Origin of the sequence: Ornithinibacillus bavariensis (assembly GCF_050433565.1) — a bacterium.
In the GTDB taxonomy this organism is placed as follows: Bacteria; Bacillota; Bacilli; order Bacillales; family Amphibacillaceae; genus Ornithinibacillus; species Ornithinibacillus bavariensis.
This window is the reverse complement of the sequence record NZ_JBNPWZ010000001.1, coordinates 600,628-658,298: the sequence shown is the minus strand read 5'-3', so window position 1 is coordinate 658,298 and position 57,671 is coordinate 600,628. Positions and strand designations below refer to the sequence as shown.

At 35.2% G+C, this 57,671-nt stretch carries 65 protein-coding genes, 1 tRNA gene, 1 other RNA gene and 1 pseudogene (1 of these 68 running past the window's edge); 15 read left to right on the top strand and 53 right to left on the bottom strand.

What is annotated here, in order from left to right; genetic code table 11:
* The first annotated feature begins 154 nt into the window (after nt 1-154).
* Nucleotides 155-571, top strand: coding sequence for an NAD(+)--rifampin ADP-ribosyltransferase (gene arr, locus HNR27_RS03080; RefSeq protein WP_429338706.1), 417 nt, complete (start codon nt 155-157; stop codon nt 569-571).
* Nucleotides 572-844: 273 nt separating this feature from the next.
* Here arr and HNR27_RS03075 read toward each other — a convergent pair whose 3' ends face one another.
* The 3 genes from HNR27_RS03075 to HNR27_RS03065 form a co-directional block, all read right to left on the bottom strand.
* A complete protein-coding gene (locus tag HNR27_RS03075; RefSeq protein ID WP_429338705.1) occupies nt 845-1,336 on the bottom strand; it encodes a DinB family protein in 492 nt (163 codons plus the stop codon).
* Nucleotides 1,337-1,580: 244 nt separating this feature from the next.
* Nucleotides 1,581-2,030 (bottom strand): DUF1569 domain-containing protein, encoded by a 450-nt coding sequence (locus HNR27_RS03070; RefSeq protein ID WP_429338704.1) that lies wholly within the window; start codon nt 2,028-2,030, stop codon nt 1,581-1,583.
* Complete coding sequence (locus tag HNR27_RS03065; protein ID WP_429338703.1) at nt 2,014-3,075, bottom strand: serine hydrolase domain-containing protein; 1,062 nt, start codon at nt 3,073-3,075, stop codon at nt 2,014-2,016. The genes HNR27_RS03070 and HNR27_RS03065 overlap by 17 nt, the downstream gene beginning before the upstream one ends.
* Before the next feature lie 600 nt (nt 3,076-3,675).
* Between HNR27_RS03065 and HNR27_RS03060 the strand changes: the two genes are divergently transcribed.
* Nucleotides 3,676-4,206 carry a DUF1259 domain-containing protein gene (locus HNR27_RS03060; RefSeq protein WP_429338702.1) on the top strand — a complete coding sequence of 177 codons (531 nt, stop codon included), beginning with the start codon at nt 3,676-3,678 and terminating at the stop codon, nt 4,204-4,206.
* 260 nt (nt 4,207-4,466) lie between these two features.
* On the opposite strand, the gene HNR27_RS03055 is transcribed toward HNR27_RS03060, so the two are convergent.
* The 16 genes and pseudogenes from HNR27_RS03055 to secG form a co-directional block, all read right to left on the bottom strand.
* A complete protein-coding gene (locus tag HNR27_RS03055) occupies nt 4,467-5,228 on the bottom strand; it encodes a DUF3888 domain-containing protein (RefSeq protein WP_429338701.1) in 762 nt (253 codons plus the stop codon).
* A 260-nt stretch (nt 5,229-5,488) separates the two neighbouring features.
* Nucleotides 5,489-6,100, bottom strand: a complete 612-nt coding sequence (locus tag HNR27_RS03050; RefSeq protein ID WP_429338700.1) for a TetR/AcrR family transcriptional regulator — start codon at nt 6,098-6,100, stop codon at nt 5,489-5,491.
* 40 nt (nt 6,101-6,140) lie between these two features.
* Nucleotides 6,141-6,755, bottom strand: coding sequence for a GNAT family N-acetyltransferase (locus HNR27_RS03045; RefSeq protein ID WP_429338699.1), 615 nt, complete (start codon nt 6,753-6,755; stop codon nt 6,141-6,143).
* A 420-nt stretch (nt 6,756-7,175) separates the two neighbouring features.
* Nucleotides 7,176-7,439: a hypothetical protein gene (locus HNR27_RS03040; protein WP_429338698.1), complete on the bottom strand. Its 264-nt coding sequence runs from the start codon at nt 7,437-7,439 to the stop codon at nt 7,176-7,178.
* A gap of 108 nt (nt 7,440-7,547) precedes the next feature.
* The gene (locus HNR27_RS03035) at nt 7,548-8,012 is read right to left on the bottom strand and encodes a VanZ family protein (protein ID WP_429338697.1); all 465 of its coding nucleotides are present in this window, start codon (nt 8,010-8,012) and stop codon (nt 7,548-7,550) included.
* A gap of 570 nt (nt 8,013-8,582) precedes the next feature.
* Nucleotides 8,583-8,974, bottom strand: a pseudogene (locus tag HNR27_RS03030) (histidine phosphatase family protein).
* A gap of 575 nt (nt 8,975-9,549) precedes the next feature.
* Nucleotides 9,550-9,783 (bottom strand): hypothetical protein, encoded by a 234-nt coding sequence (locus tag HNR27_RS03025; RefSeq protein ID WP_429338696.1) that lies wholly within the window; start codon nt 9,781-9,783, stop codon nt 9,550-9,552.
* A 297-nt stretch (nt 9,784-10,080) separates the two neighbouring features.
* A complete protein-coding gene (locus HNR27_RS03020; RefSeq protein ID WP_429338695.1) occupies nt 10,081-10,365 on the bottom strand; it encodes a hypothetical protein in 285 nt (94 codons plus the stop codon).
* Nucleotides 10,366-10,451: 86 nt separating this feature from the next.
* Nucleotides 10,452-10,913, bottom strand: coding sequence for a GNAT family N-acetyltransferase (locus HNR27_RS03015; protein ID WP_429338694.1), 462 nt, complete (start codon nt 10,911-10,913; stop codon nt 10,452-10,454).
* A gap of 126 nt (nt 10,914-11,039) precedes the next feature.
* Nucleotides 11,040-11,546, bottom strand: a complete 507-nt coding sequence (locus HNR27_RS03010) for a GNAT family N-acetyltransferase (RefSeq protein ID WP_429338693.1) — start codon at nt 11,544-11,546, stop codon at nt 11,040-11,042.
* Between the two features lie 437 nt (nt 11,547-11,983).
* Nucleotides 11,984-12,346, bottom strand: a transfer-messenger RNA (tmRNA) gene (gene ssrA / locus HNR27_RS03005).
* A 220-nt stretch (nt 12,347-12,566) separates the two neighbouring features.
* The gene (smpB, locus tag HNR27_RS03000; protein WP_212919816.1) at nt 12,567-13,034 is read right to left on the bottom strand and encodes an SsrA-binding protein SmpB; all 468 of its coding nucleotides are present in this window, start codon (nt 13,032-13,034) and stop codon (nt 12,567-12,569) included.
* Nucleotides 13,035-13,134: 100 nt separating this feature from the next.
* The gene (gene zupT, locus HNR27_RS02995) at nt 13,135-13,941 is read right to left on the bottom strand and encodes a zinc transporter ZupT (protein WP_429338692.1); all 807 of its coding nucleotides are present in this window, start codon (nt 13,939-13,941) and stop codon (nt 13,135-13,137) included.
* A 174-nt stretch (nt 13,942-14,115) separates the two neighbouring features.
* Nucleotides 14,116-16,377, bottom strand: coding sequence for a ribonuclease R (gene rnr / locus HNR27_RS02990; protein ID WP_429338836.1), 2,262 nt, complete (start codon nt 16,375-16,377; stop codon nt 14,116-14,118).
* A gap of 52 nt (nt 16,378-16,429) precedes the next feature.
* Nucleotides 16,430-17,176, bottom strand: coding sequence for an alpha/beta hydrolase (locus HNR27_RS02985; protein ID WP_429338691.1), 747 nt, complete (start codon nt 17,174-17,176; stop codon nt 16,430-16,432).
* A 216-nt stretch (nt 17,177-17,392) separates the two neighbouring features.
* A complete protein-coding gene (secG, locus tag HNR27_RS02980) occupies nt 17,393-17,626 on the bottom strand; it encodes a preprotein translocase subunit SecG (protein WP_212919820.1) in 234 nt (77 codons plus the stop codon).
* A gap of 162 nt (nt 17,627-17,788) precedes the next feature.
* Between secG and HNR27_RS02975 the strand changes: the two genes are divergently transcribed.
* Nucleotides 17,789-18,706, top strand: a complete 918-nt coding sequence (locus HNR27_RS02975; RefSeq protein WP_429338690.1) for an alpha/beta hydrolase — start codon at nt 17,789-17,791, stop codon at nt 18,704-18,706.
* A gap of 128 nt (nt 18,707-18,834) precedes the next feature.
* Complete coding sequence (ptsP, locus tag HNR27_RS02970; protein WP_429338689.1) at nt 18,835-20,547, top strand: phosphoenolpyruvate--protein phosphotransferase; 1,713 nt, start codon at nt 18,835-18,837, stop codon at nt 20,545-20,547.
* Nucleotides 20,548-20,602: 55 nt separating this feature from the next.
* On the opposite strand, the gene HNR27_RS02965 is transcribed toward ptsP, so the two are convergent.
* From HNR27_RS02965 to HNR27_RS02920, 10 genes are all read right to left on the bottom strand, one after another.
* Nucleotides 20,603-21,178 carry a nitroreductase family protein gene (locus HNR27_RS02965; protein WP_429338688.1) on the bottom strand — a complete coding sequence of 192 codons (576 nt, stop codon included), beginning with the start codon at nt 21,176-21,178 and terminating at the stop codon, nt 20,603-20,605.
* A 40-nt stretch (nt 21,179-21,218) separates the two neighbouring features.
* The gene (locus tag HNR27_RS02960) at nt 21,219-21,485 is read right to left on the bottom strand and encodes a hypothetical protein (RefSeq protein WP_429338687.1); all 267 of its coding nucleotides are present in this window, start codon (nt 21,483-21,485) and stop codon (nt 21,219-21,221) included.
* Nucleotides 21,486-21,689: 204 nt separating this feature from the next.
* Nucleotides 21,690-22,661 (bottom strand): nucleoside hydrolase, encoded by a 972-nt coding sequence (locus tag HNR27_RS02955; protein ID WP_212919825.1) that lies wholly within the window; start codon nt 22,659-22,661, stop codon nt 21,690-21,692.
* Between the two features lie 281 nt (nt 22,662-22,942).
* Entirely contained in the window at nt 22,943-24,232 is a 1,290-nt protein-coding gene (eno, locus tag HNR27_RS02950; RefSeq protein WP_429338686.1) for a phosphopyruvate hydratase, read from the bottom strand.
* 15 nt (nt 24,233-24,247) lie between these two features.
* Nucleotides 24,248-25,786, bottom strand: coding sequence for a 2,3-bisphosphoglycerate-independent phosphoglycerate mutase (gene gpmI, locus HNR27_RS02945; protein ID WP_429338685.1), 1,539 nt, complete (start codon nt 25,784-25,786; stop codon nt 24,248-24,250).
* The gene (gene tpiA, locus HNR27_RS02940; RefSeq protein ID WP_429338684.1) at nt 25,783-26,541 is read right to left on the bottom strand and encodes a triose-phosphate isomerase; all 759 of its coding nucleotides are present in this window, start codon (nt 26,539-26,541) and stop codon (nt 25,783-25,785) included. The genes gpmI and tpiA overlap by 4 nt, the downstream gene beginning before the upstream one ends.
* 28 nt (nt 26,542-26,569) lie before the next feature.
* Complete coding sequence (locus HNR27_RS02935; protein WP_429338683.1) at nt 26,570-27,751, bottom strand: phosphoglycerate kinase; 1,182 nt, start codon at nt 27,749-27,751, stop codon at nt 26,570-26,572.
* A 169-nt stretch (nt 27,752-27,920) separates the two neighbouring features.
* On the bottom strand, nt 27,921-28,928 hold the full coding sequence (gap, locus tag HNR27_RS02930; protein ID WP_429338682.1) for a type I glyceraldehyde-3-phosphate dehydrogenase: 1,008 nt from the start codon (nt 28,926-28,928) through the stop codon (nt 27,921-27,923).
* Nucleotides 28,929-28,969: 41 nt separating this feature from the next.
* Nucleotides 28,970-29,998, bottom strand: coding sequence for a sugar-binding transcriptional regulator (locus HNR27_RS02925; protein WP_212919831.1), 1,029 nt, complete (start codon nt 29,996-29,998; stop codon nt 28,970-28,972).
* Between the two features lie 140 nt (nt 29,999-30,138).
* Nucleotides 30,139-30,396: a glutaredoxin family protein gene (locus HNR27_RS02920; protein WP_429338681.1), complete on the bottom strand. Its 258-nt coding sequence runs from the start codon at nt 30,394-30,396 to the stop codon at nt 30,139-30,141.
* A gap of 217 nt (nt 30,397-30,613) precedes the next feature.
* Here HNR27_RS02920 and HNR27_RS02915 point away from each other — a divergent pair, with 217 nt between their 5' ends.
* From HNR27_RS02915 to HNR27_RS02890, 6 genes are all read left to right on the top strand, one after another.
* On the top strand, nt 30,614-30,991 hold the full coding sequence (locus HNR27_RS02915; RefSeq protein ID WP_212919833.1) for a PH domain-containing protein: 378 nt from the start codon (nt 30,614-30,616) through the stop codon (nt 30,989-30,991).
* Nucleotides 30,992-31,616: 625 nt separating this feature from the next.
* Entirely contained in the window at nt 31,617-31,958 is a 342-nt protein-coding gene (locus HNR27_RS02910) for a hypothetical protein (protein ID WP_429338680.1), read from the top strand.
* 67 nt (nt 31,959-32,025) lie between these two features.
* Nucleotides 32,026-32,307 carry a hypothetical protein gene (locus HNR27_RS02905; RefSeq protein WP_212919835.1) on the top strand — a complete coding sequence of 94 codons (282 nt, stop codon included), beginning with the start codon at nt 32,026-32,028 and terminating at the stop codon, nt 32,305-32,307.
* 750 nt (nt 32,308-33,057) lie between these two features.
* Complete coding sequence (locus tag HNR27_RS02900; RefSeq protein ID WP_429338679.1) at nt 33,058-33,558, top strand: hypothetical protein; 501 nt, start codon at nt 33,058-33,060, stop codon at nt 33,556-33,558.
* Nucleotides 33,559-34,117: 559 nt separating this feature from the next.
* Nucleotides 34,118-34,546 (top strand): DUF2243 domain-containing protein, encoded by a 429-nt coding sequence (locus HNR27_RS02895; protein WP_212919838.1) that lies wholly within the window; start codon nt 34,118-34,120, stop codon nt 34,544-34,546.
* Between the two features lie 1,066 nt (nt 34,547-35,612).
* Nucleotides 35,613-35,786 carry a hypothetical protein gene (locus tag HNR27_RS02890; RefSeq protein ID WP_429338678.1) on the top strand — a complete coding sequence of 58 codons (174 nt, stop codon included), beginning with the start codon at nt 35,613-35,615 and terminating at the stop codon, nt 35,784-35,786.
* A 707-nt stretch (nt 35,787-36,493) separates the two neighbouring features.
* Here the strand turns inward: HNR27_RS02890 and HNR27_RS02885 are convergent.
* Entirely contained in the window at nt 36,494-36,691 is a 198-nt protein-coding gene (locus HNR27_RS02885; protein ID WP_429338677.1) for a hypothetical protein, read from the bottom strand.
* A gap of 716 nt (nt 36,692-37,407) precedes the next feature.
* On the opposite strand from HNR27_RS02885, the gene HNR27_RS02880 reads away from it, so the two are divergent.
* Entirely contained in the window at nt 37,408-37,548 is a 141-nt protein-coding gene (locus HNR27_RS02880; RefSeq protein ID WP_429338676.1) for a hypothetical protein, read from the top strand.
* 30 nt (nt 37,549-37,578) lie between these two features.
* Here the strand turns inward: HNR27_RS02880 and HNR27_RS02875 are convergent, their stop codons facing one another.
* The 6 genes from HNR27_RS02875 to HNR27_RS02850 form a co-directional block, all read right to left on the bottom strand.
* Complete coding sequence (locus tag HNR27_RS02875) at nt 37,579-37,788, bottom strand: hypothetical protein (RefSeq protein WP_429338675.1); 210 nt, start codon at nt 37,786-37,788, stop codon at nt 37,579-37,581.
* A gap of 529 nt (nt 37,789-38,317) precedes the next feature.
* Nucleotides 38,318-38,668, bottom strand: coding sequence for a DUF2614 family zinc ribbon-containing protein (locus HNR27_RS02870; RefSeq protein WP_429338674.1), 351 nt, complete (start codon nt 38,666-38,668; stop codon nt 38,318-38,320).
* 108 nt (nt 38,669-38,776) lie between these two features.
* Entirely contained in the window at nt 38,777-39,391 is a 615-nt protein-coding gene (locus HNR27_RS02865; RefSeq protein WP_429338673.1) for a LysM peptidoglycan-binding domain-containing protein, read from the bottom strand.
* Entirely contained in the window at nt 39,345-39,620 is a 276-nt protein-coding gene (locus HNR27_RS02860) for a M23 family metallopeptidase (RefSeq protein WP_429338672.1), read from the bottom strand. Before HNR27_RS02860 ends, HNR27_RS02865 begins: the two co-directional genes overlap by 47 nt.
* A 212-nt stretch (nt 39,621-39,832) precedes the next feature.
* Complete coding sequence (locus HNR27_RS02855; protein ID WP_429338671.1) at nt 39,833-39,955, bottom strand: BhlA/UviB family holin-like peptide; 123 nt, start codon at nt 39,953-39,955, stop codon at nt 39,833-39,835.
* Nucleotides 39,956-40,016: 61 nt separating this feature from the next.
* On the bottom strand, nt 40,017-40,301 hold the full coding sequence (locus tag HNR27_RS02850) for a hypothetical protein (protein WP_429338670.1): 285 nt from the start codon (nt 40,299-40,301) through the stop codon (nt 40,017-40,019).
* Between the two features lie 191 nt (nt 40,302-40,492).
* On the opposite strand from HNR27_RS02850, the gene HNR27_RS02845 reads away from it, so the two are divergent.
* The 3 genes from HNR27_RS02845 to HNR27_RS02835 all read left to right on the top strand — a co-directional run bounded on the left by HNR27_RS02845 (nt 40,493) and on the right by HNR27_RS02835 (nt 41,980).
* Nucleotides 40,493-40,807 carry an ImmA/IrrE family metallo-endopeptidase gene (locus HNR27_RS02845; RefSeq protein ID WP_429338669.1) on the top strand — a complete coding sequence of 105 codons (315 nt, stop codon included), beginning with the start codon at nt 40,493-40,495 and terminating at the stop codon, nt 40,805-40,807.
* A gap of 175 nt (nt 40,808-40,982) precedes the next feature.
* The gene (locus HNR27_RS02840; RefSeq protein WP_429338668.1) at nt 40,983-41,627 is read left to right on the top strand and encodes a tyrosine-type recombinase/integrase; all 645 of its coding nucleotides are present in this window, start codon (nt 40,983-40,985) and stop codon (nt 41,625-41,627) included.
* Nucleotides 41,624-41,980 (top strand): site-specific integrase, encoded by a 357-nt coding sequence (locus HNR27_RS02835; RefSeq protein WP_429338667.1) that lies wholly within the window; start codon nt 41,624-41,626, stop codon nt 41,978-41,980. The genes HNR27_RS02840 and HNR27_RS02835 overlap by 4 nt, the downstream gene beginning before the upstream one ends.
* A 120-nt stretch (nt 41,981-42,100) precedes the next feature.
* Here HNR27_RS02835 and HNR27_RS02830 read toward each other — a convergent pair.
* A tRNA-Arg gene (locus tag HNR27_RS02830) sits at nt 42,101-42,176 on the bottom strand.
* Nucleotides 42,177-42,432: 256 nt separating this feature from the next.
* On the opposite strand from HNR27_RS02830, the gene clpP reads away from it, so the two are divergent.
* Nucleotides 42,433-43,020 carry an ATP-dependent Clp endopeptidase proteolytic subunit ClpP gene (clpP, locus tag HNR27_RS02825; RefSeq protein WP_212919857.1) on the top strand — a complete coding sequence of 196 codons (588 nt, stop codon included), beginning with the start codon at nt 42,433-42,435 and terminating at the stop codon, nt 43,018-43,020.
* Between the two features lie 93 nt (nt 43,021-43,113).
* Here clpP and HNR27_RS02820 read toward each other — a convergent pair whose 3' ends face one another.
* The 16 genes from HNR27_RS02820 to uvrA form a co-directional block, all read right to left on the bottom strand.
* Nucleotides 43,114-43,371 carry an HPr family phosphocarrier protein gene (locus HNR27_RS02820; RefSeq protein ID WP_212919858.1) on the bottom strand — a complete coding sequence of 86 codons (258 nt, stop codon included), beginning with the start codon at nt 43,369-43,371 and terminating at the stop codon, nt 43,114-43,116.
* Between the two features lie 116 nt (nt 43,372-43,487).
* Nucleotides 43,488-44,435 (bottom strand): DNA-binding protein WhiA, encoded by a 948-nt coding sequence (gene whiA / locus HNR27_RS02815; RefSeq protein ID WP_429338666.1) that lies wholly within the window; start codon nt 44,433-44,435, stop codon nt 43,488-43,490.
* An 18-nt stretch (nt 44,436-44,453) separates the two neighbouring features.
* Entirely contained in the window at nt 44,454-45,413 is a 960-nt protein-coding gene (locus tag HNR27_RS02810; RefSeq protein ID WP_429338665.1) for a gluconeogenesis factor YvcK family protein, read from the bottom strand.
* 1 nt (nt 45,414) lies between these two features.
* Entirely contained in the window at nt 45,415-46,302 is an 888-nt protein-coding gene (rapZ, locus tag HNR27_RS02805) for an RNase adapter RapZ (RefSeq protein WP_212919861.1), read from the bottom strand.
* A gap of 369 nt (nt 46,303-46,671) precedes the next feature.
* Nucleotides 46,672-47,622, bottom strand: coding sequence for a thioredoxin-disulfide reductase (trxB, locus tag HNR27_RS02800; RefSeq protein ID WP_212919862.1), 951 nt, complete (start codon nt 47,620-47,622; stop codon nt 46,672-46,674).
* An 82-nt stretch (nt 47,623-47,704) separates the two neighbouring features.
* Nucleotides 47,705-48,706, bottom strand: a complete 1,002-nt coding sequence (locus HNR27_RS02795) for a tetratricopeptide repeat protein (protein WP_429338664.1) — start codon at nt 48,704-48,706, stop codon at nt 47,705-47,707.
* A gap of 205 nt (nt 48,707-48,911) precedes the next feature.
* Nucleotides 48,912-50,573 (bottom strand): glycerol-3-phosphate dehydrogenase/oxidase, encoded by a 1,662-nt coding sequence (locus tag HNR27_RS02790; protein ID WP_429338663.1) that lies wholly within the window; start codon nt 50,571-50,573, stop codon nt 48,912-48,914.
* Between the two features lie 230 nt (nt 50,574-50,803).
* Nucleotides 50,804-51,313 (bottom strand): acyltransferase, encoded by a 510-nt coding sequence (locus tag HNR27_RS02785; protein WP_212919865.1) that lies wholly within the window; start codon nt 51,311-51,313, stop codon nt 50,804-50,806.
* Between the two features lie 3 nt (nt 51,314-51,316).
* The gene (gene ppaX, locus HNR27_RS02780) at nt 51,317-51,952 is read right to left on the bottom strand and encodes a pyrophosphatase PpaX (protein ID WP_429338662.1); all 636 of its coding nucleotides are present in this window, start codon (nt 51,950-51,952) and stop codon (nt 51,317-51,319) included.
* Nucleotides 51,927-52,886, bottom strand: coding sequence for a nucleoside recognition domain-containing protein (locus HNR27_RS02775; RefSeq protein ID WP_212919867.1), 960 nt, complete (start codon nt 52,884-52,886; stop codon nt 51,927-51,929). The genes ppaX and HNR27_RS02775 overlap by 26 nt, the downstream gene beginning before the upstream one ends.
* Before the next feature lie 23 nt (nt 52,887-52,909).
* Nucleotides 52,910-53,776 carry a prolipoprotein diacylglyceryl transferase gene (lgt, locus tag HNR27_RS02770; protein ID WP_212919868.1) on the bottom strand — a complete coding sequence of 289 codons (867 nt, stop codon included), beginning with the start codon at nt 53,774-53,776 and terminating at the stop codon, nt 52,910-52,912.
* Nucleotides 53,777-53,788: 12 nt separating this feature from the next.
* On the bottom strand, nt 53,789-54,727 hold the full coding sequence (gene hprK, locus HNR27_RS02765) for an HPr(Ser) kinase/phosphatase (RefSeq protein ID WP_429338661.1): 939 nt from the start codon (nt 54,725-54,727) through the stop codon (nt 53,789-53,791).
* Nucleotides 54,728-54,883: 156 nt separating this feature from the next.
* Complete coding sequence (locus tag HNR27_RS02760) at nt 54,884-55,252, bottom strand: phage holin family protein (RefSeq protein WP_212919870.1); 369 nt, start codon at nt 55,250-55,252, stop codon at nt 54,884-54,886.
* A 292-nt stretch (nt 55,253-55,544) separates the two neighbouring features.
* Nucleotides 55,545-56,213, bottom strand: coding sequence for a bacillithiol biosynthesis deacetylase BshB2 (gene bshB2, locus HNR27_RS02755; RefSeq protein ID WP_429338660.1), 669 nt, complete (start codon nt 56,211-56,213; stop codon nt 55,545-55,547).
* 20 nt (nt 56,214-56,233) lie between these two features.
* Complete coding sequence (locus HNR27_RS02750) at nt 56,234-56,587, bottom strand: YojF family protein (RefSeq protein ID WP_212919872.1); 354 nt, start codon at nt 56,585-56,587, stop codon at nt 56,234-56,236.
* Nucleotides 56,588-56,701: 114 nt separating this feature from the next.
* On the bottom strand, nt 56,702-57,671 hold the 3' end of the coding sequence (gene uvrA, locus HNR27_RS02745) for an excinuclease ABC subunit UvrA (RefSeq protein ID WP_429338659.1). It continues 1,907 nt past the right edge of the window; 970 of the gene's 2,877 nt are visible here — the last part of the coding sequence; its start codon lies off the right edge, out of view — the gene reads right to left on this strand; the stop codon is at nt 56,702-56,704.

Sequence of the window (57,671 nt, the reverse complement as noted above, 5' to 3'; positions counted from 1 at the left end):
CAATTAGTTTCTAACAATAACCAGGTTGTAATCTTTTCATACTCATGGAAACTCTATTCACTTTTCTCCTAGTTCAAGAAAATTTATTATAGACTACTCATTTTGCTGTTCATATACTATACTGAATACACAAAAAGATGGGAGGTATATCCGTATGAATGACAAAAAAGCCGTCTTAGATAACGGTCCTTTTTTCCATGGTACGAAAGCAGAACTAAAAATTGGCGATTTATTAGAACCACAACATTTATCAAATTATCAAGATAAAAAATCTAACTATATCTATTTCACTGCAACATTAGATGCTGCTAAATGGGGTGCTGAATTAGCAAAATCTAATTTAAAAGAAAGAATTTATATCGTAGAACCATTAGGTGACTTTGAAAATGATCCGAACCTAACAGACAAGAAATTTCCGGGAAACCCAACTCGTTCTTATCGATCTAAATCTCCTTTGAAAATAATAGCTGAATTAGGTTCATGGGAAAGACATTCCGATGATGAAATAAATCATATGCTTACCTCTCTAAAAGCGTTACGGGAACAAGGTAAGGCTGTAATATACGATTAATAGCCTAAAAACTATATGAAATTTATGACTGAACCAAAAATCACTTTGCTTTTACAATTGGTTTTTGGTTTTGCTTTTTTGTACGATACCCATAATCGTCAACTTTACAAAATCTTGACAAATTCATTCGAACTATACACTTTTCCAATGTCTTGTGTGCTAGCTTAGTATTTTAAAGATAGATCATGCAAAAAAGGGCCCATCATATGTAGTGGCCCTTTACTTTATTTAAAATGCTTCTATAGCGGAATAACTGTAAATCTAATAATGATTTTAAAAGCTGCGTTTTCCTGGCCAAGCACCTTGCATTTTACTTAGGAATACGATTTGCCCAATATGATATGCGTCATGCATTGCTAAACTCTTCAGTTCAAGCACTAATGAATGATCTTCTCCTGGGACTTGTCTATACAAATCTTCATGTTCTGATTTTGCTAGGAGTTTTTCAAGTTCACGATGAACATAAACGTACTCTTGTTTCGTTTTTATCCAATTTTCTAGCGTTTCAGTTGGTAATTGAAATGTAGCATCATTATTTTCTGCCTTTGGTTCATTCGCTTTTTCACCAAGAAACCGCATCAGAAATCTCTTTTCATAGAAAAGTAAATGACAAACTATTTCCCAAATGGAATTCAATTCCTCAACCGGCTTCCAAATCGCCTGTTCAAGAGTAATATCCTGTAATACTTTTTCCAGTGGTGGAAACCAATCTTCCTTATCTAAGCAGCTTGCCCATTGCTGTAACAAAAGTGTCTTTACATCCATTTTCTATCCCCTCCAATTTGTTCCCTTTAATTGATAATCACTTTGGTCAAAGCTTCCTTTGTGACATGTAGTTCTGAAATTCCTAACAAACATTATCCAACTACAACTAGTTAATCGAATAACCGTCAACTAAATACTAACATAATATTCAAAACATTCACCATAAAAAATAAAGGATCATCAATTTATTGATCCTTTATCTCGATTCTGATCTTATTAGTGATAAACCTATCCCCTCGGATAATTAAACACCAAACTGTTTTAAATGGTGTTCAAGGTGTTTATAAATTCCTTTTCCCCATTGCTCGGAAGTAAGTTTACCGAAAAAAGGATGTGGATGAGTTGTACACTTCTCTGGACCATTTTTTTGAAATTCGATGATTTTTTGTTTTAGTTTTTCCTTTTCTGTTTCAAATTCTTTTTCATCTACAATCAAAATGGTTGGGATTGTGGACATATTTTTGGCTAATTGCTTATCGTTATAAAAAATTGGTTTCACAAATGGTCCAATCAATATTCCTAGCCAACCTCTTGAAGGAAAAGTATTTCCCATTGCAATGTCTTGAAAGGATGAGCAATGTGCTAGCATTTGGGCAACATCCATTTTACCCCATTGACGTTGTGAATTTGGACTTAATTTGTTAATTCGGTCTAGAATTTCCTCTGTATGCAATTGATTAAAGATACTTTTCATGTACTTCCCCCATTTGCTTTGTACTTGTCTTTATAGAACATTTATAAACAGTGTCTCCAAAAGACCGAATATCGTTGAGATAATCATATCCTTCAGATGAACCATAACGGTTAAACATTCTTACTGCTACTACGTTTTCCTCTGGAATGACAAGTAGAGCTACATTTGTGTATCCGAGTAATTGATAGGAACCTTTTGGTACTTTATCGCCTAATTGGTTAAAGGCATGGTTCGTTTCTTTAACAAACCATAAAAATCCATTCTTATGAATTGGAAGTCTCGGGTTAGGAGTCTGAATGGATGTTGCCATTTGAATGATTTCTCTAGGAATTAGCTGTTTTCCTCCCCATTTCCCTTCTTTTAAATGAAGGAAGCCCCATAAAGCAAGCTCTTTTGCAGACACATACATATTCATTCCAGAACCATCTACTACATCCGTCTCAGTCCAAAAGATGTTATCTGCATCTCGAATCGTGTTTGCAATTTTTGAATGAGGCTGACTCATCTTAATCCATTCTGTCGATTGAAATCCAAGTGGTTCAATGACCTGCTCTTTTACAATATCAGCAACGGAATATCCCGTTGTTTTTTTGATAATCGTTGTTAACAACTCAATACTAGGACCTCTATATGCCCATGATTCACCTGGTTTGTACTCACTTACTAGTTTACCATCAGCTATTTTAAGTCCATGTGTGTGGGTTAATAAGTGACGAATGGTTACACCTTTATATGCAGGTAAATGAGAGTCTTCAACAAACCGTTGAATCGGATCATCAATGGAAAAGTATCCATGATAAATAGCGTAAGCAGCAGCAAAACCGATATAAGCCTTTCTTACTGATGCAATGTGAAATTGAGTATCTGCTTTAACATCTCGAGAATGTTTAGCTAGCGACTGTTTACCAAAATAAGACTCTGTTACGATTTTGTCGTTATGGATAATAAATAGAGCGGCACCACTCGCACCCAGCTTTTCAGCGCTTTCCTTTACATGCGTATGTACATCTTCAAACATGTTTGTGTAATCTTTTTTTAATAGCAATTTATCCACTCTCCTTTGAAAAATAAAAAATGCCCCCAATATGATTGGAGGCACTGTGCAACATAACTGTTTTTAACCATTAAGGACACCAACATAAGCTATCTCACTTATGTCACCTGTATAACTATTGTGAGTGTAGCATACTCAAATAATTTTAGCAATACTCTGTTATATTTATACAATTTAGTTACTAACACTTCAACTTTCCCATTCCTTTCTAGAATAACCTTAGCAAAATAAGCTATAACAAGTCGTCAATTATCACACCATTGCTTAATAAATTCATTTTCTCTCATTGTTTTTATCTATTTTCTCTTCAAGTTGATTCGTTGATTTTTTTCGACAAATTCAAAAACAATCTTCTTAACCTCTATAAAAATACGGCATTATATTTCAAAAAGATAATTACAATCCCAAGAACCAATTATTAGTGTACAACCATCGGCAGATTAATTTCTTCTTTAAATTGATATAGTTATCTGTAATATTTTAATAGGTTTTGATGAAATAAAAGTGCTTTTGTGCTAGATAACATGTCTATTCTTGTCTAATATATCTGAATACACTATTAAGAGGTAACTGGAAAGAGAGGTGATTTAAGTGAACAGAAGAAGTAATGATTTTACAGGTTCAGAAAGTAATGATACAGAATTTGATTTAGATGATTTTTTTGAATCAGTTACAGATTCCAAGATTCATAAAACAATAAAAAGGCATAGAGATGGTAGTCATAGTCATATGGGAGGAAGGAATAAGCCAACTTGCCAGCAGCTTGCCAATATTATTGGTGGAGAGGTAGTAACTGCAGATCCTGTCTGTGTTATTATGCGACTCAGAAATATTAGAGCAACTATTTTAGGTCGTCGCACCCGCTCCCCATTGGCTCTTCCATTTATGTTATCCTTTGAAGATAATGGTCTAAACCTAGGTGAATCTGTAGTCCTACAAAGAGAAGTCAATCCAATGATCCATGCATTACAAAGAAGAGGAATTATCGTAACAGCATTTCATAACCACTGGTTGTTTGAAGAACCTCGTCTAATGTATTTACATTGGGAGGATGTAAGAATGAGTCCGGCTGAATTCGCTAGGGCTAGTAGAGCTGCAGCAAGAGAAGCAAGACTTTTTTAAGTAGCAAGCCATATAAGAGTATTTACTAAATGTTACAAATGGATGTATTCACACTAAATTACTCTTTTAAATTAAATATATTTGAAAACTTATGGTTAAAGTCTCACGGGACTTTAACCATTAATCTATCTAAAATGAATCATTATTTAACTACTTTTTACATTTTATTTAATATTCCCTTTTAAGGGATTAGGGTAAATTCACAATGGCATCCGTTAACGAAAATACTTGAGATACCTCTCTGATTGAACTCTTTATAACTACATATACCAGAGCAAATCGTATTTCATTTTCATACCTTGTTTACTTTCCTTGTTTACAACCACCCATTTATCGTTTAACTTAAACACCTCTATAACAATGTTTGTCCCATCTGCCTTTTTAAAAAGAATGTATCCCTGATGCCCCTTAATAAAAGTAACAGGGGCTATTACATTTTTATAAGGATTATAAGGGGTATTTATTTCGGTAGTTAGCTCATCGTCTATGATCTCGGTTACAATATCTGAAAGAGATTTGTATTCCATTTGTTTTTCTGATTTAAACATCAATTGCTCGTAGTTAAGTTTATTAAAGGAAGTTAAGTTTAATTTAAATGACTGTAGTATATCTGAAATAGCTTCATTATAAAAATCTGTAATTTTCCTTTCCCATACATCCCCTTCATGGATGAATTTAATTACTCTAACTTTGTCCACATCGACTTCCAGTATTATTGTTTCTTTACCATAAGGAGGATTATGAGCTTCATCAAAGGTATTTACTTGAATCTTGACTGTAAAACTGAATTCACTCTTTTCTTCCCTTGATATATCGAGGATTTTTATGTCATGTAAACCATAAGACTTATGATATCCATAATAATGTTCTAAGCTTCCTGATATGTACGGGTTCAATAAAGTAACCAAAGTGTCGAGCAGTAATCTATTATCGATTATATTTTTTTCGGCATTAGTGCTATTTGGCTGGAAAAGCATGATCAACAACCAAATTGATAGTACAAGGAAAAACTTTCTTGTCATAGCAACCACCTAAACTATTTTAGGTTTAGATTTACCCTTACAGAAAAATATAGCCTTTATTTTGATTACCAAATTCTTTCACATTAAATACTCTTGAATTTGGCTATGATTGCTGAATAAATATCCTCGTTAGCTTTATAACTTCTATCTAAATACTAAGATGAGATTCCATAAATGAGATTAGAATTTTAAACCATAGAAATAAGGTGACGCATTTGGATCACCTTAGGTAAAATAACTACGCCAACTTTGCCTAAATTTCAATCACCACTATCCTCTTTAAATAAAAATGCTGTAACTATTTGTGGACTTAGCGTAGTATATTGCTCACTTTTTAGTACTTTTAACATGGTCATTCCTTGTATGGATGCAAAATAGAAAAACGCCAACTCTGATGCATTTCCCTGTTTAAACTGACCTAGCTTCTGACCCTTTTCGATTAATTGGGTAATTTGGTAAAATAATAATTCACTCATTTTGTTAAGATTTTGTATTTGAGGAGAAGAATCCTCCATTATCATGGATTGGTACATAAGCATATGGAACTGGGCATATTCATCATCTTTTTCAAGATCATTTAATATTTCTAGTGTAAACTGTTGAATTAACTCAGCTGGAGAATTATCACTTTGAAACCTTTTAGCATTCCTATATAACCCCTCTACAGCAAAAGTAACCAGTTCATTAAATAAATCTTCTTTCTTTTTATAATGACGGTACATTAACCCGATGCTGATTCCTGCCCCTTCCGCTATATCCTTCACACTTGTAGCTGCAAACCCCTTCTTTGCAAATAGCTTTATTGCAGCCGAATGAATTTTATCTCTTGTCGCAATTCTCATTGCCTCATATTGTTCTTCCGTTCTAGGCAATATTTCTCTCTCCCTTTCGTTATCTAGCAAAAATAAATCCTTACCTTTTCATATACTTCAAGGACAAATAATTATTTATTCCAATTTTCTTGGCTATCTTCTCCGGCATAGGCTTTCTTTTGTATTCTTCAAAACCCAATTTCTCATACAATCGCATTGCCGGAGTATTCGTATCTGCAACCTCTTCAATTACGTAATCATTAAACGGTGTATTTTCAATGATATGTTGGATAATTTGAGATGCTACACCCTGTCCCCGAAATTTTGGAGCTGTTCCAACAAACTCGATTGAACCAGTATTGGGAGGGAAATTTTCATAAGGAGCTTCAAATTCCTTCTTTAAAAAAATTCCTGCCATACTTCCCTTAATGAAACCTAGGTGCTTTCTCAGTTCTTTTCTATTTAATCTTACCGATTTCTCCTTCCCATCTGTACATGCCGTAACTCCAGCAACTTCACCATCCGCTATAGCTACATAAAATTGATCTAAAACAAACATATGAGCAAAAGCCTTTGCAATGATGTTTTTGTCTTTTGAAAAAAAGACAAGCCATTGTGTGAATCCTTCAGCAAAAATTTCAGACATCTGTTTTCTCACATCTAAATCCGTTTCATTTGCTTTGACTATTGTATACTTATCAACCTCTGAATTCATATGTGTTTCTCCCCTTTATATTGAATGAATATATTTTCATTATAAAATAAAATATCACATTGTCAAACAAAATTTATAAACATCTATCGCCCATCCCATATAAAACTCTCTCCCTCTTTTTCCTCTATACTGCAACAATAGTGAAACAAAAAATATACAGGGAAATATCAATTATGACAATCCCTGTTGTAAAACTAATGCATCCATTTGTTGAAAAATAATTATTATTGGATTTTTACTCTTATCGCACCCACGTTGCGTATATTTCATATATTAAATCCCCTTTTTCATCTGTTTCATAGGAAGTAAGCCTTCAACTTTTACCTCTCTTACCTTTTGACTATTGTTCCAAATATTTACCTCTACTTCTTGCGGGGCTTTAACAAACTCCAATTTAACTTCTGAACCTAGATTTGTATTTTATGGAGTTTCTTGATGATGGACTATTCTTGGAGGTATGTCTGCGTCGGCTTCTATAGCAGTAGAAGTTTCATCTCTGTTATCATAAGACCAACTATAAGTCCCTAAAACAGCAACAACATTATTATTGTTTGAGCTTACTTTTAACTCAGGAGGTTCTTTTATAATAGCATTGGTATTTAAAGCACCATTAACCTCACTTACTAGTTGACCACAGGCACTCAGGATTGTAGCCAACAATACCAAGAAAAATACTTTTTTCAATTACGATCCTCCTTATAAAAAACTAAGGTAAGTTTCAACTTCTTCAACTTGTCTGTCTCGTCAGATTAAATTGAAGATATCTGGGGGAGGTGAAGAGTTAATAAATATTTATTTAAGTAACTTTTGAACAACTTTTGTTTTCCAAATACCAAAACCTATTAAGGCACCAACCATATTTAGAATGAAGTCATCTATATCAAAACTTCCTCTTCTTGTAACTACTTGTATCACTTCAATTACAAATAACAATAAAATCATTGAAATGGTAAATGCACTTATTTTGTTTATCTTTTTTATGAAGTATGGTAGATAAATACCCATTGGTAAAAACATAATGAAATTACCAAAGAGGTTTTTTATAGGTATATCTATATTCATACTCCCATCAGATAGTGCCGTCATGTACGTACTTATAGTTTTAAACGGAACAAAATTAGAGGAGTGCTTTACATATTCTAATAATGATACATTTGTCCAAATAGAACCTCTTGAATCTATGAATAATAAAACTACCAATGCTAGTAAATAAAATACAAAACTTATGCTGAAAACTATTTTTATAAATTTTCTCATTGTATCCCCCATCCCGATAGCTTGTCATGTTTTATTTTTAAAACCTTTTTTCAACAAACCTCTCCCTTTAGCTGAGTAACAAGGGCGAGCGATTACTGCAGCTGGTTCATCAAATAATGCTTCTTTTACTATAAGAAGAACCTTTCATAGTCGCTTAATATTAACATAATATTTCAAAAATATTATGTTCCCTAAAAAAAGAGCGATCATCGAAGATCACCTTGTTAAAGTAAAGCATCCGTTCGTAAAAATACCTAGTAAGTGAGTTAAAATCTATTCTATACTTTAATTTAAATATAATAATTCCGAAATGATTTTAGCACTCCCTGGAGAAAACATAAATATTGAGAAGGCAATACATAAAATTCCTATAAATACCAAGCTAATTTTTTTATTTCTACCTAGCCCCTTAACAACTAATAATATTCCCACAAATAATATTAAGAAATACCAAAAACCCATAATTTCACCCCGTAATAACATGACATATCCTTGTACTCTTGCACCATTTAAGTAAATCTCTTCAATCAAAAAGTATTGTTAAATCAACGATTTTCCTGTTTAGGATTTTTAACACCCTATGAATTCCCATAATCTATTCACCCCCCACTAATTCATTTTTATTAAATTCCATCCTGTATTTATCTAGTTTGGATGTTTGTAGCAAAAACTCTAGTTCTTATTTACTATCTAATAACTCATAATTAAAGTCATCGCCGCCCCATGAGTGCCTACAACTACTTTCTGTCCTCGATAAGTATTAAATATCTCCTTTAAAGTTTTTATAGCTCTTATATGGCAGTCCTTATTAGACTAACCTCTAAGTGTAAGGACTGGAGATAACTATAAATACATTCTTTTTTAGGATTTTCGTTTTTCGTTGAACGTCTATATTTGCCTTTTTCAGTTAACTCTCTTGTTTTATTAATTCCGATTTTTTGCGAATCACCATGTCTTACTATGTATATAAAATTCTCATACTTTCCCAAAGTTAATAACAAATAAGAAAACTCTTTTTTTCAATTACTTATATCTATAATATTCTACATATATAGTTATTCTATGTATATAGTAATACTAAAATATATCCTTAAAAATTTCAATCTAATTTGTTCAATTATTTAAAATATTTATTAACTTAAACTAATAACTACATAAAAGAAAAAATTGTTCTGGATAAAAAGCTACAGCCAAGTCGAATAACCAACTGTAAAGAACTTAAAATATTATTATTGCAACAGCTAAAGAAGGACCAAAATAACAACTCCTATTAAAAATGACTTCATTAAATTCGGTATAATAAAACTTGGATTTCCATCTCTATCAATGTTATCTATCCTGTAAAATTATATTGTCCAATGGTCTATATTTTTTTAATTCCCAAAGTTTGCTTCTCCATATCTTGATCCATCACTAAAAGCCATTCATTATAGTTCCTTTTCCATAAACCTGCTCCAATAGTTTAATAACTGGTACAATTACCTTTCTTTGAAGTGATTCTCCTTCTGTTTAAAGAGAATAATTCACAATATATTCCTTAATCCTGTTTATTACTTAATAACGCTTCCATTTTCTTTTCTAATTCTTCAATTCTGGCATCCTGTTTGATAAGAATTGTAATTAGCACCGCTAATACCAATGCAATAAAAATAATTAAAACCCATATATTTTCTACAATAAGACCGAAGAAGAAAAATACAAAAATCCAACAAATAACGATACAAACCAATAATGTACCAATAAATTCTTTTATTATAAATACCTCCCTCATACATAAATAAACTTTTATAGTAAATTACCTTTCGTATTGTAATTTCTTATAAAACAATCCTACCCAATTAATACTATAACTTTTACTTAAAGTCGATAATATCTAGGAAAATTACACCTGTTTGCAATAAATTTTATATCTCACACCTACAATTCAACCGTTTTACCGATTCTTCCATTCAACGAAGTTAGAAAGGTTATGTGGCATACGCAAATTTAATAAGTCATAAGCTATTTTAGTTTAGAGAAAAACATTGACAACTAGTAGCTGGTTTAGCTTTATAAACTTTCTATAACCTCACATTCCAGTGTTATACCAGTAAATAACCCCTACCACATAATAAATTATGACAGCAACTGGAACCATTAGGCTTAGTAAAATTATTTTTTTCTTCACTTTATTCTCCTTTAAGGCATTTAAGTGAATTGCAATTGTAATGATAGATACTAGAATTGTAGCTTGATATAAGAATGTTGTTACTTTGTAAATAGGTTCATTGACAATAAAACTATAAATAACAGCTATTAAAATAAATACAGTTGTTAAATATGCAAAATTAGTATTAGTTACCAATTTTTTCACCCTTTACACCCCCTATATAATATCAACCATTCTGAACCGTTGGTGCAATAACCTAGTTTATTTTATAGAGCCAGTGCATTCATTATTTAAGAAGGAAAGTACTCCATAGGTTCCTTACAATGAACATAACCATTTTTCTTGTAATAATTGATTGCTTCATCACTTGGCCATACAATTACAAATTCGTATTTATTCTCTTTAATCCATTTATTTATTGAACTTAATACGTTACTTCCTACGCCTTGATTTCTATATTCAGGAATCGTATACACGTTGGTCATATATGCAAATGGGTGAGTAATTCTACCAGGTCTTGGTACTTTTTGTATTAATTCTATGTATATATGTGAAATGATTTTTCCCTTATCCTCTGCAACCCAAATAAACCACTGATTACTATTTAGTGCATTTTCTAAAAATATTTGACATTCCTTTTCAAACTCTTCATAAGGCTCGTCCTTTTTGCTCTCATCAAATTCGATGGTATTATGCCATCTCATTTTGATTAACTGATTAATGTCCTTTGTCTCTGCAAGTCTAATATTCACTTATTTCACCTCCTAAACCAAAAAAATTTATTTCACGCTAACTAATACTGAACCTTTAGTTTAAGTAGATTTCTTCAAAACCTCTAAGAATTTAATTGCTAAAGAAAATATCTTATATCTTATATCTTATATATTAAATATCACTTGAGCAATTTGTTTTTGACCATTTTTCTCAAACATCTTATATGTCTGCATTCCTATTTTTTCTGCAACCTTCTGTGATGATATATTTTCAAGTGTAGTGTATGAAAATATCTTGGGGTAATTCAAAATATCAAAAGCATAATCCTTACAGGCAATTGCTGCTTCTGTTGCATATCCTTTATTCCAATACTTCTTTATAATATGAAAACCAATCTCCGGTACTATTTCATTCTCTATTGCTTGCATTGTAATGCCACAGTCTCCAATAAATTTTTCCCCATCTTTTAGAATTACCGCCCATAAACCATGGTTATATTTTTTATAATTATCAATATTCCATTGGATCCATTTTTCCACCTTCTCCTGATTAAACGGCTCATTATAGTATTGCATCGATTCTGGATCTGAAAGAACTTTAGATAAATCTTGTACATCCTCCATTATTAGTTCCCTAAGATAAAGTCTCTCTGTTTCTATTATTTTCTTCATGTTTTCTATCCTCCAAATACCTTTTTGCCCTATTCTTGCATTAATCTGATCCGTTAGTTTAAGTACATTTCTTCAAAAACTATACCCTCTTGCAGGGTTTTGACTATTCGGTAAATTTAGTTTACACTAATTTTCTTATTCGTGTACTTGAAAAAGTCAAATATATTCTCACTTTTGGATTCTAAAGACTACTATTATTTGTTTATCGAGAAAACATGAGTTAGTAAACAGTCTCTCATTTACTGCTACTCTTTTTATCATTCAATGGAAATACTATGTCCAGCACTAGGTCTTTCTGTATTTTATCTTTCTTGCATTTATAAGTATAACGGAATTCAAGTAAAAGATTTCCCAATAAATAAAATTAAGCATAAGCTTTCCATTTTGATAACTTATGCTTAAAGTCACAAAAACAAAAAAACCACCAACATATGTATTGGTGGAGACGGTGGGAGTCGAACCCACGTCCAAAGGTATCGGCACTCAGGCGTCTACACGTGTAGTTGGCATATTATCATTCGCTAGCTTTTCAGCCTACCAACAGGCTTCCAAGTAGCTAGTCTGATTAATTTCTACGGCCATCCTCAGACGGTGGACACCGTAAAAGCCCGCTCTAGTTGAGACCCTTCAATCTGCTCCACGGGCGAGAGCAGGAAGGATCAGCTAAAGACTGCTTACGCAGCTAAAGCTAAGTTATTGTTAGTTTTGCCAGTTATATTTAGGCGATTAACGTTTTACGAGTCGTAACCTCGACGCGCAACCTGAGCTCGACCTACCCCTGTCGAATCCGTAACGCCCCCATAAAAGGAAAACGCTCGGGATAAATAATCGAGCTTAATTATTATTATTATTAAGTTTCATATCACTGACGTATCAGCGACATACTTATTATATCATATGAAACGACATTTTCAAGACGTATAGCGTGGGATGTTTTCCCAACCTCACAATCGTTTTCCAGTTTCCTTCACAAATAATCAAACCATCAGCTACGTTTATACACTAGCTGATGGTTACCTATTAACGATTATAATCCTTGATGGCTCTATCAATATCTCGCTTCATTTGTTTTTTCTTTAAATCCTCACGTTTATCGTATTTCTTTTTCCCTTTACCTAAACCAAGCAATACCTTAGCAAAACCATTTTTGATATAAATTTTTAAAGGGACAAGGGCATAGCCCTCCTGTTGGGTTAGACCGATTAATTTATCAATTTGCTTGCGATGTAGTAATAATTTTCTTGTTCGTGTCGGATCATGATTGAAGCGATTCCCTTGTTCATACTCCGAAATATGCAGGTTGATTAACTGAACTTCCCCACGTTTATCTATTCTAGCATGGGAATCCTTTAAATTTACACGTCCTGCACGAATGGATTTAATTTCTGTACCTTGCAATACGATTCCAGCTTCATATGTATCTTCAATAAAATAATCATGGGATGCTTTTTTATTTTGTGCAATTACTTTACCTTCACCTTTAGGCATCTTTAGCCCTCCTAAAACTTCCGTGGATTCATTTTACCAAATAATCCTCTGTATTCCAATAAAAAGGTGGAACATCACGATGATATTCCACCTCTATCTATTATAACAATAATAGACTTAAAGCCATTAATGCCATTCCACTTATTACCCCATAGATGGACACATGGGCTTCATCAAACTTCTTTGCAGCAGGTAATAACTCATCTAGTGAGATAAATACCATAATACCAGCAACAGCAGCGAAGATAACGCCAAACATGATGTCCGACAAATATGGCATTAGAATTAGAAATGCAACTAATGCCCCAATAGGCTCTGCAAGTCCTGACAAGAATGAAAATTTAAAGGCTTTTTTCTTATCACCTGTTGCAAAATAGATTGGTACGGAAACAGCTATTCCTTCTGGTATATTATGAATCGCGATTGCAACAGCAATTGCAAGTCCTAGTGCCGGATCTTGAATAGCTGAAACAAAGGTTGCTATACCTTCTGGAAAGTTATGAATCCCAATTGCTAAAGCGGTGAATACTCCCATTTTTAATAATTCAGGATTGTTAGTTATCGCACCATTGGCTTTCATATCCTCTACTTTTTTGATTTCATGAGGATTCGAGCCTTTTGGGACAAAGCGATCGATCAAAGCAATCAAAAGCATCCCAGCAAAAAAAGAGCTAACGGTTAGCCACCTACCACCATCTTTTCCTAATTCTTGTACCAAGGAATCCTGGGCTTTAAAAAAGATATCTACCATTGAGACATAAATCATCACACCTGCTGAAAATCCAAGTGCAAAGGATAAAAATTTCGTATTCGTTGTTTTCGTGAAAAATGCTAACAAACTACCAATACCTGTTGCCAAACCTGCAAATAATGTGAATAGAAATGCAAGCAATACATCGTATGACATGTATTCTTCTCCTCTTAATGTTGTACTAACTTATCTTTTTTGACTAAGGGAAACATTTATAAGATTATATTATTCGGAGTAGCTAAAAAGTGCAATAAAAATTTATTTAATAAAAAAAGACTAATTCTGCTTACTCGACAGAATTAGTCTATACAGTTTTTTCATGTAATGTAACTATTTTCGTTTACGTGTCTTCGGCTTCTTTGATTTTTGTGAGCCTTTTACTGCTTTTCCGTTCCCTTTGCTTTTACCGTTTAGTGGTCCTGATTTCTTTCCAGCTTTCCCTCGCTCAGCAGCATCGAGATTCCGCTTCTTTCCGCCACCAACTATTTCGAAATCAATGGCATACTCATCCATATTAACACCTGTACAACGAACCTTAACCTCTTGTCCTATCCGATAAACCTTTCCTGTACGTTCGCCAATCATCGCATAATGTCGCTCATCAAAATGATAGTAATCATCGGTTAAATAACTGACATGCACAAGTCCTTCAATCGTGTTTTCTAATTCAACAAAAAGCCCAAAGCTTGTCACAGAACTTATAACAGCAGGAAATTCTTCTCCAATTTTCTCCTGCATATATTCTGCTTTTTTCAAATCATCTGTATCTCTTTCTGCATCAACAGCTTTCCGTTCTTGTTCGGATGAATGTCTTGCAATCTCAGGAAGCTTCTCCTTCCATGTACCAATTGTCTTACTATCCAAGCTCTTATCAATGAGATAGGTCCGAATTAATCGATGGACAATTAAGTCTGGATAACGCCGAATTGGTGACGTAAAATGGGTATAAAATTCCGTTGCTAAGCCAAAATGTCCGACACTCTGCGGATCATATTTCGCTTGCTTCATGGAACGGAGCATTAGCTTGGATATAATCATTTCCTCTGGCTTTCCTTCTGCATCCTCTAATACCTTTTGCAGACTTTGCGGATGGATTTCATTCGCGGTTCCTTTTACCTTGTAGCCAAGACCACCTAGAAACTCAAAGAAATGCTGTAGCTTACTTTGATCGGGGTCCTCATGGATACGATGAATAAACGGAACTTCCATCCAGTGAAAATGCTCAGCAATTGTTTCATTAGCTGCTAGCATGAATTCCTCAATTAATCGTTCGGCAACCGACCGTTCACGAATAACGACATCTGTTGCTATACCACCTTTATCTACCAGTACCTGTGCTTCTTTAAAGTCGAAGTCAATAGCACCACGCCCCATGCGCTTTGCACGTAGAATGGACGCAAGTTTTTCCATTTGTTCAAACATCGGAACAAGTAGTTTATATTTCTCACGAAGCTCCTCATCCTTATCTACAAGGATACTATTGACATCACGATAGGTCATTCGCTCTGTCGTTCTAATCACACTTTGAAAAATCTCATGCTTAACTACTTTTCCTGCTGGATCAATTTCCATCTCACAGCCAAGAGTAAGCCTATCAACCTGAGGATTTAAGGAACATATTCCGTTCGATAAACGATGTGGAATCATCGGAATGACACGGTCAACTAAATAGACACTTGTCCCACGTTCAAAGGCTTCCTTATCTATCGGTGAACCTTCTGTGACATAATAACTAACATCAGCAATATAAACGCCTAGCTTATAGTTTCCATTATCAAGCTTCTTGACACTTACTGCATCGTCTAAATCCTTTGCATCTGCCCCGTCAATAGTTACAATCACTTCATCACGCAAATCTCGGCGATTATTAAGCTCTGATGGATCTATTTCATCAGGAGTATTTAATGCCTGCTCTAAAACCTCCGCTGAGAAATCCATCTTAATTCCGTGCTTATATATAATCGAAATAATATCAATTCCAGGGTCATTTTTATGACCAAGAATTTGAATAATTTCTCCTTCCGCACTCATGCGGTTCTCTGGATATTTCGTAATCCTTGCGATAACCTTATGTCCGTCGACTGCACCATTCATTTTTCCCTTTGGAATAAAAATATCATTGGGAATCCGCTTATCATCTGCAATAACAAATCCAAAAGCTCTGTTATCCTCGAATGTTCCCACTACCTCTGTGATAGCACGTTCTAAGATACGAATGACCGTACCCTCTGGTCGACTTCCAGTAATATCACGTTTTTCAATTCGCACTAAAACACGGTCATTGTTCATGGCAGAAGCCAAATCAGAATGATGAATATATACATCTGTTTCATTCTCATCATCTGGGATTAAAAAGGCAAATCCCTTAGCATGCATTTGGATTTTACCGCGGATTAAATTCATTTTTTCCGGCAATCCAAAACGATTCTTTCTCGTACGAACAAGCTCTCCATTATGTTCTAACTCATTTAAGGCTTTCACTAATTCCTTGAACTCAACTGCATCAGTTATTTCTAATATTTCTTCTAATTCATCAACTGCCAGTGGTTTGGAATCATATGTATTAAAAAAGTCTCGTAAACGATCTAGCATTATTTCACTCACAAAAACACCCTCTTTCTCTTCACTAACCTTACTATTATTGTTAGTTTTCCCAATCTAGTGATTCTAAAAACTGAAGAATATCATCATGTAACTGTTCTTTTTCTTTATCGATTGTAATAACATGACCTGATTCCTCGTACCACTTAATTTCCTTTCGATCTGCTTCTACATTCTCATAAATATATGTAGCACTTTTCGTATCAATCATTTTATCTAATCTTGCCTGAACGACCATTGTAGGTGTATAAATCATATCCACATGATTTTTAACACTGGTAATCGTTTTTCCTAATTCATGAAACATCGGGCTAGAATTTTCCATTAAGTATGAGACTTCTTTTTCAATGGTGTTTTCATCCTTACCCTCTAATTGCTTATACTCCTTAGAAAATGCCTGGAATCCAGCGGTTAGCTGACTTTCATTGTTGAAGTACATTGGCGCACACATAGGAATTACAGCTTTTACGTTTTCCGTATATGCTAACTTCAGACTGAATACACCACCTAATGACAGGCCTGCAACAGCTATCTCATTATAGCCCAAATCCTTCAAATGCTGGAAAGCCTTTTGGACATCCTCCCACCACTGCTCTGGTCTTGTTTGAATTAATTCCTCTGGTGGCAGTCCATGTCCGCGATAAATTGGTGCATGTGAGGTATAGCCATTTCGTTCTAAGAAACGGCCTAGCATACGTACATCTGCCGTATGACCTGTAAACCCATGCAATAATAAAACGGCTCTTGGGCCTCGTTCAAATGTAAATGGCTTTGGTTGAATAACTTTCATTTCACTAAATCTCCTTATTTATACTATATACTGTACCCTTTATTCATTAATCTACACATGAGAAAGCACTTCTAGGCATGTTTCGGGTTTATTTAAAAATAAATGAAAACAAGGTCCACCCCTTGCCTTAATAGGAAGAAACGGTCTTACGATTTTTTTCTTTCTATCAACCAATAAAAAACCCTTATCACTAGTTGTGATAAGAGTTACTTTAAACTATTGTAAAACATATGCACTTATAAAAGCTAGAATAAAGAATAATACTCCCGTAATAATTGTCATTCTGTGTAATACTAAGTCTATTCCTCTAGCCTTTTGCTTTCCAAATAATTGTTCTGCACCACCAGAGATTGCTCCAGATAGGCCCTCACTTTTACCACTTTGTAATAGAACTAAAACAATCATAATAATTGCATCAAGCACTAGTAGAAAATTTACAAAACTAGCCATGTTCCCATGACACCTCCTGAACATATCGGACAGTAACTATTCCTACTTTAGCATAATTTTGAATAATTTATCAAGCTATTTTTCGAAAAAGGACCAGACAAATAGAATTTATACGCGCTATCTATTATGATGGAGGAAATAGAAATAATAGAGGTGATTCATGTGAAAGCTACCTTTTGGATGAAGTCAGTAGATGAAACAGAAATATATGTTGAAAAATGGTTTGAAGAAAGTAAGGAGCCTAAGGCCATTGTCCAAATTGCTCACGGTATGACAGAGCACATTCAACGATATCATGACTTTGTACAATTTTTAGTACGAAATGGGATATACGTATATGGAAATGACCATAGAGGACACGGAAAAACAGGGCAAAAGCAAGAGCTAATGGGCTACTTTTCAGAAGCGGATGGATTTGAAAAAACGACCAATGATCTACATCAAATCACCCAACTGATAAAAAAAGCGTATCCGGACAAACCTATTTTCCTTCTTGGTCATAGTATGGGATCCTTTTTATCTAGAAACTACATCCAAACATATGCCAGTGATATAGCAGGGGTCATCCTATCTGGCACTGGTTATTATCCAAAGGCAACAGCTACTTTTGGAAAGCTACTAGCATCCCGACTATCTCCAAAAAAGAAATCACCATTCATGAATAAATTAGCATTTGGGACCTTTAATCGGAAAATTAAAAACCAAAAAACACCATTTGATTGGTTAACAAGAGATGATGCTGTCGTACAGGCTTATTTAGAGGATAGCTTGTGTGGGTACATCCCAACAGCACGCTTTTTCTTCGATCTCATGACCGGGCTTTTATGGATTCATTCTCCAGAGCGGAACAATCAAATACGGAAGGACTTACCGATGTTCATCATCAGTGGGGATCAAGATCCAGTAGGGAACTATGGAAAAGGTGTTTGGAAAACGGCATCCATGTACAAGTCATTAGGTATAGAGCATATCACTGTGTCTCTGATAGAGGGAGCACGTCATGAGGTTTTAAATGAAATTAACAAAGAAGAAATCTATGAAGATATTCTAAACTGGATAATCAAGCAAATTGCAACATAATTTTCCAGTAAAGCGGTTTCAAAATGAACTTTTTGTTGCAAGATGATGTATTGCTTGAATCCATACCTTTATACAGGTAACATATAGTAGATAACGTATAGATTTGTAATGAAAGGAAGTAAAAAGTCATGACGAACATCCAAGGAATTGCAGCCTCATCTGGAATTGCTATTGCAAAAGCCTACCAGCTGGTTACACCAGATTTATCCTATACTGTAAAAGAAATAGATAATCCTGATAACGAAATACAGCGTCTAGAACAGGCACTTGAGGTTTCCAAACAAGAGCTCGAAAAAATAAAAGCACATACACTAAAAGAACTTGGTGAAGAGCATGCAGAGATTTTCTCTGCGCACCTACTTGTTCTAAGTGACCCAGAGCTTATCAATCCAATTAAGGACAAAATTAATAACGATAAAACAATGGCCGAAGCTGCACTTGAAGATGTTGCTAATATGTTTATCGGTATGTTTGAAAGCATGGATAATGAATATATGCGCGAGCGTGCAGCTGATATTCGCGATGTAACAAAACGAGTAATGGCACATTTACTTGGCGTTTCTTTCCCTAACCCTGCTTTAATCGATGAAGAGGTAATAGTCATTGCAAATGATTTAACTCCTTCTGATACTGCACAGCTTAATCGGCAATTTGTTAAAGGATTTGCGACAGACATCGGTGGACGTACTTCCCATTCAGCTATTATGGCACGTTCATTAGAAATTCCAGCAGTAGTTGGTACAAAGGAAGTAACAAAATCCGTTTCTCAAGATGAAATCGTTATTATTGATGGAATTGATGGAAACGTTGTGATTAATCCAACAGAGGAAGAACTAAACGAATACAAAGCAAAACAAGAAAACTTTGCAAAACAACAAGCTCTTTGGGCTCAATTAAAGGACGAGCCTACATTTACTGCTGATGGTGAACAGATTGAACTTGTCGGTAATATCGGCACTCCAAATGATGTTACAGGTGTTCTAAACAACGGTGGTGAAGGTGTTGGTCTATATCGTACAGAATTCCTATACATGGGTAAAAGTGAATTACCGTCTGAAGATGAGCAATTTGAAGCATATAAATCTGTTTTAGAGCAAATGGGAGACAAGCCTGTAGTTGTTCGTACACTGGACGTTGGTGGAGATAAAGAGCTACCATACCTTGATTTACCTAAGGAGATGAATCCATTCCTAGGCTACCGTGCTATCCGATTCTGCCTAGAAAATGAACATGTTTTCCGTCCACAGCTACGAGCGCTTCTTCGTGCTAGTGTTTATGGTAACCTAAAGATAATGTTTCCAATGATTGCTACACTTGAGGAATTCCGTAAAGCAAAAGCGATTTTATTAGAAGAAAAAGAAAACCTAAAGCAAGAAGGACATTCCGTATCGGATGATATTGAAGTTGGAATTATGGTAGAAATCCCATCCACAGCTGTTATCGCGAAACAATTTGCGAAAGAGGTTGATTTCTTCAGTGTCGGAACAAATGACCTTATTCAATATACAATGGCTGCTGACCGTATGAATGAACAAGTATCATACTTATATCAACCATATCATCCAGCGATCCTAAACCTAGTAAATAATGTCATTGAGGCTGCACATAGTGAAGGAAAATGGGCTGGTATGTGTGGAGAAATGGCAGGAGATCCAATTGCTATTCCAATCTTACTTGGCTTAGGACTTGATGAATTTAGTATGAGTGCTACATCCATTCTTCCAGCTCGAACACAGCTAAAGAATATCTCGAAGAAAGAAATGGCTTCTTATAAGGATAAATTACTTTCTATGTCCACTGCTGAAGAGGTTGTTGCATTTGTAAAAGAAAAAACAGAATAAGTAAGCTAATAGAAGAGCAGAGAATATTTCCCTGCTCTTCTCACTTTGTGAATAATTATTCTATAATCTGCATTTTATCTGTTATGGATGTTCTTCCTTTATCCCTTGGAACCTTCTTTGGATAACCAATCTGAAGTACCGCAGCAATTTTCGTTTTGTTTGCATCTAGTTCAATATCCGAATAAAATCCTGGGTCATGCATATAAGGAGTAATCGTCCAAAGCATTCCCACCCCAAACTCCCAAGCTGCGAGCTGAGAATTTTGTATAAATGCACAGACAGCAGCATATTCTTCTTCATATCGGACAGGATCCTCTTCTTTTTCAAAATATATTACTGCATGGTGGGGAATACTGTGAAGAAAACTCTTCATGGAATCTATCATTTTGATTGTTTTCGGATCATTGTTATTACGAATCATCCCAATTCGCTGATAGCTTCTGATTATTGCGTGGATTAGCATATCTTTACCATCTCTTTGATATAGCTTCATCTGCCATGGTTCTTTCATATAGTGGGTAGGTGCATAGGAACCATATGTGAAAATCTCTCTTAATAGCTCGATATCTACCTCTTTTTCTTCAAAAGTATGAATACTACGCCGTTCTTTTATAGTATTTAGTACTGTCATGTCCCCATCCCCTTTCTCCATATAAGATTCAAAGAGTTATCTACTCCCTACTGTTTAGCATTTTATAATAAACTAGAAAAATAGCAATAAGGTTAATACTAAATAGGATTCCACCAGTTACTAAAAATTTAATCGTATTCGCCTTTATTTTAAATTCATATAAAGAAGAGTCAACATAATCATATTTTGCCAGCCAACCATCAGCAATAGAAATACCGAAGTTATCGCTGAAGCATATGAATATTAACCCAACAATTCCTAGTATTGAAAATAAAGACATTAATCCATTAAATCTCTCCGTTTTCATATTCAGCCTCCTTGTTATACCTTCTATTCTCCCTACAATCCATCAACTATATTAATAGTACCATTCTAAATAAAGGTTAGTTATTATAAATTTTAATTTTATCTAAAATATACTTAGAATCCACCAAAAAATGACCTCCATCATGATAGTGATTGGAGAGTCATTCTAATATCGTTTTGATAATTAGGTTTACAAGTACACTTTTTAAAATCGTTGTCCTGTCATTGTCGTCATGAAATTTGTAAAAAATAGTTTATAATCAAAATCAAAGGCAATTCGGTGTTTTTTAATTTCTTTTTCCGTTTCTTTAGCAAGATTTCCAAATGAACGGATATCGGCAATGCTTTGCCCTCTTTCTGTGCCTTTCGTAGCTTGGACAACATGAACAGGATATGTTTCAAATGTGAACATATTCTCTAGATTGACAGCCATCAGCGTAAGCACGTCATGCATTGGACTTCCTTGGACATTCGGATCCCGCTTCTTATAATAGTTATAGTAATAATCAATCATTGGTTTAAAGATAGGAATACTTCCCATTCGATCAATATAATCAACCATTTCAGGTGTGACAATAGCCCGTTCGGTAACATTTAGAGGGATGATTGTCACTTTATCAAAATACGTCAACACAATCTCAGCTGCTACTGGATCACCATGGAAATTAGCCTCCGATACAGCGGTCACATTTCCCGGAACCCAAAAGGCACCACCCATTACAATTATTTCTTTTATTTTATTCATAGTATCTGGATATAGTAGAAACATGGTAGCAAGAGAAGTTAACCTGCCAATATTGACAATATATAGTTCCTCACCATATTGATTAATAATATCAATGATTCGAAAAAAGTTCTCAAAAGTAATACCATCCTGGATGTTTTGCGGGATAATTGGTCCAAGTCCATACTCCCCATGAATCTCTGGAAAGTATTCAACTGTCTCGGCTGTCATCGGATTCTTTGCACCTGCAATAATAGCTGTCCTTTGTGCTTCACTCGAAGAAAAAATCTGTTCCTGTAAATATTGAACTGTGGCAAGTGCCTTTTCACGTGGAATATTGCCATAATCGGTGACAATTCCAACTAAATCAATATTTTCATTAAGGTAGCCATATATTAATGCAACTATATCATCAATGCCAATGTCTCCAAATAGTAATACCTTCTTGCCCACATATTTTCTTCCTCTCAGGAAATTGTTCTTTTTATAACCTATTGTTTGGAGAAATTGTCCCGTGACAATTATATTTGGGGTGGAGTTTTGCTTAAAACTCATTCTTTGTTCTTTCTTCTTAATTTCTCCAGTAATCTAATTGTATTTCCTCTTCCCTTTTTATTCTTTACAACAATTACTAAGGCATTCCTTCAAAAAGCTAAGAACTACTTTATATAAAAAAAGCACCCTAAAGGTTAGATTTCTCCAACTTTTAGGGCGCAGACTACTTCTATGATATCTTATTTATTTTTCAAATTATAAAATGCATTTAATCCAGCATATTCACCCATGCCAGCTAATTCATCCTCAATACGTAGTAATTGATTATACTTAGCTACACGGTCAGTACGGGATGGTGCACCAGTTTTAATTTGACCTGCGTTTGTTGCAACAGCAATGTCAGCAATTGTGGAATCTTCAGTTTCTCCAGAACGGTGAGAAATAATTGCTGTATAACCAGCACGTTTTGCCATTTCAATAGCATCAAATGTTTCAGTAAGTGTACCAATTTGGTTTACTTTAATAAGGATTGAGTTGCCAACACCTTGTTCAATACCTTGAGCAAGTTTTTTCGTGTTGGTTACGAATAAATCATCACCAACAAGTTGAACTTTGTTGCCAAGACGTTCTGTTAATAGTTTATGACCTTCCCAATCGTTTTCGTCAAGACCATCTTCAATCGAGATGATTGGATATTTACTTACCATTTCTTCATACCAAGCTACCATTTCTTCAGAAGTACGTGTTACGCCTTCTCCTTTAAGAACATATTTACCATCTTCATACATTTCAGAAGATGCAACGTCCATCGCTAGTTTTACTTCTTCGCCAGGCTTGTAGCCAGCTGCTTCGATTGCTTCTACAATCGTTTGTAGTGCTTCTTCGTTAGAGCTTAGGTTAGGTGCAAATCCACCCTCATCGCCAACAGCTGTATTATAGCCTTTTGATTTAAGTACGTTTTTCAAGGAATGGAAGATTTCTGCTCCCATGCGTAATGCCTCTTTAAACGTAGGAGCTGAAACAGGCATAACCATGAATTCTTGAATATCAACGTTGTTATCTGCGTGTTCTCCACCATTGACAATATTCATCATCGGTGTTGGTAATGTTTTACCATTAAATCCACCTAAATAGTTGTATAAAGGAACTTCCAAGAAGTTAGCTGCTGCACGTGCAACTGCCATGGATACTCCTAGAATTGCGTTCGCACCTAGTTTTCCTTTGTTTTCAGTTCCATCAAGTTCAATCATAAGTGCATCAATAATGTTTTGACGAGTAACATCCATTCCAATTATTTCTGGTGCGATGATCTCATTCACATTGTGAACAGCTTTCTCTACACCTTTACCTAGGTAACGGCTCTTATCACCGTCACGAAGTTCAACTGCTTCATATTCCCCAGTGGAAGCTCCACTAGGTACCATTGCAGTACCGAAAGCTCCTGATTCTGTGTAAACCTCTACCTCAACTGTTGGATTACCACGTGAGTCTAATACTTCGCGTGCATATACATCTGTAATGTATGGCATTCTTACTCTCTCCTTTTACTTTTTAATTAATGATGAACCTGTCATTTCTTTTGGTTTTTCAACATCTAATAAATCAAGTAATGTCGGTGCTAGATCAGCTAAAATACCGCCATCACGTAATTCCACATCTTCTTTCGTTACAATAACCGGTACAGGATTCGTAGTATGTGCGGTCATTGGATTTCCTTCCAATGTCACGACCTCATCTGAATTCCCGTGGTCTGCAGTAATAATCGCATGACCACCCAACTCGATTATTTTATCCACTACTTTTCCTAAACATTCATCCACTGCTTCGATGGCTTTAATGGTAGGCTCTAATTTACCAGAATGCCCAACCATATCAGGGTTTGCGAAGTTCAGGATAATTGCATTTATTTCTCCTTTGTCCAGCTCTGCAAGAAGTGCATCTGTGACCTCATATGCACTCATTTCTGGTTTTAAGTCATAGGTTGCTACTTTAGGAGAATTAATTAGGATACGCTTTTCACCAGGAAATTCCTTTTCACGTCCACCACTCATAAAGAAAGTGACATGAGGGTATTTTTCAGTCTCCGCAATACGAAGCTGTTTTAAATTATTTTGTGATAGAACTTCCCCTACTGTATTATCTAAGTTAACTGGTTCATATGCAACAAAACCGTCTACTGTTTCACTAAAGTTCGTTAACATAACGAAATCTAGATTTTTTGGCACATTCGGGCCACGATCAAAGTCGTGGAAATCCTCATTGGCAAATGTACGTGAAATTTGGATGGCACGGTCAGGACGGAAGTTATAGAAAATGATGGAATCTTCGTCCTCTACTTTTCCAACTGGTTCATTATTCTCATCCACAATAACAGATGGAATAACGAATTCATCGTAAATACCATTCGCATAGGAATCGTCAACAACAGCTTCTGCATTTGGATATTTCGGACCTTCTCCATAAACCATTGCATCATATGCCTTCTTCACTCGATCCCAGCGCTTATCACGGTCCATAGAATAGTAGCGCCCACTTACGGTTGCAATTTTTCCAACACCATATTCCTGCATTTTCTCTTCGGTTTCTTTAATGTAGGATTTAGCAGTTTGTGGACCTACATCACGACCATCTAAGAATGCATGGAGATAGACCTTTTCTAAGCCTTCATCTTTGGCTAATTTTAAAAGGGCAAACATATGATCAATATGACTATGCACGCCACCATCAGATAATAGTCCGAAAATATGTAATGCCTTATTTTTTTCTTTCGCACTTCGCATTGATTTTAAGAACGCTTCATTTTCGAAAAAGTCCCCTTCTCTAATGGACAGGTTTACACGGGTAAGGCTCTGATACACGATTCGTCCAGCACCAATATTGAGATGCCCTACCTCGGAATTTCCCATTTGTCCTTCAGGAAGTCCAACCGCTTCTCCACTTGCTTTCAATTGATTATGTGGATAGCTATTCCAATACCGATCAAAATTTGGTTTATTCGCTTGTTTTACGGCATTACCTTTTACTTCATTACGAATCCCGAAGCCATCTAGGATTATTAATGCAGCAAGTTTGTTTTGACTCATTTTGCACCAGCCTCCACAAGCTGTAAGAAAGAATCAGCCTCAAGACTTGCGCCACCAACTAATGCCCCATCAATATCTGATTGTGCTAATAATTCATCAACATTGGAAGGCTTCACACTACCACCATATTGAATGATTACTGCTTCAGCAGTTGCAGCATCTGTTAACTCTTTTACAACCTGGCGAATATGTGCGCATACTTCATTCGCATCCTCGCTTGATGCTGTTTTTCCAGTACCAATTGCCCAAATCGGTTCATAAGCAATAATTGATTGAGTCACTTGGTCCTTAGAAAGTCCTTCTAGTGCTTTTTTCACTTGTTCACCAACTAGTGATTTCGTTTCATTGGCTTCACGTTGTTCAAGTGTTTCACCCACACAAATAATTGGTGTTAAGCCATGATTAAATGCAGCATGTGCTTTTTTATTAACTGTTTCATCTGTTTCAGCAAAATATTCACGACGCTCAGAGTGACCTAAAACAACATGGGATACACCAATATCCTTCAACATCACAGGACTAACCTCTCCTGTAAAAGCACCGTTATCTTCAAAGTGCATGTTTTGCGCACTTATTTTAACATTGCTGCCTTTTGCTTGCTCTACTAAAGACGCCAAATAAGGAAATGGTGCACAAACAATTGCTTCTACTTGATCAGTTGCTGGAATTTTGTTCTTTACTTCAGTAACAAATTGCGTTGCTTCTGCAAGTGTTTTATTCATTTTCCAGTTACCAGCTATTATATTCTTGCGCATGTTCTCACCTCTACATTTATCATTTTCATTACTTATTACTTAATGCCGCAACCCCTGGCAAAGTCTTACCTTCCATAAATTCTAAAGAAGCCCCTCCGCCAGTAGATACATGATCCATTTTTTCAGCTAAATCAAACTTCTCTACTGCAGCTGCCGAGTCTCCTCCACCAATTACGGTATAACCATCTGTATTTGCCAATGCTTCGGCAACAGCTTTCGTACCATTGGCAAATGCATTCAACTCAAATACTCCCATAGGGCCATTCCAAATTATGAGCTTCGAATCTTTTACGATTTGACTGTATTTTGCCCTCGTTTCGGGACCAATATCAAGTGCTTCCCAATCAGCAGGAATCTCAGAAATAGGCACTATCTTCGTATTAGCACTCTCGGAAAAGTCATCTGCAACAACGACATCGATTGGTAATACAAAATTAACACCTTTTTCTTCTGCTTTTTTCATAAACTCTTTTGCTAACTCAATTTTATCTTCTTCTAATAATGACTTCCCGATTTCATACCCTTGGGCTTTAACAAAAGTATAGGCAAGACCGCCACCGACAATAAGATTGTCAACTTTATCTAAAAGATTATCGATAACACCAATTTTATCCTTAACCTTTGCACCACCAATGATGGCTGTAAAAGGACGATCTGGATTTTCTAGTGCTTTACCTAATACAGATAATTCTTTCTCCATCAGAAAACCAGCTGCAGATGGAAGCTTTTCAGCAATACCTGCAGTAGATGCATGTGCACGGTGAGCGGCACCGAATGCATCATTTACATAAATATCTGCCATGTTAGCAAATGCATCCGCTAAAGTTGGGTCATTCTTCTCCTCGCCAGCCTCAAACCGAACATTTTCTAACAGTAAAATGCCACCAGCTTGAAGTTCAGAAATAGCTTCATCTACTTCTTTTCCATAAACGGAATCCGTTTTGGAAACCTCTTTTCCGATTAGGTCGCTTAAACGCTTCGCAACAGGATCAAGACGTAATTCTTCTACTACTTGGCCTTTTGGTCGACCAAGATGACTTGCTAAAATTACTTTTGCTCCATGTTCGGATAAATACTTGATGGTAGGTAATGCTGCTCTAATTCTTGTATCGTCTGTCACTTCTCCATCTTTCATCGGTACATTAAAATCAACTCGACAAAAAACCTTCTTCCCATTAAGGTCAAGATCCTGTATTGTCTTCTTATTCACTTCGATTTACCTCCCAACATTATGTAAGCATTACTTGATAGGTTTCCCTTAAGTTACGTCCATACTCATTTTATAAAAAGCCTTAAAGGAATGGAAGTAATACCTTGCGACAAACATGAGAAAAGGAGGAGAATTTGCTCCTCCGCCTTTTCACTAATTCATCTTTATATTATAGACCTTTTTGTCCCATGTATGAAGCTAAGTCAACAACACGAGTAGAATAACCCATTTCGTTGTCATACCATGAAAGAACTTTTACTAGGTTACCTTCCATAACCATAGTAGATAGGCCATCAAGGATAGAAGAGTGAGTGTTTCCAACAATATCACTTGATACTAGAGGAGCTTCGCTGTATTCAAAGATACCTTTAAGTTCACCTTCTGCAGCCTCTTTAAATGCTTGGTTCACTTCTTCAGCTGTAACTTCTTTTTCAAGTTCTGCCACTAAATCAACCATTGATCCATCTGGAACTGGAACACGTACTGCCATACCATTTAATTTACCTTTTAATTCAGGTAATACTAGAGCAACTGCTTTAGCTGCACCAGTAGTAGTTGGAATAATGTTTTCAGCAGCCGCACGTGCACGACGATAATCTTTATGTGGTAAATCTAAAATTTGTTGGTCATTTGTATACGCGTGAACAGTTGTCATTAAACCACGCTTCACACCAAATTTATCATTTAATACTTTAGCAAATGGAGCTAAACAGTTTGTAGTACAAGATGCGTTAGAAACGATATGGTGCGTGCTAGGATCATATTGATCATGGTTAACACCCATAACTACTGTAAGGTCTTCATTTTTTGCAGGAGCTGAAATAATTACCTTTTTCGCACCAGCATCAATATGTTTTTGAGAAGAATCACGGTCTACAAAACGACCAGTAGATTCAACAACAACTTCAACACCTAACTCTCCCCATGGAAGATTAGCTGGGTCACGCTCAGCAAGAACTTTTATCTCTTTTCCATTTACAACAATATTGGAACCATTAACGGTAATTTCTTCTTCCAATACGCCATGAACAGAATCATATTTTAATAAATGTGCTAGCATATTTGCATCTGTTAAATCGTTTACTGCTACGATTTCGACATCATCTCTTTTTAAAGCTTGACGAAATACATTACGTCCAATACGTCCAAAACCATTAATACCAACTTTTACTGTCATAGTATATTCCTCCTAAAAATTCTCTAATCTTAAAAATTATTTTAAAGGGAAGCATCCCTTAAAATCTGGTGTGCTGCTGCTTCATCCGTGATTAGCATCGTACTTTTACCATGCTTGAAGTAGGATTGGATTGCTTTTGCCTTAGATTGTCCACCAGCAACGGTAATCACATTATCCATTTTCTCTAAATCTTCTAGCTGTAAACCAACTGTACGAACCTTGTGGACGACATTACCCTCTTGATCGAAATAATACCCAAATGCTTCGCTAACCGCCTTTTTTTCTACTAAATGCTGGATAACTTCATCAGGTGTCTTCCGGCGTTTCGCCATTGTGATTGCATCACCGATACCATGTAGAACGATATCAGCATTACGTATCAACTCTAAAATCTCGATGACTGAAGGCTCTTTAATCATATTTTGATAAGATGTTTCACTTATCGGATCTGGGACATATAGCAATCGATAATTTCCTTGTGCTTTTCGAGACATTTGTGAAGCAATCGTGTTTGCTTGATTTTCGACCTCTTCACCAATACCACCACGGGCAGGAACAAATAAGTAGTTGCTTGCCTTTTCTAATGGTGTCATGACACTTGCAATAGAGGCCATGGTTGTTCCTCCAGTTACTGCTATGGTCGAATTTCGTCGAATGATTTGCTTCAGATAGGCAACACAAGCTTTCCCCATCTCTTGCTTAATCCATTCATGCTCATCACTATTACCTGGGACAATTACAACATTCTCTACTTGTAATGTTTCCTTAATTTCTTTTTCTAAAACACTTAGTTCTGTTATTTCATTCATTACTTGTGCTAACTGATCGAGTAACATTTTCCCTTGTTCAGTAATAAGCATTCCCTTAGTAGTGACTTCTAATAATCCTTGTTCATGTAAAAAATCAATTTCACTTCGAACTTGTCTTTCCGTTAATGCACTACTTTCAGCTAGCCCCCTTCTTCCTATCGGTTGATAAAGGTTCACACTGTGTAAAAGAGAATATCTAGTTCGCATTACTTCCAACAAATCAGGTATTAGTACTTTTTGCAAATCGATCAATGCCTTCATGACATTTCTCCTTTGAATATCGGGAGCGAAAATGTCCCACCGCTATAAAATGTGTCCCACATGTCCCAAAAAAAATCACATAGATGACTATGTATAGTAGTATCTTACCACATTGTTAAAAATATACAAAGAAAATAGCTCTATCTTTTTCTTATTGGAAGATTATCTTCGATCGTTCGTTGTAACGTACCATAGTCAACATGTTCACAATCAAGTTCAATGTCTTTAATAGTAATTACTGGAATTAATAAATGGTATTTTTCCAGCCAGTCATCATTCGTATATATATCTCGTTTTTCTATCTTGAATTCATAATCCTGCTGGAACATTCCTAACAATGTCTCTGCATCATCACAAAGTGAACAATTTTCTTTTGTATAAAAATATACTTTATCCATTTTAATCACCTACTTTAGTTATCTAGTGCTAGTATACAAAAGTAGCTCGTACTTAAGCAATTTTGATGGTTAGTCCTTTCCGTTATGATCTTCTTGCAATATTTGAATAATATCCCTAATATATAAATAGAAGTTGAAATATTCAATAATCACCTAATTGTTTAAGATATCTTGTAAATATACTAAGGTTTCAAATTGGATTAAAGGAGGAATAACAATGGGTTTTCTAAGTGGAATCATGGGTAATGCATCAACAGTCAAGAAAGAGGAAGTACAAAAAGAAATTGGTGACTTACTTGCAAATGGAGAAGAAATCGATGTAGCTTTCAAATTAATAAGAGATTTAATTGTATTTACAGATAGCAGGCTGATATTGGTGGATAAGCAAGGGCTAACCGGTAAAAAGACAGAATATCACTCTATACCATACAAAAGCATTTCCCACTTCAGTGTGGAATCCGCAGGACATTTTGACTTAGATGCTGAGTTAAAAATTTGGATTTCAGGTGCGGAGCTTCCAGCTATACAGAAGCAATTTAAAAAAGATAAAAGCATTTATGATGTTCAAAAAGTATTAGCAACTGTATGTAAATAAGTACATTTATAACTTGATAATCTACAAATCATAAATTCTTAAAAAAACAAGAACAAATGTAGAAAAAAATTTAACACTGAATTTATTTTTTACTTTTAATCAGTAACTTATGATTGAAACTAATACTCATGCCTATTTTTTATGATTTTAATATGTAATGAAATACATGATGACAGCAAGGTAAAGTCCTTGCTGTTATTTTTTATAAAAAACTTTTGAAAACTTGTGATATGAACAGTTATTTGGTTATTTTACGAATAACGATAATTTCCCTAACCAGAGTGAACAGCAAATTTAGGAAATTATTTCAATACATACATGATTTCCCACATGCACATAGTTTCCATTCCTAATCCTCTACATCATGCTTTTCGTTTAACAACTACATCCTTGATTTTCCGATTAACTTTTTACATCTTTTTCTTCAAATAATACATATCGCTGTTCCCAGTCCATCCTTTTACAATCTCAGATGATATGAATTAGAAAGAACTCAATAAAATAGACATCTTTCTTCCCATAGATAATACAAAAAATATGCTAATTTAGTAGAATATATAACCAGCCAATATGATGACTTTTGAATACTTTAACTAATAAGTGAATAGGAAAGGAGGTGATATGGATGAGTAGAGTATGGAGAAACAATGATTTCGATACTAATCCATCACGCTCCAGAAATGAAGTAGAAAATAGAGTAGAAAATGAACTAGATGCAAGGTTGGATAACGATCTCGACAATGATAATGATATTGATGTTCGAGACAAAAATACCAATATTGCAAAAGTAATTAGAAGTGGTAACGCCCGAGTTGATCTGGATGTAAGAGTAGATAGTGAATCACGCTCAAGAGTTAGGTCAAGAGCCGAAGCAGAACAAGACCAAGATCAGGAGCAGAATCAGAGGCAGAGACAGAGAGAGAGCGAGCGTGAGAGGGAACGTAGGCACGAGAGGGACCGAGACTAATTCCGCATTGGAAGGATATTAGCTCCGGCTAGTATCCTTCTATTTTTAAGCAAAGGAGAAGATTTGCATGCATGATCGGTTTATTAAACATGAAGATAACGCAACTGTTGGAAAAAGCGGTAATTCTGATGTCGATATCACAATAGACATTGATACAACTGCAATTGCTTATGCTATGTTATGTTCTCTTTATGCCACTAATCGTCTAAATAGTAAAGAATTCGATTTAGCAATAAGAAAATTCGATTCTTTGATGGAGAGAAAAGAGAGAAGACCTATAAAATATAACAATGACGCGAGTTCACCAAAATTATATAATATACCGTCAAATAACCGTAGAAGAAGCTAAACTTTAGCGTCATTAATTTAATGACGCTCGCTTCTTCTTCGTATTTTCAAACAATTCTTACCACACCTCGCTATAGCCCAAATCACATTTCTTAGGATAACTATTGTTTCTTTACTTGGTTCACCTATTTCCTTGCAATGAAGAAATATATTCCAACGCTCTTTTATATATTTGAAAAAAATAGATTGCATTAATTTCTTTGCAATAATAAGTAGTAAAAGAATTAAATCCTTAAGTTTGGAAAATATAAAGAAAATAAAAGTTCCAAAGATGAGGTATTTTAAATGATACTCTCCATAGCCCTTTTACTAACTGTACTATTAACTATTCTCGCGTTTCGCACAAAAAGTCTCCATAAAATTGAAGTAATTGTACTAATAGTGTTTATCTCTAACATCGTAAATAATGTGTATAGTATGTGGGGTTTAAACCTTAACCATATAAAAACTTCAGATAGAATGGAAGAATTTATTTCATTTGTATTAGTTTCAGCAGCAATGATGCCCGCACTCATAACTTGTATGCTTGGGATTATTTTATCCATTCGTACACTAGTTTGGAAATATTTGTTTATCATAATAAGCCCTTTTTTGCTCATTCTTATAGAATATCTTGCTGATGTCGTAGGAATAATTGAGCACTACCAAATGTCAATATGGGACTCACTTATCGTTTGGACTTCCGTACTTCTTATTGCATATATATTTCGAAGTTTTTTCTATTCACTATTGAAGGGAGTTTAAATAGATTATGTTATTCCTTCCTATCCATTTTGATGAAAATGAGTGGTTTGTCATCATGGCTCTTTTTTTATTAACTTTGGGATTAATTATTTTTCGTAATGTTCTATCTTCAGCTGTGATTGTAGCAGTATTAATTTATTTTGCTACGATAGGAAAATGGACCGATTATGTTGTAGGTATTAAGTTTCAACATTATCTTGCTTTAGATACGTTCAAGCAAGATTTATTTGACTGGCTATGTCTGGAAATAGCATACCCGTTAATTGGTTATTTTTTTGTGAATTTCTTAGCTAGTTGGAAGTTAAAAGGTATGTTCACCATTCTCTATATATTTCTATGGTCAATTTTACTAGTTTTCTCGGAATGGATCGCTTCATTATTCAACGTATTTATTTATATTAGATGGAATTTGCTATATTCCTTTATTGTTTATTTTTCTGTGCTATCGTTATGTATTCTCTATCTAAAATTAATCCAGCGAGTTTATTGTAGTTCTTTACAGAAATAGCCTGTAGTTTTAACCTAATCTATAGATAATTTTTAATCATAGGTTTAGTCCTTTAAGGATAATAAATTAGAAAAGCTGGGTAGCTACTAGTGATATTACTTACTTGTATTAATAAAATTAATTTAAATGGAATAGGGTACATAAATTTTACAAGAAGTAAATGAGCAAGTGGTTTTCAGTGATCCTGGCTTTTCTAGAATAAACAGCACTCTAAAGTTGCCATTAATATATTTAGCAGAATTTCGATATTGGAGGTCCTCTTTTATTTAAAACTCTTCTCCTACTCCAAACTCATCCCACTTACCTTTGCCCTGATATGTATTACTTTGTTTCTCCATGTTCCTACAAAAAGGTTATTTAAGCATTATCTTAAAAGGCATCAACATAGACATAAAAGGAGTGTTTCTCTGCACTTTCTAAGAGGAAAAAGTACCGCATCGAGGGCGATTCAATAATTCATATATATTTTAATTGCTTCTTTCATTTTTAATGAAAGCTTATAAACCCTTACTTTTATGTCAATTATTTTAATAAAGAATAAACAAAGGAGTTTTCTATTATGCGTTCAACGTTTGTTGGATCTTTCCTTCTAGGAATTGGAACAATCGGAATGATGGATGGTATTGTTTTCCACCAAATTTTACAATGGCATAGTATTTATATGCACACGAATAGGTTTAACCAAATAGTCAGTGATGGCCTGTTTCATTTAATTGTTACAATTGTTATTTTTATTGGTGCAGTTATCTTATGGAAAAGTGATCCATCAGATTCAAAAAATAATAACTTTACCTTTTTAAGTGGATTATTTCTTGGTGCAGGTATATTTAATTTTATAGAAGGTATCTTAAACCACCATATTCTACAAATACACCATGTGAAACCAGGTCCAAATCAATTTTTATACGACATTCTATTTGACGTCACTGGGATTATTATAATTATTATTGGACTGCTTTTTATGAAAATCAGTTCAGCAAAAGGCTAAATATAAAGCATATACCACTAAGATATTAAAAGTGTTCATCTCTAATTTGATCTAGAAAATGAATCAGTCTGATTGATTTACTAAAATCACTACTGAATAATAACGATTTTTTGGTAAATGAATAATGCTCCTCAAATTAGTTCGAACTCCAAAAAGGTAAAAATGCAATTTTTTAAATCCTAACTATAAAGGTAGCTTTTAGTCTATCTGTACATGCAGACCTAAGAAGAAAAAATCAATCACTTAAAAATCTTTTAATATTATTTCTTTTACTTTTTCTAAGACTACTTCTCTATTCATCTACTACTATCGTCTTTATTATACGAAACACCTTTATTTACAAATTGGGAAAGTTCACCTCTAAAACTCCATAAGAACTTTTCTAATTTTTCCTAAAGTAGAAAAGCTCCAGAACCTATTACCTCAGACGAGGCTTTACTTAATTTCATACGATTATGATAATGTTCTTAAATAAATATAGGGGGAAACTTTATACATATTTGTTCGTATTAATAGATAAGGATAGTTTAAATTGGGGGGATTATTGTGTCTATACCATATGAAATTATCATTTTATCACTTATAGTAGGACTTATTGTTTCTTTAATTTTTTCGTTAATTTTCAAGAACAAAGAAAAGAAAGATAGTGGTTTTGTATTTTTTTACGATAGATTGACATATAGAAGGAAAATGATTCGAACCCTATGGTTGTTTCCAGTGCTAGTTATTTTAATTTTCGCTATAAACTTATTGGCTAGTTTCGATTTTAAGGAAACTCTTATTGTTTCAGTTTTCTTCTTAATTCTTTTTCTAATACAATTGATTTATAACTATACCAAGTGGAAAAAACATGAAAAGTAAGACCTGCATAAGCATAATAATATTCCTTTCCTTTGGATTAATAACTGTTATTGTATTAAAACCTAAAACAGGAAGATACCTCTGCAATAGTAGAGGCAAACAAGGAATTTGAAACACTAAAAAAAGAGTTCAGGAATTAACTAGTACTGAAAAAGAGAATCAAGAAATAAAACAGCAAATTTCAGTTAGTGATCAGGAAAATAAGATGTTAAAAGAAACTCTCACAGCACCAACTATTTATACAACTCTACTAAATAGTGCTGAAATTGACGGATTTTTACTGAAGCTGCATATGATTCCTATAACATCTAATATTTGTCAGGACTGCCAAAATGGCTATGAATTAAGTGGGACTAGCAACTTCCAAAACTATCGTTAAAAATGTTCCAATCTATTTACTAGATGAGTCAAATTTTTTTTGAGGTAGAATGGAAACACTTGGTTAACCTTGAGCGGAGCCCATTATTACTAATGTTGTTTGAAACAGATAATGGGATTTTATTCATAAGGGAGGAATATCATCCGCTGCAACTTGAAAGTAGGGAAGAGCAAAAAGAATTATTTAAATTTTGGTAGTATTAGTTGAATATAAACCTTACATAGCTTTAGTTAGTATCGAATAGAAAAGTATTATTTTACGTAATACTCCAATTAACAATGTTCTATTTGCTAATCAATATCTATAGTCATTCTCCTAAGTGCATAAAATTTAATAAAGAGACTGTCTTCAAAAGCTTATTTTATTTTTGGAGCAGTCTCTTTGGTTAATAAAGCATTTCTATGGAATAACTACAAAATTTCACCAATAAACAATCTTCTATAACAATATACTTGAGGTCGGAGAGATGATATTGAAGTTATTTTTTTCAATCTGTTTCAATAAATGAAATATCCTAGGATAGTAATATTACTTCTGAATATACAATACTAATTAATCACTGCTAGAAGAGTTCAAGAATTCTCTACCGTTTGATATTAAGATTCCAATTTCTTCTTTTTCATGTTCAATCCCCTAAGTGCTTTTTCAGCATAAAATACAGTATAATTTTCACACTGAGTTAGGGAAGTTCTATGTCCCCATTTTAACTAAATTTTTTTCTTCTCAAAAATTAATATGGCAGTATTAAATATTTTTTCTGAACCGAAAGATCCTCCTTGAAAAACGGAGTTGAACTTAATGTCTTTTAAAGTAACAGCATTTTTAGTTTCGTTGGAAATAACCTTATTCATTTCTTCTTCAAGGTCATAAGTATTTTCAGCATATACAACTCTAGTAAACGTCAAATAAATCACCCCCTGTCTACATATTTCGACAAGGGTAGCAAAAATCCTGCTGGATTATATATAAGTACACCCTACACGGTGTGGATTAAATCTTGACTTCCTTCTGAAATAAATTGGTTTATTTCGGAACCCAAAGGTTTGCAATTGGGTATTTTTGCAGAAAAATAGCAAGGGAAGAAATCACTTTCTAACCCTTGCTACATTTGACTTCAACGACGCGCCCAGAGGGATTCGAACCCCAGGCAAACCTGGTACCGGAAACCAATCGAGCCTATTTCACCACATTTTAAACCGCTATAATTATTACTTTGTATCTATTAATCTACTAATAAATGTTAGTTCTTTTCAAATCGTGTTTGCAATTTTGTTAGCAATCCATTAAGTTTTATCATCCATTAACATATACCAAAAATAGCAATAGACTACAGATTTTTTTGCAAAACCACCACAGCGAAACACATTATGATAACTTTAATTGAAGTACCTATTTATATATGTTGAAGTTTCCGATTGTATAGTAAATAATTAAAAATTCAATTGACATCGATTATTCCAATCATTTATAAATTTATTAGCTATTTTTGTTATGGATTGAGGAAAGTTTCCTGCGCTTACTCTAATTTCAAATAATATTTACAGACTTTTACTAACAACTTTCCATAAATTCAGCATGTCCATTTTGGTATCCTATAAAAAACTGAAATGGAGTAATATTAATGAGTTATGGAGACGATGTCCTGTTAGATGAATTATTAAATCCTTTTCATCGACCAGGGCAAGTCTGGTATGATACAAAACCGGAAGAGGAAAAGGAAGACAAAAATGAAGCCTTAGAAAATACTCTAGTGCGGGATTAAGAAATTGAATTTGAACAACAAAAAAGCGAATCATTCTGGATCCGCTTTTTTTAAGAGGTTTCTATTTTGTTCATATTTTTTAATGTCATCTTCCAGGTATAAAGGTAATGAGTCGTTATGCACCTTTATCACCACTGGTGGAAAATCTTCATGCCTTAATTCCCAATTCTTTACAACTTGCCTGGATACATCCCACCTAGTAGCTAAATCCGCCTTAGAGTATAGCTTTGGAATGTTCATTCTATCCCTCTTTTCTGTTTTTAATCGTGATAGTAAGTGCTGCAATAGAGACTACCAAGGCGACTGCAGATATTATAATAGCTACTGTTAGCATTTTATCCCCCCTTATTTTCTATGGTATATATTAAGTCATCATGTTATAATTTAAGAAGAAGGGGAGGTGCAACTCCCCTTCTTCTTATTTTTTCTTTTTCTTTCGTTTTGGTTTTTCTGTATAACCGCAGTGATTAGATTTAGTGTGGCAATCGCTAAGTTTTTCACTGCGGTTATTATTATGATGACTTCCATTCGCTATCTCCATTTCTTTAATTTAATTATACTATTTTCCGTTTACGTCGTAAACACTTTATTCAAAAAAATAATAATATATTTGCAAATTAAAAGCCCTCTCATCATAGAGGGCTAATCTATTTGTACATCGACTATATATTAAGATTTGTTAGTATTTATTTTATTACTTTTTGATTATAGCACCTGTTTCTGGTCCTACATAGATATTTATCCTTCCGACATCTTAAGTTTATTAATGTCACTTATAGTTTTGCCACTTTATTGCAACTGGAATCCTGCAACGAGGACATTTGTAATCTTCGCGATCTTGATAAACAATAGTCTTTTTCTCGCAATTAGGACACGTGACCTTGTATGTTTTAAATTTACCTGGAGCAAACGGGTAAACCGCTATCGGTATTGCTATAGTAAATAACGGTAATGCGAAAAAAAATCCAATAATCGTTAACGACATTATTAATCCTGTGAGAATCAAAAACAATGCCACTAACGGCATGTAAATCATCGCTGGAATACGCCATAACCAGTGTATTTTCTTCGGCTTTTTCTTCGTAACTTCAATGGTCACATATTCGTATGCTTGCGACATGACAACGACTCCTCTCTCTATATTCCTATGTATATTTTCGCATATAGTTTGAAGTTAAGCAAATTACAAAAGATTAAAAAAATATTATCCGTTTAGGGAGGCGTATATTTATTTAATTACTGCTCCGGTACTAGGATGTACATAGATATTTACCTTACCAATATCTTTAGTCTGAATGGTTACAACATTAGCTTGAGGTTTTCCAAGCACCTCATATTGTAATCCACCAAACTTTTTCGGGTTTAAGAAGCCCTTCTCATTACCTTTGACTGGTGCAACTTTAGTTGGGTAAACACGCCAACTTGATGCAGTTTTTGGTAGGTAAAGGGTTTCCTTTTTATTTGTACCAGGTAGTTTAATTCTTTGCCCTAGAAAAATTAGATCTCGATTTTCTAAGTTATTCAATTTTACTAAAGCATCGACAGTCGTATTATGGTCTCTTGCATTCCGAGTTAATGTATCACCTGTTCTAACTACATAAATACCACTATCATCTACCACTTGCTTATCTTCATTGTAATAATCCTTAACATATTGAGTAGGGTCCAATGTTCTTGTTTTGGGATTATCTACCCAACCTAATGATGGACTAGACTTCTTTCTAATCTCGTAATGTAAATGAGAGCCAGTTACTCTTACACCTGTAGCGCCCTGTTTACCGATAATGTCACCTTGCTTAACAGTTTGTCCTTTTTTTAACAGACACACTAGCAAGATGAGCATAGACATGACCTCGCTTATTTTTGTCCTCAATGACAACAACATTACCATAACCACCGACACCAGTACCAGATACTCCATTACCAGTATAAAGTACCTTACCAAGTACAAATGCACCAATCGGTGCTTGATGACTTTTAACTAGATCAATCCCATCATGGAAAGTATTTTTTTGACCTGTGACTGGGTCTGTTCGGTTCCCGTATGGACTTGTAACTCGTTCGAATGGCATTATACCGCCTCCTATTATTTAGTAACGATCTTACTTTGGTGCAAAGTACCTCCGGCATAAAAAACACCTGCTAACAATCCTAAAATCAAGGATGCTACAGGCAAGTAATTTTTGATACACCAAGGTGGCAAACGCTCTTCAATATCATCTAGGTTTTGTTATGACAATATCGTATTTTGTGCTGAATCCCTTAAGGGTTTCATTTTGAGCATCTATTGTTTTATATAACTGTTTGGCACATTTGTTTGATTCCTTCCTACAGAATAGAAAAGCCAAACAAAAAGGACCGCAAAAGGCCCTAGTGTGAGAGAATATTGAATTAATGTTTCATCCATGACTGACCCCCACTTTTTGACATAATAAAAAGCACCTCATTTGAGATGCCTTTTAGAACAATTAACCTTTTTTATTAATTTCTCTTTCCTTCCAACTACCTACTATTTGCCTATTAGATACATCAGCTGCTGTAATTAACGCCACTTTATACCCTTCGACTTCATCAATAAACTGATTTCCTATTTTACATAACCATTCATGAATATTTATATTTCGAAGGCCAGTACTTTCAACCCTTAAAGCAAGAATGGTAACTCTTAACTCCAAAACGTTTGAGGCATTCCCTCGAATAACAACAGCTTCATATGGTCCATTAGGTTTAATACTACTACGATTTTTCTGCAATTTTATCTCTCCTTAAAGTATTCTTATATATAATATAAGAGTTAGGACAGATATAACTTATAAATACAGCAAAAACTTTTCGACATATACTGCAAATTTCCCTACTCTTTTTAGGTACGTTGGATCTAGGTAAATTTTAACTCCATCTGGGTTAAGTAACACATCAAATTCAATATACTCTATAAGAACCTGTGGACCATGGTAATGATATAAGGATTCGAAGGTCAACTAAACAAAAGGAATGGCAGCTATTTGGACATGAGCTAGGTCATTCTCTTAGACATTGTGGACATCAATTGAAAATGCATCCTTTATTTAAGGAATTACAAGAATACCAGGCTAATTATTTCGCTTATCATTTTTGCATACCCACTTTTATGTTGGACAAGCTCATAAATTATACAGTTAAAGATATTATGGCTCTATTTAATGTTGAAAATGATTTTGCCTTAAGACGATTAGAAATGCACAAAGGTAAATTTCTGATAGGGGGATTAATTTCGTGAGAGGACATATTACAAAAAGGGGTAATAAGTACGCTATTGTAGTTGATGTTGGTCGGGACCATAAAAACAGACGTAAACAAAAGTAGTTCAGTGGATATGAAAAGAAAAAAGATGCAGAAAAAGACCTTCCTAGAATCATAGCTCTCTAGATAAAGGATTTATAAATCCAGAGGATATGACACCGGAGGAATACTTTAATCAATGGTTTCCCCCAAAAAAAAGTACAGTTGCACCTGGTACCTATGAACATCATGAATCGTACATGAAAAAACACATTATTCCAGATTTAGGCAGTTGGAAAATAAACAAATTAGAGCATCATCATATAGAATCCTTTTTAAATGAACTCTATCATACAAAGTTGCCAAATAGCGATAAAAATATTTCACAACGAACAAGAAAGCATATTTATAGAATTCTATCAAGTGCTTTAAAAGCTGGAAGGCGATATGGCATCAAAGAATGTATTTTGGATGATATAGGGGCTCCTAAGGTAGATCGAAAAGAAATTGAATACTGGACCGAGGATGAAGTTCGATTATTCATGAGTAATCTTAAAAGCAAGAACCATGCCATGCCAATTATTCTTGCCTTAGCTACAGGTATGTGTCGTGGTGAAATATTAGGTTTAAGATGGTCTCATGTTGATTTTGATAAAAATAAAATATCTGTTAATCAACAATTAAAAAAAGACGATAATGAAAAATGGGACCTGTCTCCACAACTTAAAACCTCAACTAGCTACCGAACTATAGACATCGATGATGACACCATCGAATTGCTAAAAAACCATAAGAGCAACAAGAAAAGGGTAAAATGAAATGCAGTCCAGATTTTGAGGAAAACAATCTAGTATGTTGCACTTCAACGTATGGTGTTATAAGACCAACCTATTTAAGGACTGTATCTAATCGCACGATTGAAAAAAGTGGTGTAAAAAGAATTAGCTTCCATGGTTTACGGCACACTCACGCAACTTTATTATTGAGAGCTGGCATTCATCCGAAAGTTGTTCAGGAAAGATTAGGTCATAGATCAATACAAACAACTTTAGATACTTATTCACATGTTATTCCAGGTATACAAGAAATAGCTGCAACAAGTATTCAAGCTTCACTTTATGTAAAGAAAGAAATAGTTCCTGATAATGTCGTTTCAATCAGTAAAAAATAACTTTTAAAAATTACTTCGAAACTCGAAGGTTTGCATTCCGTTTGCAATTGGGTATTTTTGCAGAAAAATAGCAAGGGTAGAAATCACCTTCTAACCCTTGCTACTCTTGATTTTCAAAGACGCGCCCAGAGGGATTCGAACCCCCGGCAAACCTGGTACCGGAAACCAGTGCTCTATCCAGCTGAGCTATGGGCGCAAGATATGATTTTTATATCATCCATTACTTGGACACATAGGCTATTATAACGCCTACAGATTGATTTAACAAGTATTTTCAGTGCAAAAAGGTTTAATTCATCATGCTTCCGGGCAAGATGTATTATGTGTTTTTTGAAAAATATGACTGCAATATTCGTCGAATGTTTTTGTTTGACCTTCATTGACCATTAGTATATGATGATATTATCCAAAGATTGGATATATCTTTAGAATAGAATTAAGGAGGAATTCCAATGAATTTAATCCCTACAGTTATTGAACAAACAAACCGTGGTGAGCGCGCATATGATATCTATTCTCGTTTATTAAAAGACAGAGTTATTATGCTAGGAAGTGCCATTGATGATAATGTAGCAAATTCAATCGTTGCTCAGCTACTATTCCTAGAAGCAGAAGATTCAGGGAAAGATATCTCACTTTATATTAACTCACCTGGTGGGTCTATTACAGCAGGTATGGCAATTTATGATACAATGCAATATATTAAATCAGACGTATCAACAATTTGTACTGGTATGGCTGCATCAATGGGTGCTTTCCTACTTGCAGCTGGTGCAAAGGGTAAACGTTATGCTTTACCAAATAGTGAAGTAATGATTCACCAACCATTAGGTGGAACACAGGGGCAAGCTACAGATATCGAAATTCATGCAAGACGTATATTACAAATGAGAGAAAACCTAAACAAAATTCTTTCTGAACGTACTGGTCAACCAATTGAGGTAATCAACCGTGACACAGAGCGTGATAATTTCATGACTGCAGCAGGTGCTGTAGAATATGGATTAATTGACAAAGTATTAGAACGTAAGCCAGATTAAAACATACTTAATTGCTAAGAGGATGAATGATTAGTTCATCCTCTTTATTTATTATATTTATAATTGTTATCTATTTCACAAATGGGAATACTATTAATTTCTTTTCGTCACAAATGATGTCAAATGATTTAATGCTATTTCCTCATCGGATCCATCTGCAATAAGTTTAATTGATTCGCCAGTTGTAATTGCTAAGCTCATTAGTCCCATAATGCTTTTTGCATTTACTCGTTTACCATTTTTCTCTAAAAATAAATGCGCACTATAGCGGTTCGCTTCCTGCACAAATTGTGCAGCTGGTCTTGCTTGTAACCCTGTCTCAAGCTCAACTGTGACAACCCTCTCAACCATTGTCTCCTCATCCTCCTCAAAATTAAAGCGGTAACATTTTATTTTTTACTAAAAAAATGTAAAAAAATATCCATGATAAACTATTATACCATGGATTCTGAAAATTAGAAGTAAAGTTATGATAAAATTTCGCCTTGTTTAATTTTTTCTGCAAATTCATCAATTTTCTTTAAACGATGATTAATTCCCGACTTTGATATTTTTCCACTTGATACAAGCTCGCCTAACTCCTTCAAGGAAACATCCTCATGCTGTACTCGTAAAATTGCGACCTCTCGTAGCTTTTCTGGTAGCGACTCAAGTCCTACTGTTCGTTCAATTAGTTTTATATTTTCAATTTGGCGAAAGGCTGCACCAATTGTTTTATTCAAATTTGCCGTTTCACAATTAACAAGTCTATTTACAGAGTTTCGCATATCTCGAACAATCCGAACATCCTCAAATTTAAATAGTGCATTATGTGCACCAATAATATTTAAAAACTCCGTTATTCTCTCCGCTTCCTTCATATATACAATATAGCCTTTTTTTCGCTCCAAAACTCTTGACCGTAAATCAAATGTATTCAGTAATTCACATAATGCCTGATTATGGTCTTCATTAGAATTAAAGATCTCTAAATGATAGGAAGAGGTTTCTGGATTATTAATGGACCCTCCCGCAAGAAAAGCTCCACGAAGATAAGCTCTCTTACAGCAATCCTTTTCTACAAACTGTTCCGGTATTCCACGAAAAAAAGAATATCCGTCCTTCATGATTCCTAGCTCTGTTAATATCCCTTGGACATTTTGTTTTAACCGAACGATATATACATTATTTTTCTTTAGCTTCATTTTCTTTCGTACTAAAAGTTCCACAGGAGTAAGAGAGAAACCAGCCTTAAGTAATGTATAGATACGTCTTGCTATAGCTGCGTTTTCTGTTTGGATATCTAACGTATACTGCATTTGCGATACCGAAATGGTTCCGTTCATCCTTATTAATGCAGCTAGCTCCGCATTCGAGCAACAAGGACCTGACTCCACAGTTGTTAATTCCTTTTTAATCTCTGAAGCAAAGGACATGATACTCCCCCCTTCATTTTATTTCGCAATCAAAGAATATAGTAATTTGGCAATCTTTCCTGTATCATGGCGTATGGTTGTTTTTGAATGATCAATAATATCCCCTTCAATAATTTGAAGCCCCATGTCTAATAATCTTTCAATATCATATTCAACAGGTTCCGAATTCTCCCCAGCATATCGATCACGAACTTTAGGATCGATTTTTTCACTGTGAACTACGATTGCATCGATAATATCTTCCCCTATATGATTTATGATAGCCTGAACATGGTCACCAGCAGAAAAATCGGTAGTTTCACCTGCTTGTGTCATTACATTACAAACATAAACTATTTTAGCTTTAGCACTACGTAATGCATCAGCTATTTGAGGAATAATTAAATTCGGCATGATACTAGTAAACAGACTCCCAGGAGAAATAACAATTAAATCTGCTCTTTCTATTGCAGTTAAAGCGTTTGGCAATGGTTTTACATCTGTAGGCTCTAAATATACTCGGTGTATTTCTTTACCTGCTAATGGGATATTGGATTCTCCTACCACAAATGATCCATCTGCCATTTCTGCTCGTAACGAAATATTTTCATTCGAGATTGGGTATATTTTACCTTTCACATTTAAAACTCTTGAGATTTCTTTAATCCCTGTATAAAAATCTCCAGTAATGGAAGTCATCGCGGCCAAAAGCAGGTTTCCAAGCGAGTGTCCCGATAACTCATTTCCAACTGAAAAGCGATGCTGAAAAAGCTGGATAAGCATTGGTTCAACCTCAGACATTGCTGCAATAACATTTCGAATATCTCCTGGTGCCGGTATAGCCATATCCTGCCGTAATCTTCCCGTACTACCACCATCATCTGCTACAGTTACTAGAGCCGTTAATTGAATCGGATAATTTTTTAATCCACGGAGTAGAACTGGCATCCCAGTTCCTCCTCCAATTACGACGATTCTTGGCTGGTTATTATCTGACATATTAATGGCCCTTTCTCTTATCAATGTCACGGTGACTAACATGTGTAATATAATTCGCTTCAGCAAGCTTTTTAGCAAAGTATTCCGCTAAAGCTACTGAACGATGCTGCCCCCCAGTACAACCGATAGCAACAACTAGCTGTGACTTTCCTTCTTTTTTATATTGTGGAAGCATGAACTGTAACAAATCAAGAACCTTCTCTTGGAACTTTTGTGTTTCAGACCATTTAAACACATAAGAAGAGACATCCTGATTAAGCCCTGTCAATGGTTGCAACTGAGTTACATAATGTGGATTAGGTAAAAACCGCACATCAAATACTAAATCAGCATCAATCGGTATTCCATATTTAAATCCAAAAGAAATCATATTAACGGAGAAAATCTCCTGTTTTTCCTCAGAATAATACTTGAGAATTTTCTCTCGAAGCTCACGTGGCTTTAAATTACTTGTATCAATAACCCGATGTGCACGGCCACGCATTTCATCTAACAATTTCCGTTCCTGCTTAATTCCTTTTAAAGGTAGGTCACCAACAGCTAATGGATGTGATCGTCTAGTTTCTTTATATCGGTTTACGAGCTTCTCATCATTTGCATCTAGAAATAAGATATGCTCCTCCAACCATTCTTCATCGCCTACTATATCAAGCGCTTCAAATAATGAATCAAAGAATTCACGTCCCCTTAGATCCATCACAAGCGCTACCTTGTGGATACTATTGGTAGAATCTCGCATCAGCTCAAGAAGCTTAGGTAATAAAGCAGGTGGTAAGTTATCCACACAGTAATAGCCTAAATCCTCAAAACTTTGAATTGCAACTGTCTTACCAGCACCAGACATACCAGTAATAATTACCATTTTTGTCTCTTGTTCAATATTTCCCATCTCCATCACCTCTTCATGGTTACCTATAATTATGCTAGATACGTGATATTCACCTACGAAAGGTGTACCATATTTAGATTGTGTCATTTATCCAAAATACTATATCTATTATACATGTAATTAATTTATTGCTACAAGGAAATGACTATACTTTCCTTTATTATAGAATTATGTAAAGCACATTGGATTCATGTAGATAATTTTCCTTTGCCAGCAACTTATTTTATAGAAGCAAAAAAATACGCAGATGCAATTACATCTGCGCCAATAACTAATCTATCTATTAAAAAGGGGGTCAATTAGTTATTTTTATTGTACTTCATTAATATTTCGTGCGTGTTACAGCTACGTTAAGATGCCTTTACTTTACTATTTTACTGCTTTTAGCTTATCATTTAGCTCTTCGATATAAGCAATAGCAGCTTCTGCAGCAATGGATCCATCACCTGTTGCAGTGACAATTTGTCTCAACTTTTTATCACGAATATCTCCCGCAGCAAAAATACCAGGAATACTAGTTTCCATATTTTCGTTTGTAATAATATATCCTTCTTTGTTCGTAATTCCAAGTGACTGGAAAGGCTCACTCAAAGGTACCATTCCAATGTATACAAAGACACCATCAGCTTGCTTTTCATATTCTTCACCAGTCTTAACATCCTTTAATGTTACGCTGGACACCTTACCCTCTGGACCATTTATTCTTTCCACGGTTGTATTCCAAATGAAGTCCACTTTTTCATTATCAAATGCACGTTGCTGAAGAATTTTTTGAGCACGAAGTTCATCACGTCGATGTATAATCGTAACCTTACGAGCAAACTTTGTTAAATAAACACCTTCTTCAACAGCGGAATCTCCACCACCAACAACAATCAATTCCTTCTCTTTAAAGAATGCTCCATCACATACGGCACAATAAGATACTCCACGTCCACCTAATTCCTCTTCACCAGAAATTCCTAATTTCTTGTATTGTGCACCAGTGGTTATAATAAGGGTTTTTGTCTTATAGACCTTACTACCTGCATTTACAATTTTATAGTCACCATAATCCTCAACACTCTTGATGTCACCATAGGCATACTGTGCACCAAACTTTTTCGCATGTTCAAACATTTTATTGGATAAATCAGGACCTAAAATATTATCAAATCCCGGATAGTTTTCTACATCTTCTGTATTAGCCATTTGTCCACCCGGAATACCGCGTTCAATCATTAATGTATCTAGATTTGCTCGTGATGCATAAACAGCAGCAGTCATACCTGCAGGACCTGCACCAGCGATAATCACATCATATATTTTTTCTTCGGACATGTTAACGCTCCTCTCCAAAACAATAAATACTTCCTATGTTTAGCGTATCGGATTTCCTATTTTACGTCTAACTTTCTGCTCATTAATGCCAGGGGCCTTCTTCCTCGGATAGCTTAGGATGTCGACGGCAGCCCTCTTCCCATAATGCAAGTGCCTTCGCTGGTTCACCCAATCGATAAGCAGTCATGCTATACCAGCGATAATAAGAAATATGACTTTTTACTACCCCTTTATCAAGCATTCGAAATCGAATATTTGCTTCCTTTAGAAAGCCTGTCCTAGCTAATGTAGTTGCTATTCTAAGCTTTTGCTGTTCGTGAATTGGATATATGTTTAGTAATGCTCGAATATGCCTTTGATATTCCTCATATTCCTGTATCTCAAAGTAAAATAGTGCGAGATTCGTATGACTATAAAGGTTATTAGGATCTTCCTCGAGCAACTCCAACTCTTTCTGAATGGCTTCTTCCCGTTTCCCAGTAAAGAATAAGGCATGTGTATACTCATGATGGGCTGTTTTATAATCTGGAAATAGAAGAATCATCTCTTCAAGTAGTACTAGTGCCTGATTCCATTCATTATTTTCTAAATGGTGGAATACAGTTTCCTGATAAACAAGAAGCTCATCCTCTTCATCAAGCTCCCAATCTTCCTCGTCATAATCATCTATTTCTATTAAATCCAATAATGTTTTTGCATCTTCGCTAAAATCACCATCTGGTTCTTTATCTAAATATGAAATAGCAAATTTCCTTGCATCATTTAGTAAACCTAAATGTGCATAATTGTTTGCTAGTAAATAGTAACAATCCACATATTGATCTCCTGTCGACTGAAGGACATTAGTCAATAGCTGATTTGCTTTATGATAAGCACCTGTTTCGGTGTAAATAATGGACATTTGACATTGATATAGAGGATTATTCGGCTCTGTATCGACTGCTTTTTTTAGCCACTTTAATGCAGTATCAAATCTTCTTTTACGAAATGATTCAACACCCTTCGCAAAATAAAAATCACCTGTTGGGATAAAAGGGATAACATTATTAGATTTTACTATCTTTTCATTTTTTTCTAGTTGCATGCTAATCCCCCTATTTTTTCACATATCGACAAAAGTATACCATATTTAATGGGGGAATTATATACTTATTCATTAGAAAAGCGAAAGGAGCCTAGTACGAAGGCATCTTTGAAATTTATATTTTGTACTACTTAACAAGGGTCTGACCCCAAAAACAAAGCAACTAATGCTGTTTTCAAGGACAAACCCTTCGTAAATAAATAGCCTATTTAGTTGGTGTAACTGCCTCATTCAACAGTAAATCAAGCTCATTACGATATTCTTCTTCCTGATTTTCATCCCATGCAAACTTCTTCTTCATATACGCAATAACAGGATTCTTATGCGTCTTCACCCAAGCAATATCGAAGAATAAAGCCCCAGTTCTGCGGATAAAGAAGTCCACTGGCTTATATACAAGCTCATGTTCTATTCCATAACAAAGCTGGGCAAATACGATTGGATCGATGCTTTCCGCTTCCGCTTCTTGCTTTCTTTCTGCATATATTTGATAAACCTTATCAACATTTGCTCCATACTTTTGGACAAGCTTTACGGCATTTTCTTCACTTATCCCTATTTCTTTCCCATAATCCGTTTTTTCTTGTTTAAATTTTACGAATCCCTGAGACCCTCCTACCTCACCACCAGAGATAGGTAAATTAACAGTTTCAGAAGGAGAATATAGAATTCCTTCTTCGCTCTTTAATTGATTAACCACTGTGTCGACTGCTTGTTCTGCCATTTTACGGTAACCAGTAAGCTTTCCACCAGCCATCGATATGAGTCCAGAATTGGATATAAATATTTCATCCTTCCGTGATATTTCACCAGGCTTTTTCCCTTCCTCAGCTATTAACGGCCGTAGTCCTGCCCAGCTAGACTCCACATCATCAGCCGTAATATTCAAGGAAGGAAACATATAGTTTATCGAACCTATAATATAATCCCGATCTTCAATTGTCATCGTTGGATGAGCGATGTCTCCTTTATAGCTCGTGTCCGTTGTACCTACATAAGTTTTTTGATCACGTGGTATAGCAAAAACCATTCTCCCATCAGGGGTATCAAAGTATATTGCCTGTTCTAATGGAAATCTCTCCTTATCAAATACAAGATGAACACCCTTAGTCAAGTGAAGATGCTTTCCTTGTTTAGAGCCGTCTATTTCACGAAGGTCATCCACCCAAGGACCACAAGCATTAACTATTTTTTTTGCAAAAATTTCATGCTTCTCGCCATTTGTTTGGTCCTCTACGACAACTCCAATTACTTTTTTATTCTCGCCATAGATAAATGATATTACCTTCATATAATTAAGAGCATGTGCACCTTTTTCAACCGCTTTTTTAATAACTTCAATCGTTAGCCTAGCATCATCTGTCTTATATTCCACATAATACCCTGCACCCTTTAGCCCTTCCTTTTTTATAAGTGGCTCCATTTTTAATGCTTTCTCAGGTGATAGCATTTTCCTACGCTCCTGACGTTTTACACCTGCCAAGAAATCATATACTCTTAATCCTATATTTGTGGTGAATGGTCCAAATGTGCCGCCTTTATGAAATGGTAAAAGCATCCATTCCGGTGTTGTTACATGAGGCCCATTCTCATACACAATAGCCCGTTCCTTACCTACTTCTGCAACGACTTTCACTTCAAACTGTTTTAAGTATCGAAGTCCACCATGAACTAACTTTGTTGAACGGCTAGATGTGCCAGCAGCAAAATCCTGCATTTCGACAACAGCTGTTTTTAAGCCTCTCGTTACAGCATCTAGTGCAATCCCAGATCCTGTGATCCCCCCACCAATCACTAATAAATCCAGTTTCTCCCTTTTCATTGCATCAAGAATGGTATTTCTTTCATAACTAGAAAATGTCACCATGCCTTAGTCCCCCTAAATAGTGGTTTATTATTAATATTATTTACTCTTTCATTTATTTTAGAATTAATTTCTAGGGAAAAAGTAATTGTATAAGTAAAAATACCTAAATAAAAAAACCACAATCAAACTAATGACTTCATTAGTTTGATTGCGGTTCTCCATTTCTCCGTCCGAAATTATTCTATTAAGCTAATCATACCATAATTATTCTATTTTACAAGAATTTTTACTTAAATCTCCTTGCGTTTTTCCATCTCTTCCTTTGTATAAATAATCTTCATCGGATTACCTCCAACAAAGGAACCTGCTGGTACATCTTTATGAACTAATGTTCCTGCAGATACAATAGCCCCATCACCAATTGTAACACCGGGTAGGATCGTACTATTTGCACCAATCATTACTTCATTCCCAATTACAACTTCTCCTAGACGATATTCCTTAATCAAATATTCATGTGCAAGTATTGTCGTGTTATAACCGATTACCGAATTATTTCCTACAATAATTTTTTCAGGAAACATAATATCTGGCATTACCATTAGCGCAAAAGCAGTTTTCTTGCCCACCTTCATACGAAGAAAAACTCGATATAACCAATTCTTCACACTTAAAAAAGGTGTATATCTTGCAATTTGAATGATAATAAAATTTTTAACAACTTTAAAGAATGATACCGTCTTATAGATTTGCCATAGGGAATTAGCATCTGTTACCGGATGGCGCTCTGTTCTTCGCATGTCCTACACTCCAATGATTTCTAATAAATCAAACATGTCATATAGCATATAAGTTGGTTCGTATCCTTGCAAGAATTCTTCCCCCTTAAGAGACCATGCAACTGCAGCAGTTTTGACACCGGCGTTATGGCCAGCCTTAATATCGTGCCAATTATCACCAACCATGAGGGTAGTTTCGGGATCAGCATGAAGCACTTTCATGGCATTTAAAACGGATTCTGGGTGTGGTTTAGCATTCGACACATCATCCAGACCTACAATGGTATCAAAATATGCTTCGATTCCTGTTACCTCTAAGCCTCTTATCGCCGTATCTCGCATTTTTGTGGTGACTATACCTAATGAAATGCCCTTATTTTTCAAGGCTTTAAGTGTCTCTTTCACATTTGGAAAAGCCTTCACATAGTCATCATGATGCACTAAATTATGTTCCCGATAAGTGGTTATCATAGCCTCCGATTGGGCTAAATCAATATTTTGAAAGGTTTCCACTAATGGTGGTCCATTAAATGCTAGAATTTCATCATGTGTAAATTGATAACCAAATTTTTGAAAGGTGTGGTAAAAGGATAAATTAATCAATTCATTAGTGTCAATTAATGTTCCATCTAAATCAAATAGTATTGTACGAATGCTCATTGGTGTGTCCCTTTCTTTTTCGTTCTGCTAGTCTTCTCCAAATAAAAGCAATGATTATAGTTAACACGATTGCCGTTATTAAACGAATTAGTAGTAATGGCCAGACAGGAATTCCAAGTGGCAGGAAGATTAATGTATCCTCAACAACCGCATGACAGGCTACAAGGAATATCAATGCTAACGTCATATCACGCTTGGAAACATTATCTTCTTTTACAGCTTGAATCATCAGTCCTGCTCCGTATGCAAGTCCAATCGTTAAACCAGCTACCAGCGTCATCGAAGTGTTTTTTTCCATTCCTAATACTTTGGTAAATGGTGCGAAACCATTAGATAGCTTCGTTAACCATCCTTTTTCTCGTAAAATTTGCATAATAATCATTAATGGAATAACAATAACTGCTAGTTGAATAACAGCAATAATTGCTGTTTGCAGTCCCGCTACAATAATCTCTTTCCAACTGGTTAAAGCCTCTGCTTCATGAGAGATCAGCCCATAATTGGCTAGTTCCTCTCCACCAGTCCACACGAAATTGATGATCGTTGCAGCTACTAGTGCTAGCCCAACACGAACTCCAACAATAATCCACCATTTTATGCCTACCTTCGATGCTACTGCGGATTCAATAAAGAGATTATGAGAAAACGATAGCATAATCGCCATAATAAAAACTTCTTTAATGGTAAAATCAAAAGAAATAATTGCTCCAATTCCCGCATATAGATTAAGCGCATTTCCTAAAACAATTGGAACCGCAGCTTCACCTGATAATCCAATTAACTCCATTAGCGGACTAATTTTATCGATAATCCAAGGTAATACTGGTGTATATTGTAGTATGGTGACAATTAATGATATAGGAAAAATAACTTTTCCTAATGTCCATGTTGTTTGTAGGCCTTGCTTCAGCCCTCTCTTCAGAATTCCAGACATCCAGTACTTCCTCTCTATCGTTGCTATTTTTTCTTTTTCGTATTCTTTTTTTTATTTATCGGTCCTATTTTATCAACATCTTCGTAGCGCTTTGAAACAGTCTTCCAGCGGTATAAAATCAAACCCACCGCAACGACGATCAATAAAATAGAAATAAATTGAGCTGTACGTAGATTACCAACGATATATAGACTATCTGTCCGCATTCCTTCAATAAAGAATCGGCCAACAGAATAGGTTGCTATATATGTTAAAAATACTACACCACGAATTGGATTTCTACGTCTTAACCATAAGAGTAGAATTAAAACGAGTACATTCCATAATGATTCATATAAAAAGGTTGGGAAGTAATAAATTCCCTGAATACACATTTGATCCATGATAAAATCTGGAAGCAAGTTGTAGTGCATATCAATGACACTCTGATTCATGATTGGACCACCATGTGCCTCTTGATTCATAAAGTTTCCCCAACGACCGATCGCTTGTCCAAGGATTAAACTTGGTGCTAATACGTCAGCTAACTTCCAAAATGAAATTTTTTTAACTCGAGTAAACACTATTGCTGTTAGCATTGCTCCAATTAATGCTCCATGAATAGCAATGCCACCTTCACGGATTGCGAAGATATCCCACCATGGACCACCTGCATAGCGCTCCCATTCAAATATAACGTAGTAGAGACGGGCACATATAATTGAGATCGGTATTGCATATACTACTAAATCAATTACCAAATCTTTTTTCATTCCTACACGATCTGCTTCACGCATTCCTATCAGCAGAGCCAAAAAAGCGCCTGTCGCAATAATGACACCATACCAATAAATCGGTAAAGAGCCAATTTGCAAAAACACGCGGTCTAATGCTGGTGCATCACAGCTCATATACTTCCACCCCTATTCCATCTCATCATTTTCTAGTTTTATCATATCTGTTAAACGCTCCGAAAACTCCTCTGCCGCATTTACTCCCAACCGCTTCAAACGAAAGTTCATCGCTGCAACTTCAATAATTACCGCCAAATTTCGGCCAGGGCGAACTGGAATAGTAGCTTTAGGAACATCTACATCCATAATCTTCATTTTGTCTTCATCTAAGCCTAAACGATCATATTGCTTAAGGGGATCCCATATCTCTAAATCGATAATAAGGGAAATTTTCTTGTTGCTACGAACTGCACCTGCACCAAATAAAGTCATTACATTAATAATTCCTAAACCACGGATTTCTAATAAATGCTCAATTAATGGTGGAGAATTTCCAATAAGGGTGTCATAATCCTCTTGGCGAATTTCCACACTATCATCTGCTACTAAACGATGTCCTCTTTTAACGAGCTCAAGTGCTGTTTCACTTTTACCAACACCACTTTGACCAGTAATGAGGACACCAACCCCATAAACATCCACAAGTACCCCATGAATTGCTGTAAAAGGGGCAAATTTTACCTCTAAGTAATTCGTTAGTCTGCTGATAACCCTAGTTGTCTTTCGAGGAGAATGTAAAATAGGTACGCCTGAATTATTGGCAGCATCGATAATAATCTGTGGAACTGCCATTCCCCTAGTTATAACGATTCCAGGTGTAACATCAGTACAGAGCTTTGTAATTCGATCTAGCTGATCTTCTGGACTTAAATCAAGGAAATATGTCATTTCCGTTCTTCCAATTAGTTGAAGTCTTTCCTTTGGATAATATTTAAAGTAACCTGTCATTTCAATTCCTGGACGGGAGATATCACTAGTTGTAATTTCCCTATGAATACCTTCTTCTCCAGCAACGAGTTCCAAATTAAAATTCTCGAGTAAATCCTTCGTACGAACAATGGTAGTCATTAATTTCCCTCCATTACGAGCCCTAACTGTTACCCATTGTAGCATATTTTTCTAGCAGGTAGGAATAAAGATGTATTAAGAGAAGAACGCGTATTTGGGTTAGGAAATTACGATTACTTGGATTTCTGAAAGTAAAATATTCTAGTGAATATCAGTTCAAGCCTTTTTTGAGGATAATGGATCTTTTACTAATTTGGTTAATATTAGGTTTAAGATGGATAGGATTACTGCTGCAAGTAACGCCGTTCCAAATCCCTCTATGACAAACGAATCCCCAATAACAGCCTGCGTAATCATTAACGTTACTGCATTAATGACAAATAAAAATAGGCCCAAAGTAAAAATAGTTAGTGGCAATGTCAAAATTATTAGGATAGGCTTAACGATAATATTTAGCACAGACAAAATGAGAGCTGCCAATAAAGCTGTACCAAAACCTTCTAACCGAAATGAGTCAAACAATTCCGCTACAATAACTAAAGCAACCGCATTTAAAACTAAAGATAATATCCAACGCATAAACATCAACCATCCCTTCTATCCTACTATATTATTCGACGTATCAACTTTCTTTTCCTTCTTTATACAAATTGGGTACCTTAAGGAAAGCCAGCGTATTTTATATTTATCTTTTTGGAATGAGGAGTATTTTCCCGCAGTTCAGAATTACTCTTTCTATGATTGGGATACTCCCGTAACACTTTTTTATACACAACCAGGATATCCTAGTTCGTAAATTTATAAAACAAAACCCAAACGATAGAAACGATGTTTACTAACGTTTGGGATTGGAATTTACAATTGCTAAGTTAAAAAATTATTCATACTTCCAAATATAAAATTGCTCAACACTTAAGCGTTTTTTAGCCTGTTCCTTTAAGTCATCTGAAATACCTTCACTTTGATTCCAGCTTCGGATGACTCCATTTGCTTGTGATTTGTGACATAAAATTGCTTCCATTTTTGTATCGAAGTTTTCACGAACATCATTAATGATATCAGGTTTTCCAAGGTCCTCGATATACGTGTTCGTAATAGCCTGTGCCCAAACAACTGGACGACTTTCTGGATCCATTAAGCGTACAGCTTCGACTGTTGCAGCACCTAACGCATTATGGTCTGGGTGAACTGCATGCTCCGGATAGTGAGTAATTACTAGGCTAGGATTAATTTCCTCTAGGATTCCCTTCAAATGCTGTGCGACTTCATTTCGATTCTCATATTCTAAAGTTTTGTCACGGTAGCCTAAAAGTCGTAATTCCATATCTAACGTCCTGCAGGCAGCCATCAGTTCTTTTTTGCGAATCGCTGGTAAAGTTTCACGATTTGCAAAGGTGGGATTTCCCATATTCCTCCCCATTTCACCTAATGTCCCACAAAGATAGGTCACTGGTACTCCTTGCTCTCGAAATTTTGCAATGGTTCCTGCAGCACCAAATGACTCATCATCAGGATGCGGATATATGACAACAACATGTTTTTCCATAATTTTCACCTTCCTTACTATTAGTAACTAAATGGCGTTTCACTAATTTGTAGTGCTACCATTAATCTTCCTTCACGGTCATGACCTGCCATTAAGAGCTTTTCTCCTTCGAAAATTTCCCAATCGGTAAGTCCCTCCGCATAAATCCAGCCAATATCCATTTTTAACCCAGCTCGATAGGATTTTCCATCACCAACAATTTTAGCTTGGTTAAAACGTACCTTCGCATTCCGGATATAAACACCAACATTATATGCTTTCTCATTTACATGACTTGCATATGCACCATTTGTCGTTTCCAAATGAACATAAACATCTTTATTGATAAAGCCTTCTAGCTTTTCTTGTACTTTTTCTAGTTCTATTGGTTTCATTGCGTAAACCTCCTTACATTCTATTTTTAGATTACCGAAACGGAAAAGCTTCGTCAAAAGTTTGAACTTCAAGACCAAATAAAAATAGGCAGCAATTTACTTGCCACCTATCCTTTAGCTCGACTTAATTTTTTCCTTTTTCTTAAGTTCTTCTGTTTGACGTTTAGCATCCCGCTCTAAAATAGGTTTTAAATAGTGACCAGTATAAGAAAGCTCCTCTTTAACTATTTTCTCCGGAGTTCCAGTAGCAATAATCTGTCCACCTCTTGCTCCACCTTCTGGACCTAAATCAATAATATAGTCCGCTGTCTTAATTACATCTAGATTATGCTCAATAATCAAGACAGAGTCACCATTTTCCACTAAACGATGTAAAACCTTAAGGAGACGACTTACATCATCCACATGAAGTCCTGTAGTTGGTTCATCTAAAATATAAAGAGTCTTCCCATTGGAACGACGATGTAGCTCACTAGCAAGCTTGACACGTTGTGCTTCCCCACCAGATAGGGTGGTTGCTGGTTGTCCAAGCCTAATATATCCCAAACCAACATCTACAATCGTTTGTAGCTTTCGTTTGATTTTTGGAAGGTTCGCAAAAAATTCTACCGCTTCCTCTATTGTCATTTCCAATACATCGGATATACTCTTCCCTTTATATTTTACTTCTAATGTTTCACGGTTGTATCGTTGTCCATGACAAATCTCGCAAGGTACATAAACATCTGGCAGGAAGTGCATTTCAATTTTTATGATTCCATCACCTTTACAAGCTTCACAGCGGCCACCTTTGACATTGAAGCTAAAACGACCCTTCTTATAGCCTCTTACCTTTGCTTCATTTGTTGATGCAAAGACGTCGCGAATGTCATCAAATACACCGGTATAGGTAGCTGGATTTGAACGTGGGGTACGTCCAATTGGTGATTGATCGATATTAATAACCTTCTCCAAATATTCTAGACCTTTTATTTCCTTATGTTGTCCTGGCAAATGCTTACTACGGTTGAGCTCACGTGACAATGTCTTATAGACAATTTCATTAACAAGTGAGCTTTTTCCAGAACCAGAAACTCCTGTCACA

Coding starts and splice junctions, on each gene's coding strand:
- HNR27_RS02855 (WP_429338671.1), bottom strand. CDS start 39,955: ATGGATGAAACATTAATTCAATATTCTCTCACACTAGGGCCTTTTGCG.
- lgt (WP_212919868.1), bottom strand. CDS start 53,776: ATGAGCTGTGATGCACCAGCATTAGACCGCGTGTTTTTGCAAATTGGC.
- rapZ (WP_212919861.1), bottom strand. CDS start 46,302: ATGGGAAATATTGAACAAGAGACAAAAATGGTAATTATTACTGGTATG.
- eno (WP_429338686.1), bottom strand. CDS start 24,232: ATGCCATACATTACAGATGTATATGCACGCGAAGTATTAGACTCACGT.
- HNR27_RS03025 (WP_429338696.1), bottom strand. CDS start 9,783: ATGAGGGAGGTATTTATAATAAAAGAATTTATTGGTACATTATTGGTT.
- gap (WP_429338682.1), bottom strand. CDS start 28,928: ATGACAGTAAAAGTTGGTATTAATGGTTTTGGACGTATTGGACGTAAT.
- HNR27_RS03075 (WP_429338705.1), bottom strand. CDS start 1,336: ATGGATGTAAAGACACTTTTGTTACAGCAATGGGCAAGCTGCTTAGAT.
- HNR27_RS02910 (WP_429338680.1), top strand. CDS start 31,617: ATGAGTAGAGTATGGAGAAACAATGATTTCGATACTAATCCATCACGC.
- ppaX (WP_429338662.1), bottom strand. CDS start 51,952: ATGAGCATTCGTACAATACTATTTGATTTAGATGGAACATTAATTGAC.
- HNR27_RS02820 (WP_212919858.1), bottom strand. CDS start 43,371: ATGGTTGAGAGGGTTGTCACAGTTGAGCTTGAGACAGGGTTACAAGCA.
- HNR27_RS02760 (WP_212919870.1), bottom strand. CDS start 55,252: ATGTTTATGCGTTGGATATTATCTTTAGTTTTAAATGCGGTTGCTTTA.
- clpP (WP_212919857.1), top strand. CDS start 42,433: ATGAATTTAATCCCTACAGTTATTGAACAAACAAACCGTGGTGAGCGC.
- HNR27_RS02895 (WP_212919838.1), top strand. CDS start 34,118: ATGCGTTCAACGTTTGTTGGATCTTTCCTTCTAGGAATTGGAACAATC.
- HNR27_RS02965 (WP_429338688.1), bottom strand. CDS start 21,178: ATGACAGTACTAAATACTATAAAAGAACGGCGTAGTATTCATACTTTT.
- HNR27_RS03010 (WP_429338693.1), bottom strand. CDS start 11,546: ATGAAGAAAATAATAGAAACAGAGAGACTTTATCTTAGGGAACTAATA.
- rnr (WP_429338836.1), bottom strand. CDS start 16,377: ATGCTAGATCGTTTACGAGACTTTTTTAATACATATGATTCCAAACCA.
- HNR27_RS02890 (WP_429338678.1), top strand. CDS start 35,613: ATGTTAAAAGAAACTCTCACAGCACCAACTATTTATACAACTCTACTA.
- HNR27_RS02865 (WP_429338673.1), bottom strand. CDS start 39,391: ATGCTCATCTTGCTAGTGTGTCTGTTAAAAAAAGGACAAACTGTTAAG.
- HNR27_RS02875 (WP_429338675.1), bottom strand. CDS start 37,788: ATGAACATTCCAAAGCTATACTCTAAGGCGGATTTAGCTACTAGGTGG.
- HNR27_RS02920 (WP_429338681.1), bottom strand. CDS start 30,396: ATGGATAAAGTATATTTTTATACAAAAGAAAATTGTTCACTTTGTGAT.
- secG (WP_212919820.1), bottom strand. CDS start 17,626: ATGGCTAGTTTTGTAAATTTTCTACTAGTGCTTGATGCAATTATTATG.
- HNR27_RS02905 (WP_212919835.1), top strand. CDS start 32,026: ATGCATGATCGGTTTATTAAACATGAAGATAACGCAACTGTTGGAAAA.
- HNR27_RS02795 (WP_429338664.1), bottom strand. CDS start 48,706: ATGCAACTAGAAAAAAATGAAAAGATAGTAAAATCTAATAATGTTATC.
- HNR27_RS03070 (WP_429338704.1), bottom strand. CDS start 2,030: ATGAAAAGTATCTTTAATCAATTGCATACAGAGGAAATTCTAGACCGA.
- HNR27_RS03045 (WP_429338699.1), bottom strand. CDS start 6,755: ATGAATTCAGAGGTTGATAAGTATACAATAGTCAAAGCAAATGAAACG.
- bshB2 (WP_429338660.1), bottom strand. CDS start 56,213: ATGGAAAAACATGTTGTTGTCATATATCCGCATCCTGATGATGAGTCA.
- HNR27_RS02960 (WP_429338687.1), bottom strand. CDS start 21,485: ATGAAAACGGAGAGATTTAATGGATTAATGTCTTTATTTTCAATACTA.
- HNR27_RS02840 (WP_429338668.1), top strand. CDS start 40,983: ATGACACCGGAGGAATACTTTAATCAATGGTTTCCCCCAAAAAAAAGT.
- gpmI (WP_429338685.1), bottom strand. CDS start 25,786: ATGAGTCAAAACAAACTTGCTGCATTAATAATCCTAGATGGCTTCGGG.
- HNR27_RS03055 (WP_429338701.1), bottom strand. CDS start 5,228: ATGACAAGAAAGTTTTTCCTTGTACTATCAATTTGGTTGTTGATCATG.
- hprK (WP_429338661.1), bottom strand. CDS start 54,727: ATGACTACCATTGTTCGTACGAAGGATTTACTCGAGAATTTTAATTTG.
- HNR27_RS02785 (WP_212919865.1), bottom strand. CDS start 51,313: ATGCGAAGAACAGAGCGCCATCCGGTAACAGATGCTAATTCCCTATGG.
- HNR27_RS03035 (WP_429338697.1), bottom strand. CDS start 8,012: ATGAGAAAATTTATAAAAATAGTTTTCAGCATAAGTTTTGTATTTTAT.
- HNR27_RS02900 (WP_429338679.1), top strand. CDS start 33,058: ATGTTATTCCTTCCTATCCATTTTGATGAAAATGAGTGGTTTGTCATC.
- whiA (WP_429338666.1), bottom strand. CDS start 44,435: ATGTCCTTTGCTTCAGAGATTAAAAAGGAATTAACAACTGTGGAGTCA.
- HNR27_RS02860 (WP_429338672.1), bottom strand. CDS start 39,620: ATGCCATTCGAACGAGTTACAAGTCCATACGGGAACCGAACAGACCCA.
- ptsP (WP_429338689.1), top strand. CDS start 18,835: ATGACGAACATCCAAGGAATTGCAGCCTCATCTGGAATTGCTATTGCA.
- zupT (WP_429338692.1), bottom strand. CDS start 13,941: ATGTCATACGATGTATTGCTTGCATTTCTATTCACATTATTTGCAGGT.
- tpiA (WP_429338684.1), bottom strand. CDS start 26,541: ATGCGCAAGAATATAATAGCTGGTAACTGGAAAATGAATAAAACACTT.
- HNR27_RS02790 (WP_429338663.1), bottom strand. CDS start 50,573: ATGGTGACATTTTCTAGTTATGAAAGAAATACCATTCTTGATGCAATG.
- smpB (WP_212919816.1), bottom strand. CDS start 13,034: ATGCCTAAAGGTGAAGGTAAAGTAATTGCACAAAATAAAAAAGCATCC.
- HNR27_RS02925 (WP_212919831.1), bottom strand. CDS start 29,998: ATGAAGGCATTGATCGATTTGCAAAAAGTACTAATACCTGATTTGTTG.
- HNR27_RS02775 (WP_212919867.1), bottom strand. CDS start 52,886: ATGTCTGGAATTCTGAAGAGAGGGCTGAAGCAAGGCCTACAAACAACA.
- trxB (WP_212919862.1), bottom strand. CDS start 47,622: ATGTCCGAAGAAAAAATATATGATGTGATTATCGCTGGTGCAGGTCCT.
- HNR27_RS02870 (WP_429338674.1), bottom strand. CDS start 38,668: ATGTCGCAAGCATACGAATATGTGACCATTGAAGTTACGAAGAAAAAG.
- HNR27_RS02750 (WP_212919872.1), bottom strand. CDS start 56,587: ATGAAACCAATAGAACTAGAAAAAGTACAAGAAAAGCTAGAAGGCTTT.
- HNR27_RS02985 (WP_429338691.1), bottom strand. CDS start 17,176: ATGAAAGTTATTCAACCAAAGCCATTTACATTTGAACGAGGCCCAAGA.
- HNR27_RS02915 (WP_212919833.1), top strand. CDS start 30,614: ATGGGTTTTCTAAGTGGAATCATGGGTAATGCATCAACAGTCAAGAAA.
- HNR27_RS02810 (WP_429338665.1), bottom strand. CDS start 45,413: ATGTCAGATAATAACCAGCCAAGAATCGTCGTAATTGGAGGAGGAACT.
- arr (WP_429338706.1), top strand. CDS start 155: ATGAATGACAAAAAAGCCGTCTTAGATAACGGTCCTTTTTTCCATGGT.
- HNR27_RS02835 (WP_429338667.1), top strand. CDS start 41,624: ATGAAATGCAGTCCAGATTTTGAGGAAAACAATCTAGTATGTTGCACT.
- HNR27_RS02880 (WP_429338676.1), top strand. CDS start 37,408: ATGAGTTATGGAGACGATGTCCTGTTAGATGAATTATTAAATCCTTTT.